Source organism: Sulfitobacter sp. M39, from assembly GCF_021735935.1.
GTDB lineage: Bacteria > Pseudomonadota > Alphaproteobacteria > Rhodobacterales > Rhodobacteraceae > Sulfitobacter.
On sequence record NZ_WMDZ01000001.1, the window covers coordinates 2,555,129 to 2,612,478 of the forward strand.

Sequence of the window (57,350 nt, forward strand, 5' to 3'; positions counted from 1 at the left end):
CGTCAAAGCGGTGCATGTCACGCCCGGGGGCCAGATCGACGCCAAGGATCTGCTGGTCGAGTTGGAGTGATCCCATGCGCCTTTCTGCCCTGACCCTGATCGTTCCCAGCTACGACGAAGGAATATCCTTTTACTGTGGCACGATGGGGTTCGAGCTGACACAGGACGAGGACCAGGGGCATAAACGCTGGGTGCGCGTCACCCCTTCGGGTGGCGGCACCGGCTTTATCCTCGCCGAACCGGGCGACGATGTTCAGCGTGCAGCGATTGGGAACCAAGGTGCGGGGCGTGTCTGGTTGTTTCTAGAGACCGAGGATTTTGCCCGCGACCATGCCCGACTTTTGGCTGGGGGCGTAACATTCGAAGAAGCCCCCCGCCATGAACCCTATGGCACTGTCGCCGTTTTTCGCGACGTATTCGGCCATCGATGGGATCTGATCGAGCCGCGCACGCCCCCCTAAAGAAAGCATCGGCCCTGGCACTTGGGGCCGGATGCATTCTGTCGCATTGAACAGGCCCGTTCCGCTGCTACGTTCACGCTTAGCATGACAGATGGACGGCTCCCATGCCCTATGAATGGAAAACACGGCCCGACGCGTCGACGCAGGTTCTTTGCCTGCGGCCGCACCAATCCCTGCCGGCAAAGGGATTCGCCAGCTTTATCCTCATCACGTTCGTCCTAATTCTGACCCCCGTTCTGCCACTGTTGGGGACTGTTTTGCTGTGGGGGCTTCTTCCTTTCATGCTGGCCGCCGTCGCGGCGATGTATTGGGCGCTACAGCGCAACCATAAGGCCAGACAGATTGAAGAAGTGTTTACGCTCGACCACAATACAGCACATTTATCCCATCTCACCGCGCGCGGAGAGGTCAAGGAATGGCAGTGCAACCGGCATTGGGCCGTCGTGACGAAATATGAAAAAGACGGCCCCGTACCCCACTATGTGACCCTGCGCGGCATGGGCCGCGAGGTCGAAATCGGGACCTTCCTGAGCGAAGAAGAAAGGATCGCCCTTTATGACGAGCTGAACCGTTCGCTGATGCGCTGAGCCTTAGCTCAGCCGCTCTTTCACTTTGGGACCGACCGCGCCAAAATCCATTTGCCCCGTGTACTTACCTTTAAGCAGGCCGATCACCTTGCCCATGTCACGGATCGATGTCGCACCCACTTCGGCAATGGCGGCATCGACGGCTTTGGCGGTTTCTTCTTCGGTCAGCTGACGGGGCAGAAACTCTTCGATCACGGCAATCTCTTCACGCTCGCGATCCGCAAGATCAAGCCGCCCGCCCTCTTCATAGGCGCGTACGGATTCCATACGTTGTTTCGCCATTTTACCTAAAATCGCGAGCACTTCGGCATCGCCAACACCCGTGTCGCCCTCATCAGCACGCGCCGCGATGTCTTTATCCTTGATCGCCGCATTGATCAGCCGCAGGGTCGACAGCCGGTCCGCCGCCTTGTCTTTCATTGCCTGTTTCAGTGCATCCGAGATGCGAGTGCGCAGTACCATTACCATCGTCCTTTTGACCCTAGGGGGTATTAAGCCGTGCAACATAGAGATATTGCGCGGCGCAGGCAATGCCACAAGCCTCGCCCAACCCACTGAAAATTAACGATATTTCATTTTCAACCTGCTATTGACCCCGACGAAATGCGGCTTTAGGTTGCCACCGTTTAGCTCCATATACCTGCCGCTGGAGGCCCCCGACATGACCGCGACCACATCACCTCGTCCGACTGCCTGCCTGGCGCTAGCGGACGGATCGATTTTCTACGGCATGGGCTTTGGCGCAACGGGAGAGACCGTGGCCGAGCTATGCTTTAATACAGCGATGACCGGCTATCAGGAAATCATGACCGACCCGTCCTACGCGGGGCAGATCGTGACCTTTACCTTCCCCCACATCGGCAATACCGGCACAAACCCCGAAGATGACGAAACCGGCGATCCGGTCGCAGCGGGGATGGTTGTCAAATGGATGCCCACCGACCCGAGCAACTGGCGTTCGGTCCAGCCGTTGTCCGAATGGCTGGCGTCGCGCGGGCGCATCGCGATTGGTGGTATTGACACACGCCGCCTGACCCGCGCCATCCGGCAGCAAGGGGCCCCTCACGCGGCGTTAGCGCATAATCCCGACGGCGTTTTCGACGTCGAAGCGCTGGTCGCCGCCGCACGCGGTTTCGCGGGCCTGGAAGGCATGGATCTGGCGAAAGATGTCAGCTGCAAACAATCCTACCGCTGGAATGAAATGCGGTGGGCTTGGCCCGACGGCTATACCGCGCAGGAAAACGCACCTCATAAAGTGGTCGCGATCGACTACGGTGCCAAGCGCAACATCCTACGCTGCCTTGCTTCGGCCGGCTGCGACGTCACGGTGCTGCCCGCCTCTGCCACGTATGAAGATGTGATGGCGCATAATCCTGACGGGGTTTTCCTGTCGAACGGCCCCGGCGATCCGGCGGCGACCGGCGTGTATGCCGTGCCGATGATCAAGGAGGTCATCGAAAAGACAGAGCTTCCGGTTTTCGGCATTTGCCTTGGCCACCAGATGCTTGCGCTGGCTCTTGGGGGGCATACGGTCAAGATGGGTCACGGTCACCACGGCGCGAACCATCCCGTTAAGGACATTGATACCGGCAAGGTCGAAATCACCTCGATGAACCATGGTTTTGCCGTCGATGCGCAAAGCCTGCCAAGCGGTGTGGTTGAAACCCATCAGTCGCTGTTTGACGGTTCCAACTGCGGCATCCGGATGGAGGGGCGGCCCGTCTGGTCCGTCCAGCACCACCCCGAAGCCAGCCCCGGCCCGCAAGACAGTTTCTATCTGTTTGAACGCTTTGCCGCGGCGATGGCAGAACGGGCCAGCTGAGCTTGGTAATTGCGGGCGTTCTCTTCATCCGCAATTAACACCCCCTTAAGGCATCTCTGCCACGTTCGTCCCATTCCGAGAGGAAGGGATTCGCCTGATGAGCAACCTTGGATTAGAGCTGAAAGCCCCCAAACCCGCGCGTGTGCGCGGGCGCTACCGTCCCTTGGGGCGCATATTGGTCGACGCAGGGCAGATCGATCAGGCCGATCTGGTTCACGCGCTTGAAGCGCAGCGCGATCTCGATGCGCCGCTTGGGGAAATCCTTGTGGCAAAAGGGCTTGTCTCGCGCAGTCAGGTAACTAAAGCACTGGCGCTTCAACATCAGATCCAGCAGGTCGACCTTGACGCAGACCCGCCCAAACCAATGCTTGCGCGCTATCTGCCTGCCGAAGCCAGCTTGCGCCATAAGATTGTGCCGTGGCGACGAATGGGCCAAACGCTGTTTGTAGCGACCAGCCGGCCGGATACCCTTCATACCCTTGCGCATGAGGCCTTCGGCAACAGCGATCTGGACATCGTACCGGTGCTGGCAGAACCCGCGCAGATCAACCGTCAGATCACCGCGCTTTACGGTACCGAACTTGCCAAACGCGCGGCAGAACGTGTGCCCCCTCATGAAAGCTGCCGAACATGGCGGGTTGCCGGTCCCCGTCGGCGTATTTGGGCCGCCGGTGTCATTTTTGTCACGAGCATGCTGTTCGCGTTACTCCCCGCGGTGACTTTTACGGCGTTTGTTCTATGGGCATTGTTTTGCAGTACTATGATCATGACGCTACGTCTGTCGGCCTTTCTGGCGCGCTGCCTGTGGGTGAACACACCACTGCCTTCAGACCCCGCCGTGCCATCGCCCCCGACACGATGGCCAAAGGTATCGGTTCTTGTCCCTCTTCTTCATGAGGAGGAGATTGCCAGCGCCTTGATCGCGCGCCTGTCGCAGCTCAGCTATCCCAAGGCGCTGCTGCAGGTCGTGCTGGTGCTGGAGGAAGGCGATCAAATGACCCGTGACACCATCGCGCGCACCGAACTGCCCTTCTGGTTCGACGTGATCGAAGTGCCCCAAGCAGGCAAACTGCGCACCAAACCCCGTGCCCTGAACTACGCGCTGGAATTTTGCAGCGGAAGTATTATCGGCGTGTGGGATGCCGAGGACGCGCCGGAGGTCGACCAGATCAACCGCGTCGTACAACACTTTGATCAAGCGCATAAAAACGTCGCTTGTGTGCAGGGCGTTCTGGATTTCTATAATGCGCGCACCAACTGGATCTCGCGTTGTTTCACGCTGGAATATGCAACCTGGTGGCGCGTGATCCTACCCGGTGTCGCGCATCTGGGGCTGATCATCCCGCTTGGTGGCACGACATTGTTTTTCCGCCGCGCTGCTTTGGAAAAACTGCGTGGCTGGGACGCCCATAACGTCACCGAAGATGCAGATCTTGGCGTCCGCCTCGCGCGGCATGGGTATAAAACCGACCTGCTGCCCACGGTCACTTACGAAGAGGCCAATTTTCGTGCGTGGCCGTGGGTCAAACAAAGGTCACGATGGCTGAAAGGCTTCTTGATCACATGGGTCGTGCACAGCCGTGCCCCCCTCCGGCTAATCCGCGATGTCGGGCTCATTCGGTTTTTGGGCGTGCAGGTACTGTTCCTCGCGACGTTCTGCCAGTTTATCTTTGCCCCCCTGCTCTGGTCCTTTTGCCTACCGCTATTCGGCGCGGCGCATCCCGTTCAAACAACACTGGGCGCTGATGTGTTCTACGGGCTTTTCGGATATTTCCTCTTCGCAGAAATCCTCAATCTATCTGTCGCGATGACGGCTGTCTCGGGTCCGCAGCATCGCCACCTTATACCCTGGGCAATCACCCTTCCGTTTTACTTTATACTCGGTTCTTTCGCAGCCTATAAGGCGCTATATGAATTCGTGGTCACGCCGTTTTATTGGGATAAGACCGAACATGGCGTCGCGCATAAATCCAGCCCCACTGGTTCTACGGCGTCACCATTTCGTCCACCCTAGCCTTCGTCTTTGCGCTGCGCCGCTTCTTGCTTGAGCCGCGTCATGAAGGCGACAGAGATATGCGTGCGCAATGCTTCATCCGCGCCATCTTCGTCACGCTGTTCGATCATCTGGACAATGCGGTCATGTTCGTCCTGCGCAATCGCGCCGCGCCCGTCCACCGCCAGCGACGATGTCGCCATCAGCGCCATGGATCGGTGCACCAGATCAAGTTGCTGCACCAGATACCGGTTGTGCGACGCGAGATGAATTTGTTTGTGAAATCTGCGGTTCGCACGTGCCAGCGCCGCTGGATTGTCGCGAAAAGCGTCGTCTTCCTCGACCATTTCGCGCAATACACGGACTTCTTCAGCGGTGGCGTGACGGGCGGCAAGCCGCGCGGCCAACCCTTCCAGCTCGCCGCGTACAACGTAAAGTTCGGCCACCTGATTGTGATCCAACGATGCAACGATCAGGCTTCGTCCGTCCCGCGCGAGCAAGGACTGCGTCTCAAGCCGTTGTAATGCTTCACGAACCGGCGTTCTTGAGACACCGAAGCGCTCTGCCAATTCGCTTTCCACCAGCCGATCACCGGGGCGATAGGTGCCCACGTCAATCGCGTCCAGGATCATCGAATAGGCGTCTGTGGGTCCGGAGCGTGGCGTCGTCATTGGTTCTCTTTCAAAAGGCTCCGGCACCTTAGCCCCCGCGTCCAATTGCGCAACCCCGTGATCTTGCGCAGATCATCTGGTCAGCGTAGCAAGTCCCCATGCCACACACCTCTTTTTCTCATGTGAATACTTGGGTCTTTGACCTTGATAACACATTATACCCGCCATCAGCCCGCCTGTTTGACCAGATCGAACAGCGGATGACGCACTGGGTAATGACCGCCTTGAACGTCGACGCGCAGCGCGCGGACTATCTGCGCAGACATTATTGGCACACCTATGGCACCACATTGGCTGGGCTGATGCGCGAACACGACCTTGATCCTGGCCCCTATTTGCACGAGGTGCACGAGATCTCCTTTGACGCGCTGATCCCGGATCCTCTGCTTGCCGCACGGATCGCCGCCCTACCGGGGCGCCGGATCATCTATACCAACGGCACCGCCCCCTACGCCGAGAAAGTCATTGCCGCACGGGGGCTATCGGGCCTATTCGATGCCATCTACGGCGTTGAACACGCGTCATTTTTACCCAAACCCGAACGCGCCGCTTATGACCTGATATTTGCCGCCGACGCATTGACCCCAACCACCGCCGTGATGTTCGAGGACGACCCCCGCAACCTGATTGCCCCGCATGACATGGGGATGGGCACCGTCCATGTGGCCGAGCACCCCGCCCCCGCGCCACATATCCATTTCCACACCGATGATCTTTCGGCTTTTCTTGCACAGATCACGGGCTAACTGACGGGCATGACCATGGCATGTGATATCTTGATTTCGGGCGGCGGCATTGCCGGTTTGACGGCGGCAGCGGCTTTCGGCACCGCGGGTTTCAACGTCGTCTGCGTCGACCCCACGCCCCCCGTCACCGATGGTGCGGCGCAAGGGGCCGACATGCGCTCTACCGCGATGCTGCAGCCGGCGCGCCGCGTGCTTGAGGCAGCGGGCATCTGGGCCCATCTGGAAGAACATGCCGCACCTTTGCAGGTGATGCGTATTGTGGATGCGGGCGGTGACGGCGATACACCAGTCACCAGCCGCGCGTTTGATGCTGCCGATATCTCGGACCAGCCCTTTGGCTGGAACTTCCCGAACTGGCTGCTGAGGCGCGCGCTTCTGGAGCGGCTAGAGGCTTTGCCGAACGTCGATTTCCGCCCCGGCACCGCAACCACCAGCCTGTTCACCCGCACCACCGGCGCACGCGTAACCCGCAGCGATGGAACGAAAATTTCGACAAAGCTCGTGATTGCCGCAGACGGGCGCGACAGCCCCATGCGCGACGCCGCCGGAATTGAGGTGACCCGCCAAAGCTATGGCCAAAAGGCGCTTGCCTTTGCCGTGACACACCCGATCCCGCATGAAAACGTGTCGACCGAGGTGCACCGCAGCGGGGGCCCCTTCACCCTTGTGCCCCTGCCCGATCGCGACGGTCTGCCCTGCTCTGCCGTGGTGTGGATGGATGACGGCGCGTCCTGCCTTGCGCGGATGGCGCTTGACGCAGATACGTTTTCTCAAGCCGCAACCGACCGCAGCGCACACGTGCTCGGCCCGTTGACGCTGGCCTCCGAACGGGCGATCTGGCCGATCATCAGCCAGCATGCCGCGCGCCTCTCTGCCGAACGCGTCGCCCTGATTGCAGAAGCCGCCCATGTGATGCCCCCCATCGGCGCGCAGGGGTTGAACATGTCGCTGCAAGACATCGCAACGTTGCTGGAACTGGCGCAAAAGCACGGCGCTGATCTGGGCAGCCAGCAGATGCTGGACGCCTACCACAAGGCCCGGTTTGGCGATATTCAGCTGCGCTTGCGCGGCATCGAGCTGCTGAACCGCGCCAGTCAGGCGACAACGCCGTTGGCCCGAGATGCCCGTGCCAAAGGGCTCAGCGCGCTATACGCGCTGCCCCCCGTACGGCGCATGCTGATGGAGATGGGGTTGGGCATGCGGCAGGGCTGACCTGCCGCGCGCCTTAACTTACAGTACCTTATCGACTACGGCTGCCAACCGCGCGAGCGTGGCATCAACGTCGTAAAGCTTATCCAACCCGAACAGCCCCAGACGGAAGGTCTGGAAATCCTCCGGCTCGTCACACATCAACGGCACGCCAGCGGCGATCTGCATCCCTTCGGCAGCAAAGGCCTTGCCGTTTTGCACGGATGGATCCGCAGTATAGCTCACCACCACCCCAGGCGCGCCAAAACCTTCCGCCGCGACAGAGGTAACGCCCCTATCCGCCAGCATCTTGCGCACAGAATCCCCCAGACGCCACTGCGCCTCTTTCAGACGGTCAAAGCCGTAGGATTTCGTCTCAAGCATGGTATCGCGGAATTGGCGTAGCGCATCGGTCGGCATGGTCGCGTGATAGGCGTGGCCGCCATTTTCATAGGCTTTCATAATGCTATGCCACTTGGCCAGATCGATGGCAAAGCTGTCCGATGTTGTCTCTCCCATGCGTGCAACAGCGCGCTCCGACATCATGACCAGCCCGGCAGAGGGCGATGCGCTCCAGCCCTTTTGCGGCGCAGAGAGCAATAGGTCGACGCCAAGCGCCTTCATATCCACCCATGCGCAGCCCGACGCGATGCAATCCAGCACCACCAGCGCGCCGACGGCATGGGCCGCTTCTGCCATCTGCTTGATATAGTCATCGGGCAGGATCACCCCTGCACTGGTCTCCACATGAGGTGCGAAAACCACCTGCGGCTTATGCGTCTCGATGGCTTTGACAACGTCATCAATCGGGCTTGGGGCAAAGGGCGCGGGCGTGCTGTTGCCCTGCATTTGCGCCTTCATAACGGTGGCATTGCCGGTCAGATCACCGCTCTCGATGATCTGGCTCCACCGATAGGAAAACCAGCCGTTGCGCACGACCAGCACCTCGGCACCCCGTGCGAACTGACGGGCGACCGCCTCCATCCCGTAGGTGCCGCCTCCGGGGACCACCGCCACGGCATCGGCGTTGTATACGTCCTTGAGCAGAGTGCTGATGTCGCGCATGACCTCTTGGAACACGGCGCTCATATGGTTCAAGGACCGGTCGGTGAACACGACCGAAAACTCTTCAAGCCCTTCCGGGTCAACTGAATTTAGCAAAGCGGGCATGATATCCTCCTGATGGTTTCGCGCGAACATAGCCCCTCGCGTGGCAAAGTCACAGGCCCAATGGTCCGGTCAGTCGTTCCTCGCTCAGCAGCACATTTGCCTCGACCGCCCCCGCCCCCGGCAGAGTCATGATCCGCCGCCGCAGCACCCGTTCGAAATCTGCCAGATCCCGCGCCACAACCCGTAAACGGTAGTCATATAGCCCCAGAACATGCTCCACCGTTTGAACCTCTGGGATGGCACTGACGGCGCGTTCGAAATCCTCAAGACTGACCCGACCCTTGGTCGCAAGCTTGACGCCGAGAAAGACGGTGACGCCGAACCCCAATGCCTCGCGATTCAAGCGCACCCTCTTGCCGCGCAGGATGCCTGCCTCCTCCAACCGTTTGATCCGCCGCCAAGTGGCAGGCTGCGATAGCCCCATATGACGCCCCAGGGCACCGGCGCTCTGCGTGGCATCGCGCGCAAGCGACCGGATCAGCCGGTGGTCCACCTCATCGAGCGTGATCATAGCGGCAACGCCTCCTCTGACTTGATCCGCGCCACATGCATCAGCGCCTCGATATCGGCAATATGTGGCAAAGTTAGAATGCCCTCCCGGTAAATCTGCTGATAATGCGCCATATCCCGCGCAATTACCGATAGGCGCACATCCACACGCCCCAGAAAGGTCTGGAGCTCGATCACCTCAGGCAGTTTGCGCGCCTCTTCAAGAAAGCGGTCAAAGGCATTGCCCTGCGTCTTGTCCAAGGTAATCCGCAAGGACACCTCGACCGTGTAGCCCAATGCCGCCCAATCGACGACAGCCGCCACCCCTTGCACGATCCCGGTTTCCTGCATGCGAGTGATCCGCCGTGACACTTTGCCCGCCGTCAACCCCGTTAGGTCGGCCAGCTCAGCTGGCGACAGCCCCGCATCCGCCTGCCAGTGGCGCAGAATACGTCGATCCATATCATCAAGCATGATTTTTCCATTTTTTGTGCCTACGACGCATTACCATCTTCATTTTGCCAAATAAACTCATAATTCCGCAATGGCATCTCGCAGCAGCTTCGATATGGTCTCCCTAGATTTCAACGAACCCGAAAGGACGCCCCAATGCGCGTTTATTACGACCGTGACTGCGATGTGAACCTGATCAAGGACAAGAAAGTCGCCATCCTCGGCTATGGCTCCCAGGGCCACGCCCACGCGCTGAACCTGCGCGACTCGGGTGCGAAAAACCTCGTCGTTGCGCTGCGCGAAGGCTCCGCTTCGAAAGCGAAGGCTGAAGGCGAAGGCCTGAAAGTCATGGAAATCGCCGAAGCAGCAGCTTGGGCTGATGTGATCATGTTCACCATGCCCGACGAATTGCAGGCCGAAACCTACAAGAAATACGTTCACGACAACATCCGCGAAGGCGCTGCAATCGCATTCGCCCACGGCCTGAACGTCCACTTCGGCCTGATCGAACCCAAGCCCGGCGTCGATGTGATCATGATGGCCCCCAAGGGCCCGGGCCACACTGTGCGCGGCGAATACACCAAAGGCGGCGGCGTGCCTTGCCTTGTTGCGGTAGACACCGACGCCACCGGCAAGGCGCTGGAAATCGGCCTGTCCTACTGTTCCGCCATCGGTGGCGGCCGTTCCGGCATCATCGAAACCAACTTCCGCGAAGAATGTGAAACCGATCTGTTCGGTGAACAGGCTGTTCTGTGCGGCGGTATCGTTGAACTGATCCGCTGCGGCTTTGAGACACTGGTCGAAGCAGGCTACGAGCCCGAAATGGCCTATTTCGAATGTCTGCACGAAACCAAGCTGATCGTTGACCTGATCTATGAGGGCGGCATCGCCAACATGGACTACTCGATCTCGAACACAGCGGAATACGGCCAATACGTCTCCGGCCCGCGCATCCTGCCCTACGACGAGACCAAAGCGCGCATGAAAGCCGTTCTCAGCGACATCCAGTCGGGCAAATTCGTGCGTGACTTCATGCTGGAAAACTCCGTCGGTCAGCCCACGCTGAAATCCTCGCGTCGCGCCAATGACGAGCATCAGATCGAAGTCGTCGGCGGCAAGCTGCGCGAAATGATGCCTTGGATCTCTGCCGGCAAGATGGTCGACAAATCCAAGAACTGATCGCCGATGCAGCGATGTGGAAAGGCCCGGTTTTACACCGGGCCTTTTCTTTTGCGCAACCGGCTGTCACATCTGGCGGGCCGAGTTTTCCCACAGGATATGTCATGCCGGACGCGCCCCAGATCACCAAATCCAGCTGGCTGATGATCCTGCTGCTTGCCTTCATCTGGGGAGGCACGTTTCTGGTGACCGAAATCGCCCTGACTGAAGTGCCACCCTTCTGGATCGCGGCCACACGTGTCGGGTTCGCGGCCTCCGTGATGGTGGTTATCTGGGGTCTGCGCGGGTTTCGGCTCTTTACCCAATCCCCCACCCGCGGCGACATTGCGGCCGTCATCTTTATCGGTGCCGCCAGCTCTGCCGTGCCGTTCAGCCTGCTCGCATGGGGTCAGCAATATGTCACCTCGGGCTTCGCGGGGGTGACCATGGCCGCGACGGCGCTGATCATCCTGCCGCTATCGCATTTCTTCGTCCCGGGCGAAGCGATGAGTCCGCGCAAGGTGATCGGGTTTGCCTTGGGCTTTGTCGGCGTTGTCATCCTGATCGGCGCGCAAGCCTTTGAAAGCACCGGCACCGCGATTGAGACCCAGGGCCGTCTGGCCTGCTTGGGTGCGGCGGGGTGCTACGCCACCAGTTCGATCATCATGCGCCGCCTGCCCGCGGTGGATGCGATCGGCCTTGCGACCATCCTGCTGATCATTGCCACCTGCATCACCATTCCCATGGCGATCATCATCGAAGGTCTACCGCCCCGCCCCTCGCCGTCCATCTTCGCGGCGCTGGCGTTTCTGGGCCTGATCCCCACCGCCGCCGCGAATTTCCTGCGCGTGCTGGTGATCCGCAGCGCCGGCCCGGTGTTTATGTCACTGGTGAACTACCAAGTCCCCGTCTGGTCCGTCTGCCTCGGCGCGCTCTTGCTGAACGAACCGCTGCCGCCATCCCTGCTCTACGCGATGGTGCTGATCCTCTCGGGTGTCGCGCTCAGCCAATATGGCGCATTCCGCCGGCTGTTCACCCGCACCCGCGCCTAGCTTCCAAATGGCTCTAAATCCTCGCCGAAGGCATCCCACGGCCACCGCAGGCGGCGCGTTCCGCGAGGGTGCGGCAGGGCCGCCGCGCAGGACACCCCCGCTAGCGGCCCTGCGATCAGCTTAAGGTGCGACAGCCGCTGTGACTGCATCCACCACGGAATCGACCGCGCGTTCCATCAGCTGCGCGTCTTCATGTTCTGCCATCACACGTACCAGCGGCTCGGTGCCGGATTTGCGGATCAGCAAACGCCCCTGACCGGCCAGATCGGCCTCGGCCTGTGCGATGGCCCCTTGCACCTGCACATCTTCCAACGGCACCTGACCGGCGGAAAACCTTACGTTCTTAAGCAGTTGCGGCACGGGCTCAAAGTTATTCAGCAGCTCGGACGAGGTCTTTTCCGACCGGATCATCTCTGCCAGAAACTGCAGCCCCGCCATCAAACCGTCACCCGTGGTGGCGTGGTCGGTCATGACGATATGGCCCGATTGCTCGCCGCCCAGATTGAACCCGCCTTCGCGCATCCGCTCGACCACATAGCGGTCGCCGACGGACGTCCGCTCAAGCCGTAGCCCCTTGCCCTGCAAGAAGTGTTCAAGGCCAAGGTTACTCATCACCGTGGCAACCAAGGCGCCATTGGCCAGCCGGTCTTCGGCCGCCCAACGGGACGCCATAAGGGCCATGAATTGATCCCCGTCACCGACCTTGCCGGTCTCGTCGATCAGGATCACGCGGTCCGCATCGCCATCCAGACAAATGCCCACATGGGCACCGTGCTCCACCACTGCCGCTGCAGCACGTTCGGGGTGGGTCGAGCCACAATTCTCGTTGATATTAAAGCCGTTCGGTGCCACGCCAATCTCGATCACCTCGGCCCCGAGCTCCCATAGGGTTTCGGGTGCGACGCGGTGTGCGGCCCCATTGGCGCAGTCGATCACGACCTTCAGCCCGTCCAGACGCATCTGGCGCGGGAACGATGACTTCACCCGCTCGACATAGCGGAACCGCCCGTCATCGATCCGCTTGGCACGGCCGATCTTGTCGGCGGGGTTCAACTCCACACCGCCTTCGATCAACGCCTCGATCTCGGCCTCCACAGCGTCGCTCAGCTTGAAGCCGTCGGGGCCGAAGAACTTGATGCCATTATCCGTCGCCGGATTGTGGCTGGCCGAGATCATGACCCCCAGATCAGCCCGCATCGACCGCGTCAGCAGCCCGACCGCAGGCGTAGGGACCGGCCCCAGCAGCAGCACATTCATCCCCGAGGACGTCAGCCCCGCCGTCAGCGCATTTTCGAACATATAGCCCGACAACCGCGTGTCTTTGCCAATCACCACACGGTGCACACCGTCACGACCCGCGCTGAAATAGCGCCCCACAGCGGCCCCGATCTTCAGGGCGACCTCGGCTGTCATCGGATGCACATTGGCCTTCCCGCGAATACCGTCTGTTCCAAATAATTTTGTCATAAAATGCTCCCAAAATATGCGGCATGCCACAGAGCGACCGCTTGGCGGGTGTCGTCCACGTCATGCACACGGATCATTTGCACACCCTGCCCCAATCCTGCAAGCGCCACGGCGATCGACCCCGGCGCGCGGTCCTGTGCCTGCGGCGCGTTGCCGATCGTTCCGATGAACCGTTTGCGCGACACGCCCAGCAGGATAGGCGTCCCCAAAGCGTGAAACAGGCTTAGCCGCGCCAGCAGAGCCAGATTGTGATCCTGCGTCTTGCCAAACCCGATGCCCGGGTCCGCCAGAATGGCCCCCCGCGGGATTCCTGATGCCTCTAGCATACTGATCTGCCGCTCCAGCGCGTCAAAAACATCAAGCAGCACGTTATCGTACTGTGGGTCCAGATGCATGGTCGCGGGATCGCCTTGGGCATGCATAACGCAGACCGGCAGCGCCAGTTTTTGACACAGGGGGCCAAGGGCGGGATCAAAGGTGAAGCCCGAGACGTCGTTTACCAGATTGGCACCAGCGCTGACCGCCGCCTCGGCCACGGCGGCCTTGCGGGTATCGATGGAGATCGAAATTTGCAGCCCCGCCCCCCGCAGTGCGGCGATGACAGGGGCGGTGCGCGTAATCTCTTCGGAGACGGGCACAAAATCCGCGCCGGGGCGCGTGGACTCGCCGCCAATGTCCAGAACATCCGCGCCAGCCGCCACCATCTTTTGTGCGCCGCGCAGCGCATCGGGCACGGCGTTATGCTGCCCCCCGTCCGAGAAACTGTCCGGCGTCGTGTTCAGAATGCCCATGATGCGCGGGCGGTCCAGCGTCAGCCCTGCCATCGCGGGTCTGGGCGCGGTCAGCCGTGCCATCACGCTCGCCGGGATATCGGCCGCGGGCACAACACGGGGCGGCGCGCGACGCGACAAGACCTCGGCATGGGTGAACCAGCCCCACCCCCCCGCGAGAGACACCGCAGTGTCAGGCCGCGCGGGGCCAATCTGGACGAGAGGTCGAAAGTAATCGGTCATGTCTCACAACCTGTCCTGGTCCACCGCCACAGCGCGCAGCGGGACAGAGGCGTCAGCCGGCAAGTCAGCCCCGATCACCAACATCTCTGTCGCGTCGAAGCTGGCGGCGAACCACGCGGCCAGGGCCACAGCATCGCGCGGCTGCGCCGAGGGGGTGTCCACGCTATCAAGCACGATCTTCGACGGGGCCCAAACACTCGTCTGGCCGTTCTTCATCGCCCAATCCAGCTCTGTCCGCGTCGCCACGACAACGCAGCGATCATCCTTTGCGGCCAGCACCCAGGCATTCTGTTCAATCGCCAGCAGATCAATCCGGCGCTGCGCCATTTTATGCCCGACCTGCGGCGCGGCGGTGTCCGATGCGCCGACACAGAGGATCAGGGGCCGCCCCATCTGGTGCAACTGGTCCAGCCACCCCGCCAGATGCGGCGAGGCGATGGCATCATTGCTCAGATAGACCAGCTCGGGGTGTGGCACCTCGCGCGCCTCGGCCTGACTGTCGGGGGTATCGTCACGGGCGCGCACGATCTCGACGCCCAAAGCACCGGGGCCACGGTCCAGCTTTTCGATGCGCACAAACACCCGCATCGCCTGTCGTTCCAGCAGGATACGATCCGCGACCCGTTCGGCCAGCGTCTCGAGCAGGTTCAGCCGTTCGTCCGACAGCTCATAGGCGATGGCCTCGGTCACGCGGTCGTAGGACAGGATGCGGTCCACATCGTCGTCCACGGGGCCGGTCAGCGGCTGCACCTCGACGACGACATTGAAACAGATACGCTGCGTTACGCCACGTTCGGCCTGAAAGGCGCCGATCTCGACCTCAACGATATGATCGCGCAGGGAAATCCGGTCTAGGGGTTCAGGCCCCGCCGTCGCAGCAGCGCGTTCGGACGGATGCGCAAAGGCAAGCCGCGTGTCACTTGTCATGGGTTTGGGCCTTTGCTTGTCTCACTTGCAAACGATCCTAGACCGTTTGCGCGGATGTACCAAAGCCAGACACGGCTGGCCAGCCATCAAAGACGACAGAAACGCCGCTTAGTTCGACGCGGTCTGAACGCCGTCACGATAGAACATGTGCACGCCGATCTTGGTGGTGCGGGTAAAGACGCGCGACCAACGGGGGCTTACGGCCGTGGTATGATAATACGTCGCCCCCCCTGTCAGCGATGGTGCCTTGCCGTCCAGCACCGCCCGCGCGACCTTGCCGACCTGCGCATAGGCGCGCGGCTCTGATATCACTTCGGCATTGCCATCGCAGGTGTAGGTGAACTGGCACTGGTATTTGCGCCCCGTCCCCTGATTGATCACGCTGCATAAAGACCCGGGAAACTGTGCGGATTTCACACGGTTCACAATCACTTCGGCCACAGCGAACTGGCCCTTGACCGTCTCGCCGCGCGCTTCAAAGTACAGCGCCTCTGCCAGACAGCGCCATTGTTCGCCGCCCGATGCTTTCGGCTGTTCGGCCAGCCATGCGCGGGTGAACTCCACCTCGCTGGCGTTGTTCGATGCGATCATGCTTTCCAGACGTTCCGACCCGACAGAGCGCAGCCCTTTGGCTTCGATGTCAGCCAGTGCTTTGGCCTGTTGCGGGCTGGCGGACGCCACGGCAGGAGCAAGCAAAGACAGCGCCAGCAGGGCGCAGGACGAGATTTTCTGAAAAGAACGCATTGAGCGCCTCGCAAGTAGTTTCGGACAGCGCCCCCTACCCAAACTGGCACCAAGCGTAAACCCTGCCGAAACCGCCTGCGCGGGAACCCGCACAGGAAAACAACATCTAGGCGATCAGCCGCGCAAAACTACCCGATCTTGTCCGCGATTGCGAGCTGTGCCGCCGCCAATCTGGCGACCGGAACACGGAAAGGTGAGCAAGAAACGTAGTCAAATCCCGCGTCACGGCAAAAAGCAATCGATTCGGGGTTGCCGCCGTGCTCTCCGCAGATCGACAAGGTAATCCCAGGTTGTGCATCCCGCCCCCGCGCGGCACCAAGCTGAAGCAACTCTCCGACGCCGTCACGGTCCAGCATATGGAAGGGATCTTCGGGGAAAACGCCCTGCTGCACGTAGGTCGACATGAACCGTCCCGCGTCATCGCGGCTCAACCCATAGGTCATCTGCGTCAGGTCGTTTGTCCCGAAGCTGAGGAAGGAACAATGGGGCGAAATCTCTCCGGCGCGCAGGGCGGCACGGGGCGTTTCGACCATCACGCCCAAACGGTAGGTAAAGCTCGCGCCGCGTTCGGATTTCACTGCCGTTGCGATCTTGTCGACGCTGGCCTTGATCAGCTCCACCTCGCGTTTGGCCGAAACAAGCGGGATCATGATCTCGGGCACCACGGGGTCGCCATCGCGGCTGGCTTCGATCGTGGCCTCGAAAATCGCGCGGGCTTGCATCTCGTAGATTTCGGGCACCGTCACGCCAAGACGCACGCCGCGCAGGCCGAGCATCGGGTTATATTCGGTCATCGCCTCGATCCGGCGGGTCACATTGGACAGCGGCAAATCCAGCGCCTCGGCCAGATCGCGTTGACCAGTGCGGGTCGAGGGCAGGAATTCGTGCAAGGGCGGATCGAACAGACGGATGCACACCGGCTGCCCCTGCATGATGCGGAAAAGCTGGATGAAATCATCGCGTTGCATTGGCAGCAACCGCTCAAGCACGGCGCGGCGGCCTTCGCTGGTGTCGGCAAAGATCATCTCGCGCATCACGGTCAGGCGGCTGGGGTCGAAGAACATATGCTCTGTCCGGCACAGCCCGATCCCCTGCGCGTCGAAATTGCGTGCGGTTTGCGCGTCGGCCGGAGTGTCGGCATTAGCACGTATCCCGATGTCGGCAGCGTCTTCGGCCCAGGACATGAGCTTTTGGAAGGTCGCATCCAGCAGCGGCTCAAGCATATCCGCGGCCCCGCACAGCACCTCTCCCGAGGTGCCGTCGAGGGTGATTTCATCGCCTGCCTTGAACATCCGCCCGTCAGGGGCCGTGATCACCCCCTTGACCAGATCGAACCGCATCGACGACGCACCGACGACGCAGGGCAAGCCCATGCCCCGCCCGATCACCGCGGCGTGGCTGGTGATGCCACCGCGTTCGGTCAGCACGGCTTGGGCAGCATGCATCCCGCGAATATCCTCGGGCGAGGTTTCGCGGCGCACCAGAATACATTTCTCGCCCCGTGCGGCACTGGCTTGCGCGTCATTCGCATTGAACACGATCCGGCCGGTGGCGGCACCGGGGCTGGCGGCAATGCCGCGCCCGATCACATCGCGTTTCACCCGTGGGTCAACCTGCCGGTGCAACAGCTCTGTCAGGGTGCGGGGCTGGACACGCATCAGCGCCTCTTCGCGGGGGATGATCCCTTCGTCCGCCAGCGCCACCGCGATCCGCACCGCCGCCCGCGAGGACCGCGACACGCGCACGCCATCAAGGATAAACAACTCTCCGTCAGAGATGACGAATTCCACCTGCATCTCGGCGCGCAACCGCACCCGCATCAGCGCCGCGTGCTGTTTGAGCATCTCGAAGGCTTCGGGGGCGTGTTCCTCAAGCGACGGGCCGCGTGGATCGCGCGTCAGGTAAAGCGCATCGGCCGTGTCCTGCAAGGCGTCGCGCCCCTGCGACTGGCTCAGGTACCGCCCGGTAATCTGCGGCAGGCCGGTGGTGCTGTCCACCAGCTGCAACACGCCCGATCCGCAAATCCCCGTACCCACTCCGAATACCATCTGCTGCACAATCAGGCCCAGCCCTGCATCCGCAGGAGCCCCCTTGGCCTGCCGCAACAGCCGCGCCGAGGTGCCCTCCCACGCCCGCGCCATGGAACTAAGCACTGCGGTCAACTGGGTCACCCGGTCCTGAGGGAAGCTTTCTTCGGTCTCAAGCTCGTAGGCGCGCAGGGATTGCAGCAGCGCCTCGCGCCCGTCGCCTTCGACGTCGTCGAACATATCGGGATCCAGCCGCGCCACATTGACGGCATAGGATTGCACGAAACGGGTATAAAGCGCCGATGCGGGCCCCTCGCCCATGCGTTCGCAATAGTCGGCATAGCGGTCATCGTTCATGCCGATGTTCATCACCGCCCCCGGCCCGCCCCAATCCGGGTCCTGGCTAGAGGGGCGCACGCATAGCAACGCGTCTTGGGGGAATTCATCGGCGACCGCTTGCAGATCGGGGATCTGCCCCTGCGCAATCTCGAGCACGACATCAAAGGGCAGCGCCACGGTGCGCGGCACCGGCAGATCAAGACGGACCAGACGTTGCAGACATTTCGCACGCCCCCCATGCGTATCATTCGCGATGGGGGCGGTTTGGGTCACAAGGGTTGTCATGGCGGTTTTCTGCACTGCGGCACCTTTTGGTTCCTGCGCAGCATAGGCTTTCGCCGTGGTGTGGCAAGGCGTGATCGCCTTGCCCACGTGTCGGGTCTGCTGCGTTACCCGTCGATTTTCGTCAGATCCGCGACCGAGCTACAGATCGTGCGGATACGGCTGAGCAGGTTCAACCGGTTGCGCCGGACTGTTGCGTTGTCAGAGTTCACCTGCACCGCGTCAAAGAAGGCATCAATCGGCCCGCGCAAGGACGCCATCGCGGACATGGCTGTGCCGAAATCCTGTGCCTCCATCGCCGGTTTGATCTGCGCCTCTGCGGTATCAAGGGCGGCAAACAGGGCGCGCTCTTCTTCGGTCTCGGCAAACTTGATGTCCGCCCCGAAGGAGTATTCCACCCCATCCGCATCCTCGGCCTGGCTGAGAATATTGTTGGCGCGCTTGAACCCCTGAATCAGGTTTTCCCCGTCGTCGGTTTTCAACGTCTCGCTCAACGCCTTGGCGCGTTTGACCAGCAGGGTCAGGTCGTCGTTGCCCTCCATCGCAATGCAGGCGTCGATGATGTCATGACGGACGCCTTGGTCCTTGAGGTACACCTTGAGACGGTCGTGGAGGAAGGAGAGGAGGTCCACGGCTACATTGGTAGCGGTAAAAATTAGATTCTCATCTTCTACGTAAGTATTGAGATGTTTGCCATCCTCTTCAAATTCGACATCTTTCGACCAAGCAAGATGCTCAGTCTTAAGCAATTTTTGTAGGTGTTCTCTCGGCAAACGTAGAGAGGGAATTGGCTCGCCAGTAGTAGCATCGAATTCAAGTTCTTTAGCTTCGAAAGCGCTCCAGCTTTCTTCACTTAGCTTACCAGTCTGGTCGTCTACTTCATAGAAATCCATGTACAGCAGGTGTTTTGCATCTGCGTGAATCATAAGATTATTTGCGATACCCTCTACAAAAACATCTTGGCTTGAGATTTGGATTCCATTCTCAACCAAAATCCGAATAACGCCCAAGGCTGCGCGACGCAGCGCAAACGGGTCTTTGCTCCCCGTCGGTTTTTCGTCAATCGCCCAAAAGCCGGTCAGCTTGTCGATTTTCTCTGCCAGCGCCACGGCGATGGATACGGGCGCGGTTGGCACGTCGTCGGACGGCCCCAGCGGCGCATAATGGTCTTGGGCGGCGGCGGCGATGGCCTCGGACTTGCCGGCGGCTTTCGCGTAATAGCTGCCCATAAGGCCCTGAAGTTCGGGGAATTCATAGACCATTTCGGACGATAGATCGGCCTTGGCGAAACGTGCGGCGGCGCGAGCTTCATCGGCATCGGCCCCGACCATCGGGGCGAGTTCCCCAGCCAGTGCCTCCATGCGCGAGATCAGCTCGGCCTGTGTGCCCAGCTTGTTGTGGAAGGTCACGTTGGACAGGCGGTCCACCCAGGTCTGCATCCCGGCCTCCGACTGCGCGATGCGCAGATCGTTTTCCCAGAAGAATTTAGCGTCCGACAGACGTGCAGAGAGCACTTTTTCGTTCCCCGCCAGAATGGTCGCGCCATCGTCGGCGGTGGTGCGGTTGGCGACGGTGACAAAGCGTTCGATGCGGCCCGTCTTGGGGTTGCGCACGGAAAAGAACTTCTGGTGCTCTTTCATCGAGGTTTGCAGCACCTCGGGCGGCAGGCCAAGGAAATCTTCGCCAATCTGCCCCATCAGCACGACGGGCCATTCCACCAGTCCTGCGACCTCGGCCAGCAGGCCCGCATCCTCGACGACCTCAAGCCCGTTGGCAAAGGCCATATTGGTCGCGTCGTTCCAGATCGCATCACGCCGCTCTTCCGGGTCAAGCACGACAAAGGCGCGTTTCAGCTTGGCGCTGTAATCGTCAAAGCTGCTGACGGTGATTGTATCGGGGGCCAGAAAGCGGTGCCCGCGCGTGGTATCGCCTGCGGTAATCCCGTCGATGGTCAAGGGCACGGTCTGCGCGCCATCTTCAGCCGACAGGATACACAGGATCGAATGCAGCGGGCGCACCCACCGCAAGCTGCCACTGCCCCAACGCATGGATTTGGGCCATGGGAAATTGCGAACGGTGGTTTCCAGCACTTCTGCCACAATCTCGGCTGCGGGACGGCCCGGCTTGTTGATCATGGCAAACAGGATCTTGCCCTTGGGGGTGTCGCGCTCTTCCAGCTGGTCACGGGTCAGCCCCGCACCGCGCAGGAACCCTTCGATGGCTTTTTCCGGCGCGTCGGCCTTGGGGCCTTTGCGTTCCTCGACCAGCGACGGGCTGGCATCCAGCATCCCCTCGATCGTCAGGGTCAGACGACGCGGCGTCGAAAAGGCCGCGGCAGAGGCATAGGTCAGCCCCGCATCCACCAGACCGTTCGTCACCAGTTTCTTTAGATCATCCGCCGCGCGCGCCTGCATGCGGGCGGGGATTTCTTCCGAGAAAAGCTCTATCAGGAGGTCGGGCATGGGTTCGTACCTTTCGGGGCCGCGTGTCGCTTGGGTGCGGTTAAATATGTGTCGCGCAAACAGCGCTTATGTCAAAGGGCCGGTCGATCCGGGGCGGATCAGTCGGCGGGGCGTTGCGGGCAGGCTTCGCCCACCACGGTGCCATCATAGGATTTGTCGCCACAATCGTTCAGCTCGTGCCAGACATAGCCCCGCCCGTCCGAGCTGATCGCGACAATACGGTCAACGCCGAAATGCACGTTCTTCTGCCCCAGAAAGGTCAGCGCCGTGCCTGCCTCGATCTCTTCTGCGATGGCTTTGGCGTCGAAACAATCGAACCAGCCCGGTGCATTGCGCGGCGTGACCTCGTCGCTGACGACATAGGTTTCGGACAGCATAGCGAGGCTGAGCGAGGTGTCGAAACATGCGCGGTAGCGGATGGGCGAGCTGTCGGCGTCGATGGCGCGGAAATTGTCGGTCAGGATCGGCTCGGACGCATTGCTGGAGATCGACACCAGCGAGACACCGTCGTCCGGTGCCGGCGCTTCGTGATAATAGCCGTAGACCTGTAGATAATAAAGCGCGAGACCCGCAATGGCTGCTGCAACCAAGATGACGCCTCCTACAATTTTACCGTTCATGCCGCGTTTTCCGACCAACCGCCGGCCCGTGTCTGAACAAAGGCGTCAGCGCAGGCTTTGGCAAGGGTGCGCACCCGCCCGATATAGGCCTGACGCTCTGTCACCGAGATGACACCGCGTGCGTCCAGCAGGTTGAAGATGTGGCTCGCCTTGATGCATTGGTCATAGGCGGGGTGCGCCATCACGATGCGCTTGCCGGTCTTGGGGTCCACGGCGTCTTGCGCAAGGATCGCCTTGCACTCGTTCTCGGCCTCGACAAAGTGGTCCAGCAGCACGTCGGTATTGGCGACATCAAAGTTCCAGCGGGCGTATTCTTCCTCGGTCTGTTTGAACACGTCACCATAGGTCAGCGGGATCGGCGCGTCGGGGCTGTTAAAGGGCATGTCCATCACGTGATCGACGCCCAGAACATACATCGCCAGACGCTCAAGCCCGTAGGTCAACTCTCCCGATACAGGATGGCAATCGTGGCCGCCGACCTGCTGGAAATAGGTGAACTGCGACACTTCCATGCCGTCACACCAGACTTCCCAACCCAGTCCCCATGCGCCCAACGTGGGGCTTTCCCAGTCATCCTCGACAAAGCGGATGTCATGCAGCGCCATATCGATCCCGATCGCCTCTAGCGAGCCAAGGTAGAGCTCTTGCAGATTGGGCGGGCTGGGTTTGATCAGCGCCTGAAACTGGTAGTAATGCTGCAAACGGTTGGGGTTTTCCCCATAGCGCCCGTCGGTTGGGCGGCGCGAGGGCTGCACATAGGCGGCGGCCCAAGGGTTGGTGCCAAGCGCGCGCAGGGTCGTGGCCGGGTGGAACGTACCCGCACCGACTTCCATGTCGTAGGGCTGCAGGACCGCACAGCCCTGACGTGCCCAATAGGACTGTAGGGCGAGGATGATTTCCTGAAATGAACGGGGGCGCTGGACCGGGTCGGACATAAGATTTTGCCTTTGCTGCTGCGCGCCTTTCCTAAGGTGCTGTCGCGGTAGGGTCAATTGGCAGCTTTGTGATGATTTGCGCTGTCTCAAGCATGGTATTTTGCACAGGTTCCTGCTTATCTACTGCAAGTTTAAATCCTTGAGAGCACCCATACCTATGACGCGACTGTTTGCGGCCCTGATCGCCGCCTTGTTTATTGCCCCGTTTGCCTTTGCACAGTCTGCCGATGATGTGGTTTGGATACAGGTCGAAGCCCAGCCTAATCTGGCCGCGGCGACAGATCGCGCACGTGCCTATAGCGCCAACCTTGAGGATGTGAACGGCTTTGCCTTGGGCGGCAGTTGGTATGGAATCGCGGTCGGTCCCTATCGCCGTGATGACGCGGAACTGTTGTTGCGCCGCTACCGCCGGGACGGGGTGATTCCGCGCGACAGCTTTATCCAGCTTTCTGAACGGTTCCAGCAGCAGTTCTGGCCCGTGGGCGCGAACGTCCTGAACATTCCGCTGATCGCACCGGTTGATCCCGCAACCCCGACCGAGGCGCAGAGCGACGACGAGATTACGCAAACCACCCTGCCCCCCGCCAGCGAAGCGCTGGAGCAAGAGGACACCGCCACCGCAGAGGCAGAAACCACGCAAGTCCCTGTCCTGCCCGAACCACCACGTGACGAAACCCTGGCCGAAGCGCGCGCCAGCGAACGGGAGCTTGACCGCGAGGCGCGTGAACAGCTGCAGGTCGCGCTGAAGTGGGCAGGGTTTTACAATGCCTCTATCGACGGTGCCTTCGGGCGGGGGACGCGGGGGTCTATGGCCGATTGGCAAGCCGCCAACGGCTATGACACCACCGGCGTGCTGACAACGCTGCAACGCGCTGCCCTTCTGAAACAATATAATGCCGTGCTCGAAGGTCTGGGTCTGCAGCTTGTGCGCAACGCCGACGCCGGGATCGAGATGGTGATGCCCACCAAGATCGTTGGGTTTGACCGGTTCGAGCCCCCCTTCGCCCATTACAATGGCACCGGCGACATCGATGCCCGGGTTCTGCTGATCAGTCAGGCGGGCGATCAGGATACGCTCTTTGGTCTGTACGACATCATGCAGACCCTTGAAATCGTTCCCGAAGAAGGCCCGCGCGAGCGGAAGTCCGACAGTTTCGAACTGATCGGCGAGAACGGCCGTATCGTCAGCCAGACGCAGGTGTCGCTGGAGAATGGCGAGATCAAGGGCTTCACCCTCATCTGGCCCGCCGGGGACGAAGACCGCCGCCGCCGCGTGATTGCCGAGATGACAAAATCCTTTACCCGCCTGCCCGGTACGCTGGATGCCGCAGCCGGGGGTGGCGACCGTCAGGCTGTCGATCTGGTGTCGGGTCTGCAAATCCGGTCGCCGAAAATCTCGCGCTCGGGCTTCTTCATTGATGGGCGCGGTACTGTTGCGACCACATCCGAAGCGGTGCAAAGCTGTGGTCGTCTGACGCTGGACGACGAGACAGAGCTTGATGTGGTTGTTGATGATGCGGCCAGCGGGATCAGCTTGCTGAAACCCCGCACGGCCCTTTCTCCGCTGAATGTGGCAGCGTTCAACACCGTGCCCCCCCGTTTGCAGTCCGAAATCGCGGTTGCGGGTTTCCCCTATGAGGGCGTGCTTGGATCCGCGACGGTGACCTATGGCACGCTTGCCGATGTGCGGGGGCTCCAGGGCGAAGAGAACATCGCCCGCCTCGCGCTAGAAGCCCGCAGCGGTGACGCGGGTGGCCCGATTCTGGATCGTGACGGGCGCGTCTTGGGCATGCTGCTGCCCCGTGCCAATGGCGCGCGCGAACTGCCCGAAGATGTCGCCTTTGCGATTGAATCCAAGGTCATCGCAGAGCTTGCGCAAAATGCCGGTGTCACCGTTGATACCACGGGCAGCAGCACCACGATCAAACCGCAGGACCTGCGTGAAAAGGCCAAGGGCATGACCGTTCTGGTCAGCTGCTGGGAATAAAGAAAACCCCGATCTCCCGTTCAACGGGGGATCGGGGTCAGTCGTTTGAACCGCCCTTGATCAGGCTGCAGTTTGCGGCGTCGGGTAGATCAACTTTGGGCGGTCCACCCAAACCGCCTGCGCCAAGACTTTTGGAAGCTCATCTAGCGATGTTGGTGCTGCTGAATTGCTTGTGCAGACCGAAAATACCAAAGATCGGCCCAACGGGCGAGTTTGGGCTGCAACTCTCAAGCTCTCCAGAACTTGAATGTCAGAATGACGTAAACCGCCATAAGCTCTAGCCGCCCGACCAGCATCGCGGCAGTGAGAATCCATTTGGCCGTATCGTTGAGCGTGCTGAAATTACCTGCCGGCCCGATGATCTTGCCCAGGCCCGGCCCGATGTTCCCCAAGGCCGCCCCCGCCCCCGAGATCGAGGTCACGAAATCCAGCCCCGTCATGCTGAGCGCCACGGCCACCAGCCCCAATGTCAGCGTGAAGAACATAAAAAACGACATGACCGAGATCATGACATCGCCGCTGATCGGGCGACCGTCATAGCGCGGGGTAAAGATGCCGTGGGGCGACCGGATTCGCTGCAACTGCGCGCGGATTGACGCGAACAAAAGCTGATAGCGGAAGATTTTGATCGAACATGTGGTCGATCCCGCACAACCGCCGATCAGCCCCGTAAAAAAGAAAAGCGCGACCGGGAACGGCCCCCAGGTCATATAATCGACCGAGGCAAACCCCGTGCCAGAGATAATCGACGTAATGTTGAACAGCGCCTCGCGCAGGGATTGTTCCCAATGTTGTGGGAAGACCGACTGGACCGACACAAAGATCAGCCCGACCAGCACCGCAATCGTCAGCAAGAAACCCTTTACCTGCGGATCACGATGCAGCGCCAATGGATTGCCGTTCAGCAGTTGCACATAGCGCACGAAAGGCAGCGCCGCGAGTACCATGAAGATCGACGCCGCATATTCCGCATTGCCGCTAAAGGTACCAAAGGACGCGTCATAATTCGAAAACCCGCCCGTAGACACGGTGGTCAGCGCGTGGACGGTCGCGTCAAAAACGTTCATCCCCAAGGTCAGATAGGTCAGCGCGCAGGCGAAGGTCAGCCAGACATAAATGACCGAGATCTGGCTAGCGATCTGCCCGGCCCGCGGCAGGATTTTACCAAAGGTGTCAAAAGCTTCTGACTTGAAGATCTGCATACCACCGACGCGCAGTTCGGGCAGGAACACCATCGCCACAACAATGATACCAATGCCCCCCAGCCACTGCAGGATCGCACGCCACAGCAACAGCCCCTTGGGCAGATCATCAAGACCGGAGAAAACCGTCGATCCGGTGGTCGTCATACCCGACATGGCCTCGAACACCGCATCGACGAAACGCGCCTCTGTCGCGCCAAGCATGAATGGGAGCGCGCCGAAGAGCGGCAGCATCAGCCACACGGCCGTGGTCAGCAAGAAGGTTTGCTGGATCGTCAGCCCTTCCTTAACCCCATTGGCACAGGCCAGCGCGATCATGCTGCCACCCAATATGGTGATCAGCCCGGCCTCGACGAACACCGGCCAGTGGCCGCGCCCTTCGGCAATATCGACCAACATTGGCACGATCATCGCAATGCCAAGCACCGACACCAACAGGCCGATGACATATCCAACTGGGCGCAAATCCAACATCTGCGCAGCGTTGGCGCGGCGGCGCGCCGGTGTCAAGGACGCGCCCTACGGTAAAACGCAAAACGGCCCGGGCAAGACACACCCAGGCCGTCAATAATCAACCTGTGAACCGATCAGACGTAATATGTGTCGCGGAAAACATGGTGCACGATGTCATCACGTTTGATGCCCATCGCGGCCAGCTCTTCGTCGGTTTTGGACTGCAGGAATGCCACCTGACGCATCCGGCCCGAATTCGCACCCGCTGCGATCAAACCGTTCCAGATGGCAGCAAAGAACCCGCCGATGACGGCGAAGGGGGCTTTGATGGTGGGGACGTTGCTTTGCGAAATTGTGCTGTTGTAAGCCATAATAAACTCTCGATTTATCTTGGCATTTCTGCCGGTTACCTTGTTCTGCCTCTTAATATAACGAAGCAATCCCCAATGAGAACCGACGTTTCTGCATAGCAGCATCCCGAAGATGCCGCATCGCAGCATGGCTTTGCGCATGTTTCACGCAGGCATCACAAATCACCGCGCAATAAATGCGCAGAATGAAAACATGTCAGAGTAACTGCCCTAAAACCGTACTAACATCAGCCGACGTGAAACAGCGTGCTGAACAGTCTGGGGTCAATGCTTTGAGCCGCAAAGGTATCGCCCTGCGTCAGAACAGAGATTGCATCATGGCTGTGCAGGCTTTCTTGGTGGCTGGCCACAACGCGAAAATCACCCACCCGCGGTTCGGCTTGCAACTGCTCGCAGAACAGCCGCGCCGCGTCTTCCACAAAGATCGGATGCGCGGCGTTCAGCTCCGCAAACGCCTGTTCGTCCTCGCGTTTGACCATCACCTGCGTCTCTGTCGGCACCGCACGGCGCGCCGCGTCGATCAGGTCTTCGAACCACAGGCAGCTTTCCTCGCAGTTCACCTCGACCGAGATCCGCGCGACAGAGCGTTGCGAATGCGGCGTGGCAAGCTGCCCCCGTGTCGCACGGGCATGTTCGGACAGCTCCAGCGAACAGGGACAGGTAGAGGAATAGACGTAATCAAGGTGGATGATCTTCTTGCGCGCACCTTCGGCCTCGACCAGCTCAAGCGCGATGTCGTAATATTGGTACCCCGACAGCCCCGACCGTAAGCTGTCGATGCGCACCGGAAAAGAGAACCGCATCTGGATGCGGGCATCATAGCTTTCGAGGTCGGACTTATAATCATCCAGCGCAGCTTCCATCACCTCAAAGCTGAACACCTCATCCGCGTGTTTATAGAAACTGCGCATGATGCGGGACATGTTGATGCCCTTTTTATCCGCCTCAAGGCTGACCGATCCGGTGACCGATGTCTCGAGCGTCAGATCGCTGCCCTCGCGGGTGTGAAACCGCATGGGCAACCGAAAGTTCGATATCCCCACATGCTGGATCTGCTGTTTCGCACCACGGATCAGGCTCGACGGGCCGTTTTGCAGATCGGGCAGCGTGGCCTTGTAGTTATCTCCCACTGCAAAATCACTGGGATAATCGCGGCTGAACTGCGGGTAGCTTTCGGCGCTTTGCAGCAGACGGGCCAGCGATGGGTCCAGCGCATCCATCTCTGTCGCGCTGGCCTTGCGCGCCCAGGCCCGCAACGTATCAAGTGCGGCAACCGCGTCATCACGGTCCGGTATCACTGTCGCGGCGATATTCATAGCAAGACCCTTTCGCAAGTTGCCCCCTATATAGGCGATATCGGGGGCTTTACCAATGCTCCGTCCAGCCAAGCAGGCAAAGCCCCCAATAGATCACTTCAATGTGTCCAGCGCCTGACGGATGTCGGCGATCAGATCATCCACATCCTCAAGCCCCGCAGACAAGCGCACAAGACCCGGGCTGATCCCCAGCGTGGCTTTCTGGTCATCCGGCAAACGCTGGTGCGTGGTGGTCGCCGGATGGGTCGCGATGGATTTCGCATCGGCAAAGTTGTTCGAGATGGTGATAATCTCGAGCGCATTAAGGAATGCAAAACACGCTTCCTTGCCGCCCTTTACCTCTACCGCCAAGACGGTCCCCGCCGACGGCGCATGAGACGTGGCGAGCTCGTGCTGCGGATGGCTGGGGTGTGTGGGATAGCGCACGGCGCTCAGCTTGGGGTGCCCGTTCAGCGCATCTGCGATCTTATAGGCGGCATCCGCTTGGGCACGGACACGCAGGTCGATGGTTTCAAGCGCCTTGAGGTGGGTCCAGGCGGTAAACGGGTTCATCGCGCCGCCAGTGTGCTTCATATAGGCTTCGACGGGGCCGCGGATCAGTTCTTTGGGCCCGCAAATTGCCCCGCCCAGCATACGCCCCTGCCCGTCCACATGTTTCGTGGTCGAGATAATGGCGATATCCGCTCCACATTCCTTGGCATAGGAAAATACCGGCGTCGCCATCGCGTCATCCGCCAGCACCAGCGCGCCGACGGCATGGGCCGCTTTCACCACATGGCGCATGTCAACGACTTCCAGGGTGGGGTTCGAAATGCTTTCGAAGAAGACCATGGTCGTGTCAGGGCGAATGGCCGCATCCCACGCCGCGTTATCCGTACCGTCGATCAAGGTCACCTCGACCCCGAAACGCGCTAGGATATCCTCCAGCACATACAGGCACGACCCGAAAAGGGCGCGCGCGGCGACCACGTGATCGCCTGCTTTCAGCAGCGATGTCAGCGCCCCGCTGACCGCCGCCATCCCAGAGGTACAGGCGAAACAATCCTCATACCCCAAAAGGCCCGAGATCCGGTCCTCGAACATGCGCACCGTGGGGTTGCCATAGCGGGCATAGATAAACTCATCATCCCCCAGCGACTGGAACCGCGCCTCGGCCTGTTCGGCACTGTCATAGACAAAACCCTGTGTCAGGAACACGGCCTCGGACACTTCGTTATACTGGCTGCGGCGGGTGCCACTGTGAACAGCCTTGGTCCGTGGTTTCCAATCAACGCTCATTCTCTCATCCTTCCTGTCCCGCCGTGCAGCGGGCGTAAAAAAACCCCAGACGCGGTCAAGCGAAAGGGGGCTTTCATCCTGACCTTTTAGCGGAATTTGGCAGGTTTCTCTGCCCGTGGCCCGCAATCCGGTATCAAATCGCCACGTGTCATCTGCTACGCCCCTCGCCCGCTCGCGTCAACTACAACAGCAAGCCGCCTTCCAAATGGCCGTAAATCCCGGGGGTGCTGCCCCATACGGGGCAGCGGGGGCTGGCCCCCGTCCTAGCTTTCGTCTTTTTCCAAACCATAGGTCTGGAACAGCCGCCCTTGCGTCATGAAAAACACAAACACCGCCGCCGTCAGCCCGAATGTCTTGAAATACACCCAAGTCTCGGTGCTGGCAAAGCGCCAGATCAGCTCGTTCGCGAGCGCCAGACCGAAAAAGCACAGCATCAGCCGTTTGGTCAGGATCATCCAGCCGGCGTCATTCAGAGGCATCATCTCTTCCATCACGAACTTGAGATAGGATTGCCCCCGCGCCAGACCGATCGCCAGCAGCACTGCAAACAAAAGGTAGATGGCGGTCGGCTTCATTTTAAAGAACCTCTCGTCATTCAGCCAAACCGACAGCCCCCCGAACAGTGTCACCAGAATGACTGTGGCCACCTGCATGCGGCTGATCTTGCCTGTCAGCGCCCACAGCGCGCCTGTCGACAGGATCAACAGCGGTACAAAGGCCGCCGTCACCACGATAAAGCCGCTGTAGTCGGTGCCCCACAGGGTGAAGGTCTCGTCCTTGAAGCGCAGATAGGCGACAAAGAATATTAGCACCGGCCCGTATTCCAGCGCCGATTTGACGAAAGGGTTTATCTCGCGTGTCGTGCTCATCTTGCTCTCCAGTTATCCGCCCATTTCGACAATCACCGCGCCAAGCGCGATCAGCGCCATCAGGGCAATACGGCGCGGGCCTACGGTTTCTTTCAGCACCAACCATCCGATCAGCGCCGCAAACACGGTCGAGGTTTCACGCAGCACGGCAGCCTCGCCCACTTTGTCCAGTCGGGTCGCCAGCATGATCGAGCCAAAGCTGAAAAAGGCGACAAAACCACCCGCCACGCCGCGGGTCATCAACGGGCCAAGGTCGGGGCTATTTTCCATCCGCAGCCAGCGGCGCGCGGCAATCACGGGCATGACCAGCCCGTCGATCATGAAAAACCAAGCCAGAAAGGTAAAAGGGTTGTCCGTCGCGCGGATGCCATAGGCGTCGAACGTGGTATAAAGCGCCACGAAAAGCCCCGTCAGCACCGCTAGCCCGAGGGCCGCGTTCAGCGTATCGCGTTCGGACACGAGGTAGACAAAGTTATACAGCGCCAGCCCGAAGATGCCGGCCACCAGCACCGCAACGCCCAACCATTGCACGCCCGAAAAGCTCTCTCCAAAAATGAGGTAGGCACCGATCACGGTGAACAAGGGCCCCGTGCCGCGCACTACAGGGTAGACGACCGTATAGGCCCCCTTGGTGTAGGCCCATGCCTGCAGCAGCTTGTACACAATATGGATCGCCCAAGCCCCGGCAAAAATGACCCACATATGGGGCTCGGGCCAGGGCACGACAAACAGCGCAAAGGGAGCTGCCATCAGGCAATAGGAAAAGTCGATGGCTCCGCGGGTCAACCACGGATCATGCCGCCCTTTCTGAAGCGCGCCAAAAACGGCGTGCAAAAAGGCCGCAGCCAGCGCCAACCACAGCGCCGCTTGGTGACCGGCGGCTGTGCCTTCAATTTGGCTGATCCATTCGGTCATGTCGCCGGACCTTTATGCTGCGTCACTGCGGCTCCAGCCCCATCAAGGCATCCGCAAATTCCTGCGGGTCAAAGGGCTGCAGATCGTCAATCTGTTCGCCCACGCCGATGGCATGGATCGGCAGCCCGAACTTATCCGCAAGCGCCACCAGCACGCCGCCCTTGGCCGTGCCGTCTAGCTTGGTCATGACCAGACCGGAAACATCTGAAATTTCCTGAAAAACCTTCACCTGATTCAGCGCATTCTGCCCTGTCGTCGCATCCAGCACCAACAGAGTATTATGCGGCGCGCTTGGGTCTTTCTTGCGAATGACCCGCACGATCTTGGCCAGTTCTTCCATCAGGTCGCCGCGGTTCTGCAACCGTCCGGCCGTGTCAATCAGCAGCAGATCAGCGCCGTCACGCTCCGCCTGAGTCATCGCGTCAAACGCAAGGCTCGCCGGGTCCGACCCCTGCCCTGCGGTCAGTACTGGCACGTCGGCACGGTCGCCCCAGACCTGCAATTGTTCGACAGCGGCGGCGCGAAATGTGTCACCGGCGGCGATCACGACGTTCTTGCCTGCGGCTTTGAACTGGCTGGCCAGCTTGCCGATTGTGGTCGTCTTGCCCGACCCGTTTACCCCCACCACAAGCACCACCTGTGGTGTCTTGGCATAGATCGGCAAGGGCTTGGCAATCGGGTCCATGATCCGCGCGACCTCTGTCGCCATGAGGCGCTTGATCTCGTCCACAGACAGACGCTTGCCAAAGCGCCCCTCGGCCATATTCGCGGTGACGCGCAGGGCCGTATCCACGCCCATATCGGTCGAGATCAGCAGCTCTTCGAGCTGTTCGAGCATCTCGTCATCCAGCACACGCCGCACAACAGGGGCCGCGGCGCTGCGGCCCATCAAGCGGCCCATCAGACCAGGTTTGGCCGGTGCTGGCTCGGGGGGTGCGGGCACCAGATCGGGGGCCACGGGGCTCATCGTCTCGCGCAGCGGCACGGGCGCGGGCGTATCTTCTTCATCCGCTGGCATCGGTGCGGGTTCATCATCCACCGCTTCGGGCAATGCTTGGGCCGCGGCCTGCGGCGCATCCATCACCTGATCGACAGGAACTTCATCCACCGTTTCAGGGGTATCCGTCGCCCCGCCATCTTCGACAATCGCCTCAAGCCCCTCGTCGATCTTGGACGAGGATTTGAACATTTTGGATTTCAGCTTTTGAAAAAAGGCCAAGCGCGCTCTCCGAATTGTCAGGCGTTTTCTATGATCTATAGGCTCGACCGGCGGGATGGAAGGGCGACAAGAGCAATTGACAGCAAGCGGCCCGTCGCGCACCAAGTCTGCATGCGGTTTTTATGGGTGCTCTGGGTGATACTGATGGCAGGGGCGGCGCAGGCCGAGCCGGACCAGCGCTACTGTTCCAGCACCAAATGGGGCCATGCCCACTGCATCCGCCCTGCGCATTTCGTGTATGACACGTGCAACGCGATCAAGGTCTTCTCCGAGCGGCACGGGCTGGACAGCGGATTTTTCGCGCGGCTCATCTGGCAAGAAAGCCGGTTTGACCAAAACGCGTTGAGCCATGCCAATGCGCGCGGCATTGCGCAGTTTATCCCCTCCACCGCCGCGCTGCGCGGGCTGAAAGACCCATATAATCCTGCTGATGCACTGGAACACTCTGCCCAGTATCTTGCTGAAATGACGCAGAAATACGGGAACGAAGGGCTGGCTGCGATCGGCTATAATGGCGGCGAGCGACGTGCAGAGGGGTTTCTGGCTGGCAAGGGGCTCGCCCCCGAGACGGTCGCCTACGTCCCCGTCATCACCGGTCTGGACGCCGAGCAATGGCGCGATGCCCCGCCCAAAACGCCCAATTTCCGGCTATCAAAAACGCAACCTTTCCTGCCCGCCTGCTACGAGATGGCACGCAATCGTCGGGTGACCGCCCTGAAAGTGACACCCCCTGCCCCGATGATCAAACCCTGGGGTGTTCAGGTATCCTTCGGGACCAGCAAGGACCGCGCGCGGGATAAAGCCAATGCCCAGACAGCAAGCTGTCGCAGCGCGGTAAAAGGGCGGCGTCTGGATTTCCTGTTCAAGAAAAACCGCGTATCGCGCCGTAAGGGATTCTACTTTGGGCAATACGGCAGCGATACCCGCACCGACGCCCAGCGCCTGTGCGACAGGATGCGCGCGACCGGGTGCACCTGCTTGGTCGTGCAGAACTAATTCCCATTTTGAAGAGACGTCTATCCCGTTCTAAACCTCGTCGGGGAAGTGTTTGATCACCAGGCGGATCGGGTTCGGCGCTGCCTGCCCCAGCCCGCAGATAGAGGCATCGACCATGGCGGTCGATAGCTCTTCCAGCAAGGGTTTATCCCAGCGTTCCGCCTGCATCAGCTTGACGGCTTTTTCGCAGCCCACGCGACAGGGGGTGCATTGCCCGCAGCTTTCATCCTCGAAAAAACGCAGCATATTCAGTGCTGCGGCCTTGGCGCTGTCTTGGTCCGACAGCACCACCACAGCTGCAGAGCCGATGAAAGACCCGTGCGGCTGCAATGTATCAAAGTCGAGCGGTATGTCATCCATCGCGGCGGGCAGCAGACCCGAAGATGGCCCACCCGGTTGATAGGCCTTGAACCGGTGCCCGTCGGCCATGCCACCCGCAGCCTCGATGATATCGGTGATCGTGGATCCCGCAGGCAGCTCATACATTCCGGGTTTGGCAACGCGCCCCGATACCGAATAGCTGCGCAGCCCCTTGCGCCCATTCTTTTCCGTGCTGTTCAGCACCTCGGGCCCTTCGCGGCAGATGCGCGTCACCCAATGCAGGGTTTCAACGTTATGCACCAAGGTGGGCCGACCAAAGATCCCGACCTGCGCCACATAGGGGGGACGGTGCCGCGGCAGCCCGCGTTTGCCCTCGATGCTTTCAATCATCGCGGATTCTTCACCGCAAATATAAGCCCCCGCACCGCGCCGCAGATCAATGTATCCTGCGGGAACAATGCCTGCAGCCTCGAGCGCTGTAATCTCTGCCCGAAGGAGCGCGAGCACCTGCGGGTATTCGTCCCGCATGTAGAGGAACACTTTCTCTGCCTCTACAGCCCAAGCGGCGATCAGCATCCCCTCTAGGAAAAGATGTGGGACGCGTTCTAGGTACCAGCGATCCTTGAAGGTGCCGGGCTCCCCTTCATCGCCGTTGACCGCCATATAACGCGGGCCCGCATTATCCCGCACGAACCCCCATTTCTTGCCCGACGGGAAACCAGCGCCGCCAAGTCCGCGCAAACCAGCGTCGAGCAGGCTTTGCTGCACTTCCTCCCAATCGCCATCACGGCGCAGTTTCTTGAGCGCCTCATACCCGCCGTCTGCGACATAGGCGTCGAACGCTTCGTAGTCGGGCACATGCACATGGGTATCGCCAGCCGCGATGACCTGCTGCACCTTTTCCACTGTTGCGTGGTCGACAAAGTTATGCCCGATCTCAAGCGCCGGTGCCGTATCACAACGCCCCATGCAAGGCGCACGCACGACACGTACCTCTGACGCGTCCAACCCGTCTTCCAGTGCGGTTTTCAACGCCTGCGCACCGGCCAATTCGCAGGACAGAGAATCGCAAATCCGTATGGTCAGCGCGGGCGGTGGTGTTTCCCCCTCCTTCACCACATCAAAATGGGCATAGAATGTTGCGACTTCGTAAACTTCGGCCATGCTCATGCGCATTTCTTCGGCCAAAGCCCGTAGATGCGCCGCAGAAAGATGCCCGAATTTATCTTGAATAAGATGCAAATGCTCGATCAGCAGATCGGCACGTCGCGGTTTATCCGCCAATAGGGCGCGCACCTCATCCCACGCGTCCTCTTGCAACTGGCGACCCTTGGTGTGGCTGCGCCCCTTACCCTTGCCGGATTTCCACACACCTTTGCGAGGCGCGTTTGCATCTGCGGTATCATGATTGTCCAACGCCATCGGGCCGCCCTCTCGTATCGCTTTCGCACTACGCTATCAAAGCCGCATGAGCTTGCGCAGAGTAAAAGCGACCAATCCGCAGCACTTTACGCGGTAGCTGCGGCGACCTAGGCCCTTTTTCACGCGCCGTTTCGCGTATAAGAAACACCCATCCCCAGCGGAGCCGCCCTATGTTCTGGTACAGCATCGCCAGCCTGACCCCAGCGATATTTCTGTTTCTCGCCTGTCTACGCGGCGGCCCCTGGCCCCTGATCGCGCTGCTGTCGATCACTGTGGTCGTGTTTTTCCTTGATCGGCTATCGCACCGGCTGCCTGTGCGAAACACGTCGGGTCGTGTTCTAAGCCTGACACTGGGCGCTGTGCATTTCACTCTTTTACCCCTTGGGGTCTGGGCGCTGGGCGCAAGCGACACGTTGAACGTGCTCGACAAGCTATTGATTTATATCGGGCTTGGTCTGTTTCTTGGTCAGATCTCGAACTCCAACGCGCATGAGCTGATCCATGCCGCATCGAAATGGCCCCGACGGATCGGCACCGCGATTTATTGCAGCCTTTTGCACGGGCATCACGTATCGGCCCACTTGCGCGTGCATCACATCTACGTCGCAACGGAGCATGATCCGAATTCGGCTAGATTGGGCGAAGGTTTCTATGCCTATGCCCTACGCGCCCTAAAAGGCGAGTTTATGGCCGGGCTGCGCGCTGATACGCGGCAGCGGCGTGGGAAACGGCACCTCTTGTCGCACCCATATGTCACCTATGTTACCGGTGCATTGATCACCCTCGCCGCCAGCTTTGCACTGGCCGGAGCGCGCGGGGTCGTTGCGATGCTGGCGCTGGCGGCCTATGCGCAAATGCAGCTGTTGCTATCCGACTATGTGCAACACTATGGCCTGCGCCGCAAAACATCCGAAAATGGCAAGCCCGAGCCCGTGGGCCCGCAGCATAGTTGGAATGCGCCTGCGTGGTATTCCTCGGCGATGATGCTGAATGCGCCGCGCCATTCGGACCATCACATGCGCCCCTCGCGCGCCTTTCCGGCGCTAAAGCTGACACCGGGCACCATGCCAATGTTGCCGCGATCCCTGCCGGTGATGGCTGTGCTGGCGCTGGTCCCACCGCTGTGGCACCGGGTGATGGACCGCCGTGTCGCGCGTTGGCAGCCGGTCCGCGATCAAGACTAGATCGCGCCTCGGGTTTCTGGCACGCTGCGGCTATGAAACAGCTTGCCCTGATCCTCGCCCTGACACAGACCTCCCCTTTGGCCGCGCAATCCATAATGTCGGCTGCAGAGTTTGACGCCTATACACGGGGCAAAACCCTATTCTACGCTCAAAACGGAGAGACCTACGGTGCCGAGCGGTATCTGAGCAACCGGCGCGTCGAATGGTCCTTTCTGGACGGTGAATGCAAGTCAGGCAGCTGGTACGAAGATACGGGCAAGATTTGCTTTACCTATGACGAGAACCCGGCACCCCAGTGTTGGCGCTTTCGCGAAGGGGCGTCCGGATTGATCGCCCAGTTCGAAAACGACCCGACCACCACCGAGCTTTACGAGGCACAAAACAGCGGGCAGGATTTCACCTGCCTTGGCCCGAAAGTGGGGGTCTAAACCCTAGAAGAGGCTGCCTTGTTCGGGCGCTTTCTTGCGGGTCCTTTTGGGGGCTGCCCCGCCGCCGATCTTCACCTTGCCGTCGATAAATTCAATCTCGAGCGCCGAGGCATCCTGCGCCGCCTGCTTGGTTGTCACCACGCCCCCATCGCCGCGCACCACGGCGTAACCCCGTGCCAGCGTCGATTTATAGCTGAGCATTTCATGCAGACGGTCAAGACCGGCGAGCTGTTTGTGCCAGCCTTGGGTCTGCCGTTGCCCTGCATCTGAAAGGCGCCGCGCAAGCAATTGAAAGGCCTCTTCTTTCCGCTTTCGGTCCTGTTCCAACGCGTCGGGGCGGAAACGGGCGATCAAACCCTCAAGACGGCGCTTTTGCTCGCGGCCCAAAGCCTCGGGGCGGAAGCGATCGGCCAGGGCGGCCAGCCTGCGTTTCTCTGCCTGAATACTGCGGCGCAGGGTGGCAGGGCGCAACGCGCCAGAGATGTCAGAGAGATGCACCTTGCGTTTCTGCACACCGGCGGTCAGCGCCGGCCCCAGACGGGCACCGCGCATATCGAGCCGCTGGCGCGGACCATCAAGCAAGCTGTCGGGCCGCGGCAACGCGCGCGCCATGTCGCGCAACCGCTGGTCGCGGCGGGCAAGGCCCTGGCTGAGCGCTTGGGTCATCCGTGCCTCCTGCCCATCGAGCAAGGCGACAAGTTCATGGCGCACAGGCACCGCAAGCTCGGCCGCCGCCGTCGGCGTGGGCGCGCGCTTGTCAGAGACATAGTCGATCAGCGTGGTATCGGTTTCATGCCCCACCGCTGAGATCAGTGGGATGTCGGACGCTGCGGCGGCCCGTGCGACGATCTCTTCGTTGAACCCCCATAGATCCTCGACCGAGCCGCCGCCACGCGCCACAATTAACAGATCAGGCCGCGGCAAGGCCCCGCCGGGGGTCAGCGCGTTGAACCCCGCAATGGCGCGCGCGACTTCTGGCGCGCATTTCGCGCCCTGCACGGCGACGGGCCAGATCAGCACCTTGCGCGGAAACCGGTCGCACAGACGGTGTAAAATGTCGCGGATCACCGCACCCGAGGGCGACGTTACCACCCCGATCACCTCAGGAAGATAGGGTAGCGGGCGTTTGCGTTCGGGCGCAAACAGGCCCTCTGCCGCCAGCGCTGCCTTGCGTTTTTCCAGCAACGCCATCAGCGCGCCCATGCCCGCCGGTTTAATATCCTCGATCACAATCTGGTACTTCGACTGTCCGCCGAACGTGGTGATGCGGCCTGTGGCGATCACCTCCATGCCCTCTTCGGGCTGGGTCTCAAGGCGGGCCGAAACCCCTTTCCAGATCACGCCGGAAATAACCGAACTGTCATCTTTGAGGTCCAGATAGATATGCCCCGAACGTGGCCGGCTGACGCGCCCCACCTCACCGCGAATCCGCACATGGCCAAATTCGCCCTCGATCACGCGTTTAATCGCACCCGAAAGCTCGGTTACGGTGAATTCGGGGCTGTTCTCCCCCTCGCGCGGGTCGTCGATCAGATCCATCAGCGGTGTCTTTCCGTCTTTATCTTGTGTCGGGCTCAGTCCCAGCTTAGAACGCGCAGCAACCAAGGCCAAGGGAGTGCAACCATGAACATCCTCATTCTGGGCAGCGGCGGGCGCGAACACAGTCTAGCCTGGGCCGTATTGCAAAACCCTAAATGCGACAAGCTGATCGTAGCACCGGGAAATGCCGGGATCGCCGCCATCGCAGACTGCGCCACTTTCGACATCAACGACGGCGCGGCAGTGGTCGGTTTTGTCGATAAAAACAACATTGATTTCGTCATCATCGGGCCAGAAGCGCCTCTTGCTGCAGGCGTTGGCGATGATCTGCGCGCTGCCGGCGTATTGGTGTTTGGCCCGTCAAAAGCGGCCGCGGCGCTGGAAGCCTCCAAAGCTTTTACGAAAGAGATCTGCGACGCCGCAAACGCCCCCACAGCCGCCTATGGGCATTTCACCGACGCAGACGCTGCGCGGGCCTATCTGGCCGACCACCCTGCCCCGATCGTGATCAAGGCTGACGGTCTTGCAGCGGGCAAAGGCGTGATCATCGCCGAAACCGATGCAGAGGCGCTGGCCGCCGTCGATACGATGTTCGACGGCACCTTCGGCGACGCGGGTGCAGAGGTGGTGATCGAAGAGTTTATGGACGGCGAAGAAGCGTCCTTCTTTGTTTTGTGTGACGGCGACACCGTGCTGCCGATCGGCACAGCCCAAGACCACAAACGCGTGGGCGACGGCGATACCGGCCCCAACACCGGCGGCATGGGGGCCTATTCGCCCGCGCCGGTGCTAACCGACGAGATCGCCGAACGTGCGTTGGCTGAAATCATCCGCCCGACCATGGCCGAAATGGCCAAGCGCGGCACGCCTTACCAAGGGGTGCTTTACGCCGGTTTGATGATCAAGGACGGAGTGCCGCGTCTCGTCGAATACAACGCCCGTTTTGGCGATCCTGAGTGTCAGGTCCTGATGATGCGCCTTGGCGCGCAGGCTTTTGACCTGATGCATGCCGCCGCCGAAGGGCGCCTGAACGAGGCCCGCGTGAACTGGGCCGACGATCACGCTGTCACCGTCGTTATGGCCGCGCAAGGCTATCCCGGAAGCTATGACAAGGGCAGCGAAATCAAAGGGTTGGATGCCCTCCCCGAAGACAGCCGCAACATGGTCTTCCATGCGGGCACCGCCAAGAAAGACGGGGCGATTACGGCTATCGGCGGGCGGGTTCTAAATGTCACGGCGCGCGGCGACACACTGGCCGAGGCACAGGCACGCGCCTATGAAATGGTCGAGGCGATCGACTGGCCGGGCGGGTTCTACCGTCGCGATATCGGCTGGCGCGCGCTGTCTTGAGGGCGCGGCCTGCTGGTCTGACGAGATGAACCGGGGGCTAGCCCCCAGACCCCCAGGATTTTTAACCATTTGGAAGCAAGTCTGTGCTTAGCTTGGGCTGAGCGTACAGGCTTGGGCAGCGGCGGTATTGCTGGCAGTGAAGGGCACGTCGAAGCTTCGCGGGCTTAGTGTTTTGCCGTCAAGCTGAAGGGCCACCATTTGCGATGGCGCACTGCGCTGCCACGGCATCTGCGCGAGGATCAATTCGGGGTGTGGGCCGCATTTGCGGATACCCCCCGCGATTTCCGGATCACCGATACGGTGGTTGGTGAACCCCTCTGCCGTAGCAATGATGGTGAGGCCGCTGTTATCGTAAGCGAGCAGCTGCACCGAACCGGACAGATGCGGGGTGACGACGATCGCGATCTCAAGCCGTCCATTGCCGGTGAAATCCGCAGCACCAATCGGGGCAAGCCAGCGGTTTTTCCGCCCGATAAAGGGCGTTTGCGCGATGCGCCCGGACGCGCCATAGACCGCAAGCCGCGCACCTTTGGACTGATGGCTTTCAACCACAATCACTTCGGGTTGCCCGTCACTATCCAGATCCGCAACCCGAGGCGATGTGTCTTCGAATACAAGGGCTTGGGGCAAAATTATCCGACGGTTGGTGCCGTCAGCCAAGCCCAGCGTTAGGCTGCCCCATTCGACCGCATCGCCCAATACGCCGTGATTATAGCGTGTTGTCGGGTCACCAAAGCTGGCGCGGGCGATAAGGTCAGCAGAAGCGGGCAGCGCGTTGATCACGTAGGCCGCGACGATTGGCAAAAGGCGCGACGACATATGTCGCGCCAGCCGTCGCATCAGATTTGCTTTTCGGGCATTTTCACGCGCAGGCCGTCCAGCGCGTCTGTGACCTTGATCTGGCAGGTCAGACGGGACGTGGCGGGATCGGGCTCGAACGCGAAGTCGAGCATATCTTCTTCCATGTCGTCCTTGGCGGGCACTTTTTCGACCCAGTCGGGATCCACATAGACGTGGCAGGTGGAGCAGGCGCAGGCGCCGCCGCAGTCCGCCTCGATCCCGGGGATGTTATTGTCACGGGCCCCTTCCATGACGGTCAGGCCATTGGCCACTTCGACGACATGTTCGGTGCCATTGTGTTCTACATAAGTGATCTTGGCCATCTGGATGCCCCTTCGAATTTAGAATTTCGACATATGTAAACAGCAGCCCGCAGCTTCGCCAGCCCCTTTTCGCGGCTCGTGCACGGGGATGGCATTATTCACATCCCTATGGGCCTATCATCTAGGCATTGCTGCGAAAAGCCGCTAGCCTGCGACGGACCCTTTGACCCGCAAGGCCCGGCTGTGCAGTATTTTCCCCGACCTTTTATTCAATTTGCCTGCGTGTTTACGGTACTCGTCTCGCTCGGCGCATGTAACGCCGTCTCCCAAGATGCGGAGGCACCCGAACCCGGCGTCCGTGAGGCGACAACCAAGGGCCCGGCAGGGGCCGCACCGGGTAGCTGTTGGGGGCGGACCGTATCACCTGCAGTGATCGAAACGGTGACGGAGCAGGTCCAGGTGCAGCCGGCGCAGATCAGCTCTACCGGCGAAATCCAGTCACTGCCTATTTACCGCACGGAAACACGGCAACAGATCGTCTCTCCCCGTGTGGACAACTGGTTCGAGACGCCCTGCACCAGCGCGCTTACGCCCGACGTGATCGCCACGCTGCAACGCGCGCTAGAGGCGCGCGGGTTCTATGGCGGGGCCATTCATTCCGAGCTCGACGACGCGACACGGCGGGCAATGCGGGCGTATCAGATCAGCACTGGCGGGCCCGATAGCCCCGTTCTTGCACTGGCCACGGCGCGATCCCTGGGTGTCATCGCCGTAGACATCCCCGGTGTCGATCAGAATAGACGCGGTTAAGAAACAACCTCAAGCGGTTGGAAAACAAAACCTTTGTCGGTGACTTCACTAAACGCAGTGATGCCGAAAACGGCTTCGACAATCTCTGTCGTCAGTGCCGCCTGCGGCAAGTCGTCTGCGACAACTGCGCCGTTGTGCAACACGATCAACCGTGTGCAATGCCGCGCTGCCAGTCCCAGATCATGAAGCGAGACGAGCACCCCACGTCCCTGGCCCGCCGCTTTGGAAAAGCTTTCCATCGCGGCGATTTGATGGGCAGGATCTAGCCCGGCGGTGGGCTCATCCGCGATCAGCAAGGGTGCCTCTTGGGCGAGGCTACGAGCGATCAGCACGCGCGCCTGCTCCCCACCCGACAGCTGTGTCGCGGGACGATTGCGGAAGGCGTTCAAGCCCATCTGCGCAATGGAGCGATCTACGGCGGCCTGATCTTTTGCCTGTAGTTTCTGCCCGGCCCGCAGATGGGGCGTGCGGCCCAGTCGGATGATCGTTTCGACCGTGACCGGCCACGCAATCTCGCGCGATTGGGGCATCCACGCGGCGGCACGCCCGCGCATGCGCGGGGCAAGTGCGGCGATTGAACTTTGGCCATCAGCGGGGATCAGGCCCAATGCCGCGCGCATCAGGGTGGTCTTGCCGGCACCATTCGGTCCGACCAGGCCTACGACCTCTCCTTCACGTAAGGTTAGATTGATGTCGGATAAAACGGTTTTGCGCCCCCGATGAACGGAGAGGTTTTGCAGGGATAGCAGGGTCATAGCCCTTCCCTCCGCGTGCGATAGATCAGGTGGAGAAACAGCGGCGCGCCCACCAATGCCGTCACAACCCCAAGCTTGAGATCACGGTCGGGCACCACAAGGCGCACAAGGATATCCGACGCGAGGATCATCGCCGCGCCGCCAAGTGTCGCGGCCCATAGCAGCGCCCCCGGTCGCGCGCCAACAAAGCCACGTAGCAGGTGCGGCATGACCAGCCCCACAAACCCGATCGCCCCCGCCACGGCGGTAGAGGCACCAACGACCGCCGCCGTACCGATAATGACCGTGAGGCGAAGCCGGAATAGGTTGATCCCCATCGCCTCTGCCGCGTCTTCGCCCAAGGTCAGCGCGTCAAGCCCACGCCCGAGGGTCGCCAACAGGACACCGCCCCCAAGCAGAAAGGGCATCGCGATCCAGACATGGGTCATGGACCGGTCCGCTAGGGAGCCCATCATCCAGAATACGATCTCATTCGCGGCATAGGGGTTCGGCGACAGGTTCAGCACCAGCGAGGTTAGTGCCGCAGCAAAGGCCGATATTGCAATACCAGCGAGGATCAGCGCCAGTGACGTGCCCCGAGGGCCTGCCAACAGCAGCACTAACAACACCCCCAACAGGGCACCGCCAAGCGCCATTGCGGGAAGCGCGAGCGCTGCAAGCGCGGCCAACCCGGTCTGTATCGCCAGCACAGCCCCCAACGCTGCAGAGCCCGAGACCCCGATCAGCCCCGGATCCGCCAACGGGTTGCGCAGATAGCCCTGCATCGCAGCACCGGAGAGCCCCAAAGCACCGCCGATCATCACGCCCAATAGCGCACGCGGGAGCCGTATCTCGCGCATGACGGTGGCCAGCGGGCCGCCCTGCCCGGTGACCAACGCGCTCAAGCTGTCACATAGGGATGCGGTGGACGGGCCAATCAGCAGCGACCCGACAAATAGCACGCACACAAGGCTGCCGAGACCAAGCGCCAGGACCGCTGACCGCCCCATCAGCAACCGACCCCAGCACGTTGGCATTTCATTTGCCCCCCTGCATAGGGCGCAACACTTAACATTGGGTGAATGGATATGCTCATCGTTCCGCTCATAATTTCTCCCCGACCCTCCTAGTCTCATCACAGTTCCGCTCAACCTTCGAGGGGCGTTTGGATACTGCCACAATATAAGCTCACACACCCGTGAACTTTTCCACGCGCTACGGCGTTGAGGTTTAAATCCTTCAACTGCTGGAGCCCTATTTGGAACATCTGCCCTCAATCCGGCGCTCGCTTCAGTTGCTGGTCCTGATTTCCCTTTTCGTCACCGCGTATTTTGCCAAGGACTTGATATTGCCCATTGTTCTGGGCTTTTTGCTTGCTCTGACCCTGTCGCCCGTGGGCCGCGCGCTTTATCGCATCGGCGTGCCGCATCCTGTGTCGGCCTTTTTGCTGGTGACCGCGACGAGTTTGGTGATTGCTGCCGTGGTTTTACTGTCCGCGGGCACCGTGGCGATCTGGAGCGATGAGATCCCGGAAATGGGCCGCGAGATCCAGATAAAGCTGAGCGGCGTGAGCAATGCGGTTGAAACGATGCGATCTGCCTCGGAAGAGGTAGAGAAACTGGGCACCGAAACCGGCGGCAAACCGCAAGAGGTTGTGGTGCGCCAACCTGGCTTGCTCGACACCGCGATGGATACGGTGAGCAAAACTGGGGCGTCGCTGGCGGTGATCCTGATACTGGCGCTGTTCTTACTTGGCTCTGGCGAGCTGTTTTACTTAAAACTTGTGCAATCCATGCCGACGTTAACGGAAAAGAAACGTGCCCTGCATACGGTCTATGACGTGGAGAAGCGGGTGTCGCGCTACCTGCTGACGATTGCCACGATCAATGCTGTGCTCGGCATATTAGTCGGGACCTATCTGACAGTGCTGGGCTTGCCGTCGGCCTATATCTGGGGGATCGCGGCGTTCATGCTGAACTTCCTGCCCTATATCGGCGGGTTCGCGGGGGTGCTCTTGGTCGCGGGATTCTCTCTCGTGACGTTTGATACCATCGGCTATGCGATGTTGGCCCCGATCGGTTACCTGACGCTGACTCTTTTAGAGGGGCAGATTATCACCCCGTGGCTGGTCGGCCGCCGGTTGGAGATGAATACCGTTGCGGTATTTCTAACGGTGGTGTTTTGGGGGTGGCTATGGGGCATCCCCGGCGCATTGGTCGCGGTGCCCTTTCTTGTGGTGTTCAAAGTCGTTTGCGAGAACTTTGAACCGCTTCATACCATCGGGAATTTCCTGTCCGCAGAGCAGGTTAAACCCGATGATATGAAGGATCAGGAAGTCATGTCAGCCAGCGAGTGATGGCAGCCACAACACGATGGACGGGAAGGCCACCAACAAAGCGATTGTCACGGCATCCGCGATAAAGAACGGTGTCACGCCCTTGAACACGTCCTGAACGCTCAGGTCAGGGCGTACCCCTGCAACCACAAAGCAGTTGAGGCCAATGGGCGGCGTGATCAGACAGAACTCTGCCATCTTCACCACCAAGATACCGAACCAAATCGCACACATCGGCCCCGACATCCCAAAAGCACTATCCGCGGCAGAGACGAACTCGCCCCCGTTCAGCGCCATGACGGCAGGATAGACGACCGGAAGTGTCAGAAGTAGCATGCCAATTGCATCCATGAACATCCCCAGAACCGCATAGGCCAGCAAGATGCACACGAGGATCAGGATCGGCGATGCCTCAAGCCCCGAAATCCAGTCGGCGAACGCGCCCGGCAGATCGGCAAAGCCCAGGAACCGAACATAAATCAGCACGCCCCAGATGATGGTAAAGATCATCACGGTGAGTTTCGCCGTTTCAAGCAGCGCGTCCTTAAGCTCGGCCCACCGCATGCCGCGATAAAGCGCCATCAGGAACACGATAAACGCGCCCACGGCCCCGCCCTCTGTTGGGGTGCCCCATGCGTCGCCGAAGGGGTTGTAAACAAAGAAGATAATGATGATCACAACCGCAAAGATCGGCATGGCGGCAGGAAGCGATGCGAACCGCTGCTTCCAGGTAAAGCCGCTTACGGGGGGGCCGACGCTTTTCCAGATGGTCGCAATACCCACGATCAGGACGGCATAGACGATGGCCGAAAACGCACCGGGGATAAAGCCCGCCAGAAGCAGCTTGCCCACGTCTTGTTCAACGATGATCGCATAGATGACAAGGATCGCCGATGGCGGGATCAACGAGGCCAAAGTGCCCCCGGCCGCCACGACGCCCGCCGCGAATTTTTTGTTGTACCCAATCGACAGCATCTCGGGGATGGCGATACGTGCAAACACCGCTGCCGTCGCGACCGAAGCACCGGAAACCGCTGCAAAGCCCGCGGTTGCAAAGACGGTCGACACAGCAAGACCGCCGGGCAGCCATGCAATCCAGCGTTTTGCGGCCTCGAACAAGGCGCGGGTCAGACCGGCGTAATAGGCAAGAAAGCCGATCAGAATGAAAGTGGGAATCAAGCTTAGCGTCTGGCTCGACACTTTGGAGTGTGGCACCTGCCCCGCGGTCTTGATCGCGACCGTCAGCGCCCAGTCCAACTCGGACCACTGCATGCCTTTTTTGGACCAAAAGATCCAGATCAGGCCGACCAGACCCGCCATTGCCGCGGCGAAAGCCACGCGCATACCGAGCACCACCATAAGCAGCAGCCCGCCCGAGACCCATAGGCCAATTTCAATAGGATCCATAATCAGTCCCGCCCGTCTAGATGTTCAGCTTCCGCCATCGCCTGTTCAGCCGCGGATTGTAGCAAGGGTACAGCAACGGGGTTTTCCAACCCCAATACAAAGGCCCGCCCATAGCCCCAGATCTGCAGCAGCAACCGCAAAGCCAGCACCGTAAAGGCCATTGGCACGATCAGTTTCGCGGGCCAGATCGGCAGACCGATATCGATGGAGCTGTCACGGCTCCACATCGGGGCGGCGAAATCAAAGCTGCGCTGGAAATGCGCCCAAGAGCCCCAGATCAGCGCCAGCATAAGGATAAAGATCAGCACGACCGAGAATGTCTCGGCGGCCCATAGCGCGCGGCCTTTGAGCTGGCCGATCAGGATGTCCATGCGCACATGGCCGCCGTTCCGCTGGGTATAGGAAATCCCCATGATCGCGATCAGCGGCATGGCGAATTCAATCCAGTCCACATACCCCGCCAGCGGCGTGCCAAAAAACTTGCGGCCGCCAACCGACCAAACGGCAAGCACCATCAGCATGAAAACGGCAATACCAGAGACCAGAGCAAACACGGTTTCAAGGCGTAAAAGCTTTTTGTCGATACGGCTAAGCAGACTGCCGTCTTCGAGCACGGCGGAGGAACCGGCCATGATGCTTTCCTTTCAAATGAGTGGGAGGGAGATCGTACAAACAAAGGGGGCCTGCATCGGCAAGCCCCCTTCTTGCGCCACTTAGTTGGACGCGCGTTTTTCTTCCAGCGTTTTGACGACCAGGTCATAAAGCTCTTGGCCTGGGATGCCTTGGGCTTCCATATCCTTGATCCAGGCAGCACGCGCGGGGTCAGCTGCCTTGGATTTGAACTCGGCCAGAACTTCGGGCGTGAACATCACTTTTTCAACGCCTTTTTCTTCCAGCACGGCGTCCCAGCGGTTCAGCAGCTCGCCATAGTTCGCCAGATAGTGATCCAGCGCCTCGTCGACAGAACCGTCCAGCGCTTCTTTTTCCGCGTCCGACAGGGCCTCGTAGGCATCAATGTTAACCACCACAGGGCAGTTCACCGTGCCGGGGTTAAGGTTCGCGGTCCACCAATCAGCCTTGTTGATCGTACCAAAGCTCAGGTGCGCGTGCTGCGCGAAAGCCACGGTATCCACAACGCCGGATTCCATTGCGTTATAGGCCTCGGAGGAGGTCACGGAGGTCGGGACAGCGCCCACGGTTTCAAAGGCTTTGCCCAGACCACCTGTCGCACGCACGCGCATGCCGTCAAAGGATTCTAGCGTATCGCGAGGCTCGCCCGTGCCAACAAGGTTGTACTGCGGCATTGGCGAGGTCATCAGCATTTTGGCGTTCCACTGTGCCATCTCTTTGGCCACGGCAGGGTGTGCGTATACAGCGCGGGACACGGCGACTTCTTCTTCAAGGTTCTGAACCCCAAGGAAAGGCAGTTCTAGCACGGTGATCGCGCGGTTCTTGTCGGCGTGGTAGCCAGCACAGAATTGCGCCATCTCAAAGGCACCGATGGAAATACCATCGAGGTTGTCAGAGTTCTTGGACAGACCGCCATAGCTGACATTGATGGTGAATTCGCCATTGGTCTTTTCGGACACAAGCTCGGCAATCTTTTCGACATGCTCGGTGAAGGCACGACGTTTACCCCAGACAGAGGCGTTCCATTCCGTCGCGGCCGCTTGCGAGGCAAAAGCGAAAGTCAAAGCGCAGACAGCTGCGCCGTTCAGTAGATTGTTCATTGATATCTCCCTTATGCGGGCTGTTTGGGGCCCGCTTGGGCGAAATACTATCCTTAGGGCAACTTGCTGCCAACCCCTGAACATCTCTCTTGGCCGCCCCTGTGGGAGCCTTCGGCGAGGATTTTTCACCATTTGGAACCATGCCCCGCGCGCGATCGGCCCCGTTAACAGGCAATCGGTGCTGTTTCCTAGGGTTTTGGCGAGATTGTCAGGCAAATTTACTAGTCCGCGCAGCAGACGGAAAAATATTTACAGACAAACCGCGTGTTTCCATATGCTTATTTCCTTCTTTTCACTTCCCGTTATGATCTGCCAAGGGAGAGCCGCCACGCCTATGCGTCCGAGCGGCAGAAAACGAACAGAGTTCTGAGGGAGGAACCATGTCCAACGTCGCCACACAGACCTATCCGCCATCCGACGACATGGCGGTCAATGCCCATGTGAACGCCGCGAAATACGACGCGATGTATCATGCCTCTATCGCGGACCCCGACGGGTTCTGGCTGGAGCAGGCGCAGCGCATCGATTGGATGAAGCCGTTTACCAAGGTCAAAGACGTCGATTTCACTTTCGGTCAGGTCAAGATCAACTGGTTTTCCGACGGCGCGTTGAACGTCAGCGCCAATTGCATCGACCGTCATCTTGAAACGCGCGGCGACCAGACCGCGATCATCTGGGAGCCGGACAGCCCGGACGAAGACGCGCAGCACATCAGCTATCGCGCCCTGCATGCCCAGACATGCAAAATGGCCAATATCCTGCGCGATATCGGCGTCGGCAAAGGCGACCGAGTTATCATCTATATGCCGATGATCCCCGAAGCCGCCTATGCCATGCTGGCCTGCGCGCGTATCGGTGCGATCCATTCGATCGTCTTCGCCGGGTTCTCTCCGGATGCGCTGGCGGCAAGGGTACAGGGGTCGGACGCCAAGGTTGTGATCACCGCAGATTATGCGCCCCGCGGGGGCAAAGCGACACCGTTGAAGGCCAACGCGGACAAGGCTTTGGCAGGCTGCGACCCATCGGTCAAATGTCTAGTGGTGCGGCGCACTGGCGGTGATGTGGCATGGAATGATGCGCGCGACGTGGATTATACCGCGCTTGAAAAAGCGGCTTCTGACACTTGCGCGCCGGAAGAGATGAACGCCGAAGATCCGCTGTTCATCCTTTATACCTCTGGCTCGACCGGTCAGCCCAAAGGGGTCGTGCATACGACGGGTGGTTATCTGGTCTATGCCGCGCTGACCCACGAGGTCACATTTGATTACCACGATGGCGATGTCTATTGGTGCACGGCCGATGTGGGCTGGGTGACGGGCCACAGCTATATCGTCTACGGTCCGCTTGCCAACGGGGCCACAACGCTCATGTTCGAAGGCGTGCCCACCTACCCCGACGCCAGTCGCTTTTGGCAGATCTGTGAAAAACACAAGGTAAATCAGTTCTACACCGCCCCGACCGCCATTCGCGCCCTGATGGGCAAGGGCCGCGCCTTTGTTGACGGTTGCGATCTGAGCAGCCTGAAACTGCTTGGCACCGTGGGCGAGCCGATCAACCCCGAAGCCTGGAATTGGTACAATGACGTTGTGGGCAAAGGGAACTGCCCCATCGTGGACACATGGTGGCAAACGGAAACCGGCGGTCACCTGATGACGCCGCTGCCCGGTGCCCACGCCACCAAACCCGGCGCCGCGATGAAGCCCTTCTTTGGGATCAAACCGGTCGTACTTGAACCCACCACCGGTGCCGAGATCGATGGCAATGACGTCGAGGGAGTACTGTGTATCGCTGACAGCTGGCCAGGCCAGATGCGCACGGTCTGGGGCGATCACGAGCGGTTCGAGCAGACCTATTTCAGCGACTACAAGGGCTATTACTTCACCGGTGACGGGTGCCGCCGGGACGCAGATGGCGATTACTGGATCACGGGCCGCGTGGATGACGTGATCAACGTCTCCGGTCACCGGATGGGCACGGCCGAAGTCGAAAGCGCTTTGGTCGCGCACCCCAAGGTGGCCGAGGCCGCGGTCGTCGGGTTCCCCCATGATATCAAGGGACAGGGCATCTATTGCTATGTCTCGCTGATGAGCGGCGAAAGCCCAAGCGAGGACCTGCGGGCCGAACTCCGCGACTGGGTCCGCTCGGAGATTGGCCCGATCGCCTCGCCCGATATGATCCAATGGGCCCCTGGCTTGCCCAAAACCCGTTCAGGCAAGATCATGCGCCGCATCCTGCGCAAGATCGCAGAGAACGACTATGGCACGCTTGGCGATACATCTACCCTGGCAGAGCCCGAGGTTGTCGACGATCTGATCGCGAACCGGATGAACCGCTAGGACCACATAACGCGAAAGGGGCACCAAATGGTGCCCCTTCTGCATATCGCTCTATTGGCCTGAATTAACCTTCGACGCGTTGCAGTGTAATTTCACCCACGCCGATGGCAAAGTTTACGCCGTTCTGCGTGTTGACGCTCACCGGTTGCAGCGCCAGCGTGTCTTCCGAACCGCCGACCATGACATTGGCACCTAGGCCCACACCAACAGTGGCTTCAGCAGAAACACCCTGATAGTCGCCGTTCAACCCGCCTTCGTAATATTCGGATTCAGTTGGTGCCAACACCAACCAGGACATCTGACCATTCTGGGTCTTGCCGATATCAATGCCGTAGCGTTTGATGTCGCCGATGTATGTCTCGTCAGCCAGACCCTCTTGCACGGGATTGAAGGTGCAGGTCAGCTCGCGGGTAGACCCGAAGATGAAGCCCGTGCCATCACCAACATCACAGCTCAGCGAGCCGACCTCGGTGTGGTCCACAGTCTCGCCGTCGTCGGCCAGTGCAGGCGTGGACAAAGCAGCGCCGGTGACAAGGGCTGCGACAGTCAACTTGATGGGGGCAAAACGATTCAGTGTCATAGTTAATCCTTCCGGCGGGAAACCCGCCAATAACAGTCGTGAGCGTCGGCATTCGGGTGCCTGTTGGCGGTAGCTGGAACCTCATATCCCAACACCCCTTCTCCGACAGGCAGTCCGAAATTTCGCGGTCATGCCTCTCAGTGGGGGAACAACACGGCAGGCGCCATTCGGTTCCACACAGCGGTTTTTATCGGCCACCATCGCCCCCCACGAACGGCGTGCCGCAACGGCCCGGGGTTTGGCGACTGGACAAATCCGGCTCCCCGTGGCACCGCTGCGGCATGGCTGATCCTTTGCACCACTTCATCCCCCTGCCCGACGCCACAGTCGAGCTACGCCGCGCCTTTGGTCGTTTTGGCACAGGGGTAACGATTGTGACGGTGCAGACCGCGAATGGCCCATTGGGGATGACCGCGAACTCCTTTTCCTCGGTTTCGCTAGACCCGCCCCTGGTGCAGTGGTCCCCCGCGCTCAGCTCCAAACGGCATGACGCGTTTACCAATGCCGCGCAGTTCGCTGTGCATATTCTGGGTAGCGGCCAGCGGGCACTGGCAGATGCCTTTGCTGTCTCTGGCGACGCGTTTGACCAATTCGACTGGACAGCTGGCCCAAATGGCGCGCCGACACTGGCAGGCTGCCTCGCCAGCTTTCACTGTGACACCTACGGCGTGCATCCGGCGGGCGACCATTCCATTGTCCTCGGGCAGGTCACGCACGCCGCTTATGACCCAGACGACAGCGTTGCGGGCCTGATGTATGACCAAGGCCGCTATGGCCGCTTTACACCGCTGTCGGAATAACGCGTAAGCCTTTCCAGATGGTTAAAATCCCGGGGGGGGGCCGGCATCGCCGGGACGGGGGCTGGCCCCCATCCCGGCTGAACCCCAGAACAACGCGCTCAATGGCGGATCAATAGTCCTTCTCAAAGAAGATACCAATCCCGGTGTTCCCGTCGGACCCAACGGTCCCCTTTGCCGTCAGGTTCTTGGTCAGATCAAGGTTGATAGACACATCCGCTGTTCCGTCAGAGGCGGCGGTCACATCGGTGTAGACATTCTCAGAAATGTATTTACCCGCGCGGACAGCCGTGGCACCGCTGTCTGTGGTGGTTACATCCAGATCGTCCAGCCCGAACCCCGTGCGCAGGTTAGAGATCACCCCCGCACCACCGCGTCCGGCAAGTGTCGCCACCGCGCTGGCAAGTTGCAACGCCTGAAACGCCGAGATTTCAGAGATGTTACGGCCGAATAGAAGCTGTGCCAGCACCTCGTCCTGCGGTGCATCGGGTGTCGATTCAAAGGAAACCTCGGGCGATGTGGCTTTGCCCTCTATCACGATACGGACCTCGCCTGTGTTGGTGGTCGTCGAGGTTACAAACCTCAGATAGGGCACCAGATCGCCTTGGAAGCGCACGGCCCCCTCGTCCAGCTCGAACCGTTTGCCAAGAATATCCAGACGACCACGGATCAGGTCGAAGCGACCAGCAGATATGATGCGATTGGTCGATCCCGTCAGCAAAAGGCTACCGCCCAGTTCCGCATCCAGACCACGGCCGCGCACGAAAATCCGCCGTGGCGCATTGATGCGGACATTCAGGCCAAACCCTGGCCCGCTGTCGCCAGTTGCCGCGGGATCCGTGCCCGCGTCGGCACCGGTCAAACCGGCCTTGCGACGGGTCGCCACAACATCTGCTGGCGCGCCGACGAAATCGATTTGAGGAATATCCCCGATGCTGGTCAGGCCGGTAGAGGGCACGCTGACCTCTGTTTCACCCACGTCAATCTGGCCGCTAATATTTGCGCCGCCACTCAGGGGTCCAGCAAGACGCAGCCGCCCATCCAGCGACGTGCGATACAGCGATGGATCGATCAGCACGAGGTTGTTTAGCCCAATCTGGATATCAGCAGGTAATGATCCCGTCAGCGTCACCGCACCACCTGCTGTTATCTGCCCCCCGTCCGCGCTGCGCGCGGAGAGGTCGATTTGCGCGCGATTATTGGCCAGCCGGATATCCGCTGCGATGTCCTGAAGTGTCACCCGAAGGTTAGGTGCGGACAGCGACGCGTTAGAGGTTTGAATGCTCCCGTTGACCGACCCAAGTTCCGGCGGGCCGTTCACCGTCAAATCGAACCTTGCCTGACCTTGCAAGCTTCGAGGCGCAATGAACGGGGCGGACAGCCCCAATGGCGCGTTCCCGTTCACATCAAGGTTCAGATTGCCGTCGCTGCCCACAAGCCCCGCGATCGTGGCACGGGTGCCCGCTGGTCCGGTGGCGTTCGTATTGACCCGCCAGCCAGCGCTTTCCTGCTGTGCCGTACCGGTCACATTCAGCGGACCGGACAGTTTTGGCACCACGGCCCCCAGATTGGGGATCGTGACATCATAATTCAGCGCGGGCGCATCCCCCGTGACAACCCCCTGCACAGACGCCCGTGCCGCATAGGGGCCCGTCGCGTTTGTATCGACGGCGATGCCGGCGGGCGTTTGCCGCACCGATCCTTTCGCCGCCAACGGGCCGGACACGCCCGGCACTAGCGGCTGCACATTTGGCACCGAGACGTCAAACGTCAGCGACATATCGGGGCCTGTGGCCAAGCCTTCCACCATCGCGCGCGCGCCATATGGGCCTGTCGCGTTGGTATCGACGAAGAACCCCTTTTCCGTCTGGCGCACGGTCCCTGTCGCCGCAAGCGGCCCGTTCACCTGCGGGACCACCGCCTGAAGGTTCGGGACCGATGCGTCGAAAGAGATATCGACCATAGGTGTTAACATCCCCTGAACGGCAACCTGCGCGGCGTAGGGGCCACTGGCTTTCGCGTCGATCTGGAACCCTTCTTCCAATTGCTTGAGGTTGCCCGACGCCTCTACCGCGCCAGTCACCTGCGGTGCAAAAGCCTCTACCCGCGGGATCGAGGCGCTAAAGTCCAGATCCAGCGGCGTCAGCAGCCCCTGGACCGAGGCGGTGACATCTTCGGGGGCGGAGGCTTTGGTGTCGACCTGCCACCCGTCCGGCGTCTGGCGTAGCACGCCATCCAACGCGATAGGGCCCTCGACCGGCGCGTCGGGCACAAAGTCACGCAGTTCGGGCACATCGGCCGTGAAGTTGAGCACCGCATTCTCGCCCGTTGCCAGCCCTTTGGCGGTCAGCGCGGCACCGTAGGGGCCGTCCGTCACGGCATCAACAGTCCAGCCACGGGTGTCCTGCTCGGCCTCGGCCTTGATTGTGATGGGACCGGAATATTGCGGCAGCACGATCGCGATATCGTTCAGTTTTGCATCAAATCGCGCTTGCGAATTATTGCTGCGCAGCTCGACGCCACCGCTGGCGGTCAATGCGTCATTTTCCAGCAGCAGGTCACGCACGAAGGTGCCCGTCTCGTCGCGCGATGCGCCAAGGCTGAGCGTCGTGTCACCGGCCAGCAATGCATCCGCCTGTTCGATCCCCACTTTCAAATCCTGCGTTAGGCCAGAGATATTCAAGTCGAACGTCCCGTCCAGTGGCGTGATCTGTCCCGCGATCTCGACATTCGCGGCCCCGTCCATCTCGCGTCCGGCAAGCGCGGAAAAGCGGCTGATGTCAGTGGCTTCAAGGCGGGCTTTCAACTGGGTAAGAAAGCTATCGGCGGGCCCGCTGATCGTGACATCACCGGTCAGGCCATAATCCGCGCCAGAGAGATCAAGCCCCGTGATCTGAACCGGTGTGCCTTCGGTATAGGCGATGGTTGTACGCCCCTTGATGGACTGGCCGACCGCTTCGGAAACCGCGGCGTTGGTCAGGGTCAGCCCGTCAGCCGAGAATGCCAGATCACCCATGAATTCGCCGACCGACCCTGCCGCGCCCTGCAACGTCCCGTTCAACTTCAGTTGCGTCGCGTCAATCGCCAGCGCGTCTGTGGCCAGTTCGGTCACGTCGAAAGTGGCGTCAATCGCGTCGCCGTCTTGCGCGTTATAATTCACATCAAGCCCGACGCGCCGCACGTAAGTATCGCCCCCGGCCACCGGCAGCAGGACCCGTTTGCCATCGGTACTGGCGACGGTCCCCGTGATGTCGATCAGGCTGGGCCAGTTGTCGCTGTTCAGCGTGACTTTGCCCTGTAGCTCCGCGGATTGCGCCTTGAGGGCAAAATCGCTGACCTCGACACCCCCTTCGGCCTGCACCAAAGCATCCACGGTCAGCGCGACATCGGGGCCAAAAAATTCGCGGTATTGCGACAGGATCAGCGCGGTCACGTCGCCGTTCAGGTCGGCCTGAATACGGCGGTCAGGTGCGGCGCTATCGCCTTGGGCGGCAACGATAACCTGACCGGCAAGCCGTTGTTCGCCGTCGGTCGAAAGGTTGATATCCGTTGCAAAATCAGAAAGCGGCCCCTGCCCCGCGATCACCAGATCGACGGAGGGCTCATCAGGCAGTTTTAACGTGCGCGAGATGATGCCCTTGGCTTCTTCGGACAGGGTCACGGCCATATCCAGCAGGCTGTCATTGCGATCCAGATCAGCGGTGATCTTGAACTCGCCCTTCTTGCCATCGGTACGCGCGGCCAGAATATCGACCGTCGCCGTATCGTCGTTCAACAGCGCGGTGGCTTGAAGCGTCAGTGTGGCCGCTTCGCCGAGGATTGGCGCGCCCAGATTGATCTCGTCGACCGAAAAGTCAGCCACATCGATGGCGACGGGCAGATCGGGAATCTCGGGGAAGGTAAAGGGTTTCGCCTCTGGATCGGGGAGCGTTTCTTCTTCCGACACGGGCAATCGCGGCACGCTCAGCCGCTTGGCAGTCAGGGCCTGCACCTCCAACCGGCCGCGCAACAGTGCGGATCGGTTCCAGTCCAGCTCCACCTCTTCCAGCGTCAGCCAGACCCCTTGGTCGTCAGCGATGGTCATCCGGTCGAACCGCGCGCGCGAGCTGAGCGCACCTGCGAAACCGTCAATACTGACCGTGCGGCCCGCGCCGCTGAGGGCGTCTTGGATCGTGCGGGTCAGGAAGCCTTTGTCATCCTCTTGGGCCGAAGCGACGGAGCCGACAAAGATCAGGGCGAAAACCAGAAAGCTGCGCATGAAGTGGATCAAAACGATTGTCCAATACCGATATAAACTTGAAAATTCTCATCTGTTTCGGGGCCCGACACAGGCACCGCGAGGTCGACGCGGATGGGGCCGATGCCCGTGGCATAGCGCAGACCAAGCCCTGCGCCTGACTGCCAAGTGCCTGACCCGTCGTAGAATTCCTCTGCACCGATGTAGCCCGCGTCGGCAAAGGCAACGACGCCGATCTTGTCGCGTACCTGCCAACGTGCCTCTGCGGATAGGCCAGCAAAGCTACGGCCGCCCACCGTATCGCCACTGGCCAGATCAACGCCAAGCGATTGGTAGGGTTGCCCCCGCACAGTGCCGCCGCCGCCAGAATAGAACAGATAGTCCGCGGGCGATTCAGCCAGCGTCGGGCCATAGACCGACCCAAGCTGTCCCCGCAGGGCAAAGGTCACGGGCCGCGTGGTGCCAAAGGTTTTATAGCCGCGCACGTCGATGTAGGTGCGCACGCCGTTATCCGACCCCGACAGCGCCACAAAAGGGGTTACGCTGGCTTTGGCGTAGTAGCCATCTTTCGCATCAAGCCGATTGTCGCGGTAATCATGTTCCGCGCTTAGGGGCAGCGTCAGCAACGTATATTTGTTCTCGCCAAAAGCGTCGCGGGTTTCAGCCGTCCGCAAACCGACGCCAAGCGTATAGGTCCGTTCTTCGCTGGCGATGCGTTCGATGCCGGCCTCAAGGTCGAGCTGACGCGAAAAATAGTTCACCTCGTCAAGCTGTTCGATCTCGGCCAGCGCATAGAAATTCGTGTCGGCGTTAAAGGTCGCGGGGCGTTCAAAACGGGTGCCAAGCCGATAATCCGTGCCGCCGGAATCGCCGCCGATCCCCGACACCTCGCCTTCGACACGTAGGCTTTCGGCCCCGCCCAGCAGGTTACGGTGCAGCCAGTAGGTGCTGACGCTAAGCCCTTCAAGCGACGACAGTTCCCCGCCGAAACCAAAGCGTCGCTTGGGCGCGTCAGTGATCTGCGCTGTAATCGGCAGAACATCAGGCGCGGTGATCTGTTCCGCCTCGATCATCGCGACAGAACTGAAAGCGCCCGTGCGCCGCAACCGTGTGGCGGCCAGATCAAGTTGCTCTTGCGAATAGACCTCTCCGGTGGGCAGTCCGGCAATTTTGACAATCCGGCGCAGGCGCACATCGCTTTTGCCCTTTACCGTCAGCTCTCCGAAACGCAGGCGCGGTCCCGGACGCAGACGCAGGGTTGCCGCCAGCGTGGCATCGGGCACGCGGGCGGTCAGCTGTTGGTCGGCCAGTTCGGCTTTGGCGTGGCCCTGATCGCGCCAGCCTTCGATACCGGCGGCGACGGCCTCTTTCATGCTGCCGAGACTTGCGGTTTCACCTGCGGCGAATTCATCGGGCAGCTCGGTTTCGGGGGCGACCGGGGCGATTTCGGCCTTGGAAAAGCTGAACTTGCGACCGGTTTCGATGTTGATCACAGCGCGGTTGATCTGGCGCGGCGGGGCGACCGGCGCGATGGCCGAGGCGTCTACACCGTCGATGGTAATCTTGATGACGGCAGCAAAATACCCTTCGTCATAGAGCACGGCCAAAAGGCGGGCATAATCGGCCTGCGCGGCGGCCAAAAGCTCTTGCGTGGTGGGGTCTGCATCTTCGTCCGTTTGTTCGCGCAGCAGCGATCCGCCGAGCACCGTCTCGTATAGATCAGAGTCCTTATCGATGCCGGTGATGTCGAGCGTCGCCGCAAGACCCGCTGTGCATCCTCCCCAGACCAAAGCTGCCGCGGCCGTAGACGCCCGCAAGAACTTTG

At 60.5% G+C, this 57,350-nt stretch carries 50 protein-coding genes (2 of these 50 running past the window's edge); 18 read left to right on the top strand and 32 right to left on the bottom strand.

The window, feature by feature from the left end:
- The 3 genes from GLP43_RS12300 to GLP43_RS12310 all read left to right on the top strand — a co-directional run.
- Positions 1–70 carry the 3' portion of a pyruvate carboxylase gene (locus tag GLP43_RS12300; RefSeq protein ID WP_237279536.1) on the top strand. It extends 3,371 nt beyond the left edge of the window, so 70 of the gene's 3,441 nt are visible here — the last part of the coding sequence; the start codon falls outside the window, past its left edge; it ends in the stop codon at positions 68–70.
- Positions 71–74: 4 nt separating this feature from the next.
- Positions 75–461, top strand: a complete 387-nt coding sequence (locus GLP43_RS12305; RefSeq protein WP_237279537.1) for a VOC family protein — start codon at positions 75–77, stop codon at positions 459–461.
- Between the two features lie 104 nt (positions 462–565).
- The gene (locus GLP43_RS12310) at positions 566–1,048 is read left to right on the top strand and encodes a DUF2244 domain-containing protein (RefSeq protein ID WP_237279538.1); all 483 of its coding nucleotides are present in this window, start codon (positions 566–568) and stop codon (positions 1,046–1,048) included.
- 3 nt (positions 1,049–1,051) lie between these two features.
- Here the strand turns inward: GLP43_RS12310 and GLP43_RS12315 are convergent, their stop codons facing one another.
- The gene (locus tag GLP43_RS12315) at positions 1,052–1,510 is read right to left on the bottom strand and encodes a GatB/YqeY domain-containing protein (RefSeq protein WP_005854179.1); all 459 of its coding nucleotides are present in this window, start codon (positions 1,508–1,510) and stop codon (positions 1,052–1,054) included.
- 199 nt (positions 1,511–1,709) lie between these two features.
- Here GLP43_RS12315 and carA point away from each other — a divergent pair, with 199 nt between their 5' ends.
- Positions 1,710–2,870: a glutamine-hydrolyzing carbamoyl-phosphate synthase small subunit gene (gene carA, locus GLP43_RS12320; protein WP_237279539.1), complete on the top strand. Its 1,161-nt coding sequence runs from the start codon at positions 1,710–1,712 to the stop codon at positions 2,868–2,870.
- A 97-nt stretch (positions 2,871–2,967) separates the two neighbouring features.
- The gene (locus tag GLP43_RS12325; RefSeq protein WP_237279540.1) at positions 2,968–4,884 is read left to right on the top strand and encodes a glycosyltransferase family 2 protein; all 1,917 of its coding nucleotides are present in this window, start codon (positions 2,968–2,970) and stop codon (positions 4,882–4,884) included.
- Here the strand turns inward: GLP43_RS12325 and GLP43_RS12330 are convergent.
- Complete coding sequence (locus GLP43_RS12330) at positions 4,881–5,534, bottom strand: GntR family transcriptional regulator (RefSeq protein WP_005854182.1); 654 nt, start codon at positions 5,532–5,534, stop codon at positions 4,881–4,883. The two genes, GLP43_RS12325 and GLP43_RS12330, sit on opposite strands and share 4 nt — an antisense overlap.
- A 98-nt stretch (positions 5,535–5,632) precedes the next feature.
- Here GLP43_RS12330 and GLP43_RS12335 point away from each other — a divergent pair, with 98 nt between their 5' ends.
- Both GLP43_RS12335 and GLP43_RS12340 read left to right on the top strand, forming a co-directional pair.
- Positions 5,633–6,280 carry a pyrimidine 5'-nucleotidase gene (locus GLP43_RS12335; protein WP_237279541.1) on the top strand — a complete coding sequence of 216 codons (648 nt, stop codon included), beginning with the start codon at positions 5,633–5,635 and terminating at the stop codon, positions 6,278–6,280.
- A gap of 9 nt (positions 6,281–6,289) precedes the next feature.
- On the top strand, positions 6,290–7,492 hold the full coding sequence (locus GLP43_RS12340) for a UbiH/UbiF family hydroxylase (protein WP_237279542.1): 1,203 nt from the start codon (positions 6,290–6,292) through the stop codon (positions 7,490–7,492).
- A gap of 18 nt (positions 7,493–7,510) precedes the next feature.
- Here the strand turns inward: GLP43_RS12340 and GLP43_RS12345 are convergent, their stop codons facing one another.
- The 3 genes from GLP43_RS12345 to GLP43_RS12355 are packed head-to-tail and all read right to left on the bottom strand — an operon-like array spanning position 7,511 to position 9,601.
- Complete coding sequence (locus GLP43_RS12345; RefSeq protein ID WP_237279543.1) at positions 7,511–8,638, bottom strand: aminotransferase class V-fold PLP-dependent enzyme; 1,128 nt, start codon at positions 8,636–8,638, stop codon at positions 7,511–7,513.
- A 49-nt stretch (positions 8,639–8,687) separates the two neighbouring features.
- The gene (locus GLP43_RS12350) at positions 8,688–9,149 is read right to left on the bottom strand and encodes an Lrp/AsnC family transcriptional regulator (RefSeq protein ID WP_237279544.1); all 462 of its coding nucleotides are present in this window, start codon (positions 9,147–9,149) and stop codon (positions 8,688–8,690) included.
- A complete protein-coding gene (locus tag GLP43_RS12355; RefSeq protein WP_237279545.1) occupies positions 9,146–9,601 on the bottom strand; it encodes an Lrp/AsnC family transcriptional regulator in 456 nt (151 codons plus the stop codon). The genes GLP43_RS12350 and GLP43_RS12355 overlap by 4 nt, the downstream gene beginning before the upstream one ends.
- Before the next feature lie 135 nt (positions 9,602–9,736).
- Here GLP43_RS12355 and ilvC point away from each other — a divergent pair, with 135 nt between their 5' ends.
- Together ilvC and GLP43_RS12365 are read left to right on the top strand one after the other, a co-directional pair.
- Positions 9,737–10,759: a ketol-acid reductoisomerase gene (ilvC, locus tag GLP43_RS12360; protein WP_009824953.1), complete on the top strand. Its 1,023-nt coding sequence runs from the start codon at positions 9,737–9,739 to the stop codon at positions 10,757–10,759.
- A 104-nt stretch (positions 10,760–10,863) separates the two neighbouring features.
- Positions 10,864–11,790 carry a DMT family transporter gene (locus GLP43_RS12365; RefSeq protein ID WP_237279546.1) on the top strand — a complete coding sequence of 309 codons (927 nt, stop codon included), beginning with the start codon at positions 10,864–10,866 and terminating at the stop codon, positions 11,788–11,790.
- A gap of 120 nt (positions 11,791–11,910) precedes the next feature.
- Here the strand turns inward: GLP43_RS12365 and glmM are convergent, their stop codons facing one another.
- The 8 genes from glmM to GLP43_RS12405 all read right to left on the bottom strand — a co-directional run bounded on the left by glmM (position 11,911) and on the right by GLP43_RS12405 (position 22,606).
- Positions 11,911–13,257, bottom strand: coding sequence for a phosphoglucosamine mutase (gene glmM, locus GLP43_RS12370; protein WP_237279547.1), 1,347 nt, complete (start codon positions 13,255–13,257; stop codon positions 11,911–11,913).
- Positions 13,254–14,270 carry a dihydropteroate synthase gene (gene folP, locus GLP43_RS12375; RefSeq protein ID WP_237279548.1) on the bottom strand — a complete coding sequence of 339 codons (1,017 nt, stop codon included), beginning with the start codon at positions 14,268–14,270 and terminating at the stop codon, positions 13,254–13,256. Before folP ends, glmM begins: the two co-directional genes overlap by 4 nt.
- A 3-nt stretch (positions 14,271–14,273) precedes the next feature.
- The gene (locus tag GLP43_RS12380) at positions 14,274–15,197 is read right to left on the bottom strand and encodes a dihydroneopterin aldolase (protein WP_237279549.1); all 924 of its coding nucleotides are present in this window, start codon (positions 15,195–15,197) and stop codon (positions 14,274–14,276) included.
- Between the two features lie 108 nt (positions 15,198–15,305).
- Positions 15,306–15,941, bottom strand: coding sequence for a cell wall hydrolase (locus GLP43_RS12385; RefSeq protein WP_237279550.1), 636 nt, complete (start codon positions 15,939–15,941; stop codon positions 15,306–15,308).
- 128 nt (positions 15,942–16,069) lie between these two features.
- Positions 16,070–18,592 carry a putative PEP-binding protein gene (locus GLP43_RS12390; protein WP_237279967.1) on the bottom strand — a complete coding sequence of 841 codons (2,523 nt, stop codon included), beginning with the start codon at positions 18,590–18,592 and terminating at the stop codon, positions 16,070–16,072.
- A gap of 104 nt (positions 18,593–18,696) precedes the next feature.
- Complete coding sequence (glyS, locus tag GLP43_RS12395) at positions 18,697–21,051, bottom strand: glycine--tRNA ligase subunit beta (RefSeq protein ID WP_237279551.1); 2,355 nt, start codon at positions 21,049–21,051, stop codon at positions 18,697–18,699.
- Positions 21,052–21,149: 98 nt separating this feature from the next.
- Positions 21,150–21,671 (bottom strand): DUF6446 family protein, encoded by a 522-nt coding sequence (locus GLP43_RS12400; protein ID WP_237279552.1) that lies wholly within the window; start codon positions 21,669–21,671, stop codon positions 21,150–21,152.
- Complete coding sequence (locus GLP43_RS12405; protein ID WP_005854198.1) at positions 21,668–22,606, bottom strand: glycine--tRNA ligase subunit alpha; 939 nt, start codon at positions 22,604–22,606, stop codon at positions 21,668–21,670. The genes GLP43_RS12400 and GLP43_RS12405 overlap by 4 nt, the downstream gene beginning before the upstream one ends.
- A gap of 157 nt (positions 22,607–22,763) precedes the next feature.
- On the opposite strand from GLP43_RS12405, the gene GLP43_RS12410 reads away from it, so the two are divergent.
- Positions 22,764–24,593 carry a serine protease gene (locus GLP43_RS12410; protein WP_237279553.1) on the top strand — a complete coding sequence of 610 codons (1,830 nt, stop codon included), beginning with the start codon at positions 22,764–22,766 and terminating at the stop codon, positions 24,591–24,593.
- A gap of 227 nt (positions 24,594–24,820) precedes the next feature.
- On the opposite strand, the gene GLP43_RS12415 is transcribed toward GLP43_RS12410, so the two are convergent.
- The 7 genes from GLP43_RS12415 to ftsY all read right to left on the bottom strand — a co-directional run bounded on the left by GLP43_RS12415 (position 24,821) and on the right by ftsY (position 32,216).
- Positions 24,821–26,269 (bottom strand): TrkH family potassium uptake protein, encoded by a 1,449-nt coding sequence (locus tag GLP43_RS12415; RefSeq protein ID WP_237279968.1) that lies wholly within the window; start codon positions 26,267–26,269, stop codon positions 24,821–24,823.
- A 113-nt stretch (positions 26,270–26,382) separates the two neighbouring features.
- Positions 26,383–26,619: a hypothetical protein gene (locus tag GLP43_RS12420; RefSeq protein ID WP_237279554.1), complete on the bottom strand. Its 237-nt coding sequence runs from the start codon at positions 26,617–26,619 to the stop codon at positions 26,383–26,385.
- 227 nt (positions 26,620–26,846) lie between these two features.
- Complete coding sequence (gene folE2 / locus GLP43_RS12425) at positions 26,847–27,935, bottom strand: GTP cyclohydrolase FolE2 (protein WP_237279555.1); 1,089 nt, start codon at positions 27,933–27,935, stop codon at positions 26,847–26,849.
- Positions 27,936–28,028: 93 nt separating this feature from the next.
- Positions 28,029–29,213, bottom strand: coding sequence for an aminotransferase class V-fold PLP-dependent enzyme (locus GLP43_RS12430; protein ID WP_237279556.1), 1,185 nt, complete (start codon positions 29,211–29,213; stop codon positions 28,029–28,031).
- Between the two features lie 263 nt (positions 29,214–29,476).
- Positions 29,477–30,082: an inner membrane-spanning protein YciB gene (locus GLP43_RS12435; RefSeq protein WP_005854205.1), complete on the bottom strand. Its 606-nt coding sequence runs from the start codon at positions 30,080–30,082 to the stop codon at positions 29,477–29,479.
- Between the two features lie 12 nt (positions 30,083–30,094).
- Positions 30,095–30,997, bottom strand: a complete 903-nt coding sequence (locus GLP43_RS12440) for a DMT family transporter (protein WP_237279557.1) — start codon at positions 30,995–30,997, stop codon at positions 30,095–30,097.
- A 22-nt stretch (positions 30,998–31,019) separates the two neighbouring features.
- Positions 31,020–32,216, bottom strand: coding sequence for a signal recognition particle-docking protein FtsY (gene ftsY, locus GLP43_RS12445; protein ID WP_237279558.1), 1,197 nt, complete (start codon positions 32,214–32,216; stop codon positions 31,020–31,022).
- Positions 32,217–32,360: 144 nt separating this feature from the next.
- On the opposite strand from ftsY, the gene GLP43_RS12450 reads away from it, so the two are divergent.
- The gene (locus GLP43_RS12450; RefSeq protein WP_237279969.1) at positions 32,361–33,212 is read left to right on the top strand and encodes a lytic transglycosylase domain-containing protein; all 852 of its coding nucleotides are present in this window, start codon (positions 32,361–32,363) and stop codon (positions 33,210–33,212) included.
- A gap of 30 nt (positions 33,213–33,242) precedes the next feature.
- On the opposite strand, the gene GLP43_RS12455 is transcribed toward GLP43_RS12450, so the two are convergent.
- Positions 33,243–34,955: an NAD(P)H-dependent oxidoreductase subunit E gene (locus GLP43_RS12455; protein ID WP_237279559.1), complete on the bottom strand. Its 1,713-nt coding sequence runs from the start codon at positions 34,953–34,955 to the stop codon at positions 33,243–33,245.
- A gap of 170 nt (positions 34,956–35,125) precedes the next feature.
- On the opposite strand from GLP43_RS12455, the gene GLP43_RS12460 reads away from it, so the two are divergent.
- Entirely contained in the window at positions 35,126–36,139 is a 1,014-nt protein-coding gene (locus GLP43_RS12460) for an alkane 1-monooxygenase (RefSeq protein WP_237279560.1), read from the top strand.
- A 32-nt stretch (positions 36,140–36,171) separates the two neighbouring features.
- Positions 36,172–36,567 (top strand): hypothetical protein, encoded by a 396-nt coding sequence (locus tag GLP43_RS12465; RefSeq protein ID WP_237279561.1) that lies wholly within the window; start codon positions 36,172–36,174, stop codon positions 36,565–36,567.
- A 3-nt stretch (positions 36,568–36,570) separates the two neighbouring features.
- On the opposite strand, the gene xseA is transcribed toward GLP43_RS12465, so the two are convergent.
- Positions 36,571–38,106 (bottom strand): exodeoxyribonuclease VII large subunit, encoded by a 1,536-nt coding sequence (gene xseA / locus GLP43_RS12470; RefSeq protein ID WP_237279562.1) that lies wholly within the window; start codon positions 38,104–38,106, stop codon positions 36,571–36,573.
- Positions 38,107–38,190: 84 nt separating this feature from the next.
- Here xseA and purD point away from each other — a divergent pair, with 84 nt between their 5' ends.
- Complete coding sequence (purD, locus tag GLP43_RS12475; RefSeq protein ID WP_237279563.1) at positions 38,191–39,456, top strand: phosphoribosylamine--glycine ligase; 1,266 nt, start codon at positions 38,191–38,193, stop codon at positions 39,454–39,456.
- An 87-nt stretch (positions 39,457–39,543) separates the two neighbouring features.
- On the opposite strand, the gene GLP43_RS12480 is transcribed toward purD, so the two are convergent.
- Both GLP43_RS12480 and GLP43_RS12485 read right to left on the bottom strand, forming a co-directional pair.
- Positions 39,544–40,275 carry an FG-GAP repeat domain-containing protein gene (locus tag GLP43_RS12480; RefSeq protein WP_237279564.1) on the bottom strand — a complete coding sequence of 244 codons (732 nt, stop codon included), beginning with the start codon at positions 40,273–40,275 and terminating at the stop codon, positions 39,544–39,546.
- A 20-nt stretch (positions 40,276–40,295) separates the two neighbouring features.
- Complete coding sequence (locus tag GLP43_RS12485; RefSeq protein ID WP_237279565.1) at positions 40,296–40,619, bottom strand: 2Fe-2S iron-sulfur cluster-binding protein; 324 nt, start codon at positions 40,617–40,619, stop codon at positions 40,296–40,298.
- A 381-nt stretch (positions 40,620–41,000) separates the two neighbouring features.
- Here GLP43_RS12485 and GLP43_RS12490 point away from each other — a divergent pair, with 381 nt between their 5' ends.
- Entirely contained in the window at positions 41,001–41,369 is a 369-nt protein-coding gene (locus GLP43_RS12490; RefSeq protein WP_237279566.1) for a putative peptidoglycan binding domain-containing protein, read from the top strand.
- On the opposite strand, the gene GLP43_RS12495 is transcribed toward GLP43_RS12490, so the two are convergent.
- Both GLP43_RS12495 and GLP43_RS12500 read right to left on the bottom strand, forming a co-directional pair.
- Entirely contained in the window at positions 41,366–42,124 is a 759-nt protein-coding gene (locus GLP43_RS12495) for an ABC transporter ATP-binding protein (RefSeq protein ID WP_237279567.1), read from the bottom strand. The genes GLP43_RS12490 and GLP43_RS12495 overlap by 4 nt on opposite strands.
- Positions 42,121–43,113 (bottom strand): FecCD family ABC transporter permease, encoded by a 993-nt coding sequence (locus GLP43_RS12500; RefSeq protein ID WP_237279970.1) that lies wholly within the window; start codon positions 43,111–43,113, stop codon positions 42,121–42,123. Before GLP43_RS12500 ends, GLP43_RS12495 begins: the two co-directional genes overlap by 4 nt.
- 284 nt (positions 43,114–43,397) lie before the next feature.
- On the opposite strand from GLP43_RS12500, the gene GLP43_RS12505 reads away from it, so the two are divergent.
- Positions 43,398–44,459, top strand: a complete 1,062-nt coding sequence (locus tag GLP43_RS12505; protein WP_139283770.1) for an AI-2E family transporter — start codon at positions 43,398–43,400, stop codon at positions 44,457–44,459.
- Here the strand turns inward: GLP43_RS12505 and GLP43_RS12510 are convergent.
- The 3 genes from GLP43_RS12510 to dctP all read right to left on the bottom strand — a co-directional run bounded on the left by GLP43_RS12510 (position 44,445) and on the right by dctP (position 47,575).
- Positions 44,445–45,845, bottom strand: a complete 1,401-nt coding sequence (locus GLP43_RS12510; RefSeq protein ID WP_237279569.1) for a TRAP transporter large permease — start codon at positions 45,843–45,845, stop codon at positions 44,445–44,447. The two genes, GLP43_RS12505 and GLP43_RS12510, sit on opposite strands and share 15 nt — an antisense overlap.
- Positions 45,846–45,847: 2 nt before the next feature.
- Entirely contained in the window at positions 45,848–46,477 is a 630-nt protein-coding gene (locus tag GLP43_RS12515) for a TRAP transporter small permease subunit (RefSeq protein ID WP_237279570.1), read from the bottom strand.
- An 81-nt stretch (positions 46,478–46,558) separates the two neighbouring features.
- The gene (gene dctP / locus GLP43_RS12520) at positions 46,559–47,575 is read right to left on the bottom strand and encodes a TRAP transporter substrate-binding protein DctP (RefSeq protein ID WP_237279571.1); all 1,017 of its coding nucleotides are present in this window, start codon (positions 47,573–47,575) and stop codon (positions 46,559–46,561) included.
- Positions 47,576–47,955: 380 nt separating this feature from the next.
- On the opposite strand from dctP, the gene acs reads away from it, so the two are divergent.
- On the top strand, positions 47,956–49,911 hold the full coding sequence (gene acs / locus GLP43_RS12525; RefSeq protein ID WP_237279572.1) for an acetate--CoA ligase: 1,956 nt from the start codon (positions 47,956–47,958) through the stop codon (positions 49,909–49,911).
- A gap of 64 nt (positions 49,912–49,975) precedes the next feature.
- On the opposite strand, the gene GLP43_RS12530 is transcribed toward acs, so the two are convergent.
- On the bottom strand, positions 49,976–50,491 hold the full coding sequence (locus GLP43_RS12530; RefSeq protein ID WP_037944573.1) for a DUF992 domain-containing protein: 516 nt from the start codon (positions 50,489–50,491) through the stop codon (positions 49,976–49,978).
- Positions 50,492–50,772: 281 nt separating this feature from the next.
- Here GLP43_RS12530 and GLP43_RS12535 point away from each other — a divergent pair, with 281 nt between their 5' ends.
- Entirely contained in the window at positions 50,773–51,291 is a 519-nt protein-coding gene (locus tag GLP43_RS12535) for a flavin reductase family protein (protein WP_237279573.1), read from the top strand.
- 109 nt (positions 51,292–51,400) lie between these two features.
- Here GLP43_RS12535 and GLP43_RS12540 read toward each other — a convergent pair whose 3' ends face one another.
- Entirely contained in the window at positions 51,401–55,558 is a 4,158-nt protein-coding gene (locus tag GLP43_RS12540) for a translocation/assembly module TamB domain-containing protein (RefSeq protein WP_237279574.1), read from the bottom strand.
- Positions 55,555–57,350: the 3' portion of an autotransporter assembly complex protein TamA gene (locus GLP43_RS12545; RefSeq protein WP_237279575.1), read on the bottom strand. 28 nt of this gene lie beyond the right edge of the window; 1,796 of the gene's 1,824 nt are visible here — the last part of the coding sequence; the start codon falls outside the window, past its right edge — the gene reads right to left on this strand; its stop codon occupies positions 55,555–55,557. The genes GLP43_RS12540 and GLP43_RS12545 overlap by 4 nt, the downstream gene beginning before the upstream one ends.

What these genes read in the sequence shown, in the direction of transcription:
- GLP43_RS12420 (WP_237279554.1), bottom strand. Translation starts at nt 26,619, where the DNA reads ATGGCTTACAACAGCACAATTTCGCAAAGCAACGTCCCCACCATCAAA.
- GLP43_RS12455 (WP_237279559.1), bottom strand. Translation starts at nt 34,955, where the DNA reads ATGGCGTTGGACAATCATGATACCGCAGATGCAAACGCGCCTCGCAAA.
- purD (WP_237279563.1), top strand. Translation starts at nt 38,191, where the DNA reads ATGAACATCCTCATTCTGGGCAGCGGCGGGCGCGAACACAGTCTAGCC.
- GLP43_RS12345 (WP_237279543.1), bottom strand. Translation starts at nt 8,638, where the DNA reads ATGCCCGCTTTGCTAAATTCAGTTGACCCGGAAGGGCTTGAAGAGTTT.
- GLP43_RS12315 (WP_005854179.1), bottom strand. Translation starts at nt 1,510, where the DNA reads ATGGTACTGCGCACTCGCATCTCGGATGCACTGAAACAGGCAATGAAA.
- folE2 (WP_237279555.1), bottom strand. Translation starts at nt 27,935, where the DNA reads ATGAATATCGCCGCGACAGTGATACCGGACCGTGATGACGCGGTTGCC.
- GLP43_RS12430 (WP_237279556.1), bottom strand. Translation starts at nt 29,213, where the DNA reads ATGAGCGTTGATTGGAAACCACGGACCAAGGCTGTTCACAGTGGCACC.
- GLP43_RS12340 (WP_237279542.1), top strand. Translation starts at nt 6,290, where the DNA reads ATGACCATGGCATGTGATATCTTGATTTCGGGCGGCGGCATTGCCGGT.
- GLP43_RS12480 (WP_237279564.1), bottom strand. Translation starts at nt 40,275, where the DNA reads ATGTCGTCGCGCCTTTTGCCAATCGTCGCGGCCTACGTGATCAACGCG.
- GLP43_RS12450 (WP_237279969.1), top strand. Translation starts at nt 32,361, where the DNA reads ATGGCAGGGGCGGCGCAGGCCGAGCCGGACCAGCGCTACTGTTCCAGC.
- GLP43_RS12485 (WP_237279565.1), bottom strand. Translation starts at nt 40,619, where the DNA reads ATGGCCAAGATCACTTATGTAGAACACAATGGCACCGAACATGTCGTC.
- GLP43_RS12460 (WP_237279560.1), top strand. Translation starts at nt 35,126, where the DNA reads ATGTTCTGGTACAGCATCGCCAGCCTGACCCCAGCGATATTTCTGTTT.
- GLP43_RS12380 (WP_237279549.1), bottom strand. Translation starts at nt 15,197, where the DNA reads ATGACAAGTGACACGCGGCTTGCCTTTGCGCATCCGTCCGAACGCGCT.
- GLP43_RS12355 (WP_237279545.1), bottom strand. Translation starts at nt 9,601, where the DNA reads ATGCTTGATGATATGGATCGACGTATTCTGCGCCACTGGCAGGCGGAT.
- folP (WP_237279548.1), bottom strand. Translation starts at nt 14,270, where the DNA reads ATGACCGATTACTTTCGACCTCTCGTCCAGATTGGCCCCGCGCGGCCT.
- GLP43_RS12325 (WP_237279540.1), top strand. Translation starts at nt 2,968, where the DNA reads ATGAGCAACCTTGGATTAGAGCTGAAAGCCCCCAAACCCGCGCGTGTG.
- GLP43_RS12435 (WP_005854205.1), bottom strand. Translation starts at nt 30,082, where the DNA reads ATGAGCACGACACGCGAGATAAACCCTTTCGTCAAATCGGCGCTGGAA.
- GLP43_RS12500 (WP_237279970.1), bottom strand. Translation starts at nt 43,113, where the DNA reads ATGGGGCGGTCAGCGGTCCTGGCGCTTGGTCTCGGCAGCCTTGTGTGC.
- GLP43_RS12415 (WP_237279968.1), bottom strand. Translation starts at nt 26,269, where the DNA reads ATGTTGGATTTGCGCCCAGTTGGATATGTCATCGGCCTGTTGGTGTCG.
- GLP43_RS12530 (WP_037944573.1), bottom strand. Translation starts at nt 50,491, where the DNA reads ATGACACTGAATCGTTTTGCCCCCATCAAGTTGACTGTCGCAGCCCTT.
- GLP43_RS12440 (WP_237279557.1), bottom strand. Translation starts at nt 30,997, where the DNA reads ATGACCGAATGGATCAGCCAAATTGAAGGCACAGCCGCCGGTCACCAA.
- GLP43_RS12410 (WP_237279553.1), top strand. Translation starts at nt 22,764, where the DNA reads ATGACGCGACTGTTTGCGGCCCTGATCGCCGCCTTGTTTATTGCCCCG.
- GLP43_RS12405 (WP_005854198.1), bottom strand. Translation starts at nt 22,606, where the DNA reads ATGTCCGACCCGGTCCAGCGCCCCCGTTCATTTCAGGAAATCATCCTC.
- glmM (WP_237279547.1), bottom strand. Translation starts at nt 13,257, where the DNA reads ATGACAAAATTATTTGGAACAGACGGTATTCGCGGGAAGGCCAATGTG.
- GLP43_RS12350 (WP_237279544.1), bottom strand. Translation starts at nt 9,149, where the DNA reads ATGATCACGCTCGATGAGGTGGACCACCGGCTGATCCGGTCGCTTGCG.
- acs (WP_237279572.1), top strand. Translation starts at nt 47,956, where the DNA reads ATGTCCAACGTCGCCACACAGACCTATCCGCCATCCGACGACATGGCG.
- xseA (WP_237279562.1), bottom strand. Translation starts at nt 38,106, where the DNA reads ATGGATCTGATCGACGACCCGCGCGAGGGGGAGAACAGCCCCGAATTC.
- GLP43_RS12400 (WP_237279552.1), bottom strand. Translation starts at nt 21,671, where the DNA reads ATGAACGGTAAAATTGTAGGAGGCGTCATCTTGGTTGCAGCAGCCATT.
- GLP43_RS12465 (WP_237279561.1), top strand. Translation starts at nt 36,172, where the DNA reads ATGAAACAGCTTGCCCTGATCCTCGCCCTGACACAGACCTCCCCTTTG.
- carA (WP_237279539.1), top strand. Translation starts at nt 1,710, where the DNA reads ATGACCGCGACCACATCACCTCGTCCGACTGCCTGCCTGGCGCTAGCG.
- GLP43_RS12510 (WP_237279569.1), bottom strand. Translation starts at nt 45,845, where the DNA reads ATGGATCCTATTGAAATTGGCCTATGGGTCTCGGGCGGGCTGCTGCTT.
- GLP43_RS12535 (WP_237279573.1), top strand. Translation starts at nt 50,773, where the DNA reads ATGGCTGATCCTTTGCACCACTTCATCCCCCTGCCCGACGCCACAGTC.
- GLP43_RS12385 (WP_237279550.1), bottom strand. Translation starts at nt 15,941, where the DNA reads ATGCGTTCTTTTCAGAAAATCTCGTCCTGCGCCCTGCTGGCGCTGTCT.
- GLP43_RS12310 (WP_237279538.1), top strand. Translation starts at nt 566, where the DNA reads ATGCCCTATGAATGGAAAACACGGCCCGACGCGTCGACGCAGGTTCTT.
- GLP43_RS12335 (WP_237279541.1), top strand. Translation starts at nt 5,633, where the DNA reads ATGCCACACACCTCTTTTTCTCATGTGAATACTTGGGTCTTTGACCTT.
- GLP43_RS12515 (WP_237279570.1), bottom strand. Translation starts at nt 46,477, where the DNA reads ATGGCCGGTTCCTCCGCCGTGCTCGAAGACGGCAGTCTGCTTAGCCGT.
- dctP (WP_237279571.1), bottom strand. Translation starts at nt 47,575, where the DNA reads ATGAACAATCTACTGAACGGCGCAGCTGTCTGCGCTTTGACTTTCGCT.
- GLP43_RS12390 (WP_237279967.1), bottom strand. Translation starts at nt 18,592, where the DNA reads ATGACAACCCTTGTGACCCAAACCGCCCCCATCGCGAATGATACGCAT.
- ilvC (WP_009824953.1), top strand. Translation starts at nt 9,737, where the DNA reads ATGCGCGTTTATTACGACCGTGACTGCGATGTGAACCTGATCAAGGAC.
- GLP43_RS12305 (WP_237279537.1), top strand. Translation starts at nt 75, where the DNA reads ATGCGCCTTTCTGCCCTGACCCTGATCGTTCCCAGCTACGACGAAGGA.
- GLP43_RS12495 (WP_237279567.1), bottom strand. Translation starts at nt 42,124, where the DNA reads ATGACCCTGCTATCCCTGCAAAACCTCTCCGTTCATCGGGGGCGCAAA.
- glyS (WP_237279551.1), bottom strand. Translation starts at nt 21,051, where the DNA reads ATGCCCGACCTCCTGATAGAGCTTTTCTCGGAAGAAATCCCCGCCCGC.
- GLP43_RS12330 (WP_005854182.1), bottom strand. Translation starts at nt 5,534, where the DNA reads ATGACGACGCCACGCTCCGGACCCACAGACGCCTATTCGATGATCCTG.
- GLP43_RS12365 (WP_237279546.1), top strand. Translation starts at nt 10,864, where the DNA reads ATGCCGGACGCGCCCCAGATCACCAAATCCAGCTGGCTGATGATCCTG.